This is a genomic window from Streptomyces thermodiastaticus (assembly GCF_014656135.1).
GTDB lineage: Bacteria > Actinomycetota > Actinomycetes > Streptomycetales > Streptomycetaceae > Streptomyces > Streptomyces thermodiastaticus.
Map to the genome: position 1 here is coordinate 1 of NZ_BNBV01000037.1, position 49,428 is coordinate 49,428.

The following is a 49,428-nucleotide window of genomic DNA, read 5'->3' on the forward strand; positions in this document are numbered from 1 at the left end:
CGTGACCCAGCGCACGGTCAACCGCGCGCCGGCCCGGGCCCGGGCACCCGTCGAGCGAGGCATGGCACGGCTGAAGTTCCTGGCGGATCATCCGCAGAGCCCGGTGCAGCCCCAACCGCATGACGTCAATCGCCGCAGCCATCCTCACACTGGAGAGGCAACGCTGAAAAAGCTCACTGGACGGAAATGCGGGGCCGCCGGCTCAGCGTTGCCGGAGAGGGGCCGTGTGTTCCGCTGCGAGCGGTCGTCGTCGGGTCGCTGGATGCGGTCGGGACCTGGGGCTCCCGCCGTGACTGGATTGACGTGCGTGCGCGGCCACTGGACGGCCGTGCCACCGACCTGGGAGGACACCGTGCCGCCGAGCTCGAGACCACTGCGGAAGCTGGGCTTTTTGACCATCGGTCTCTTCGACGGCGCCGATCCCCGTCCCGGCCACGAGAACACACTGAAGCTCATCGAACTCGGCGAACAGCTCGGTTTCGACAGCGCCTGGGTGCGCCACCGCCACCTGCAGTACGGCATCTCCTCGCCGGTGGCGGTACTGGCCGCCGCCTCGCAGCGCACGAGCCGCATCGAACTCGGCACCGCCGTGATCCCGTTGGGCTGGGAGAATCCGCTCCGGCTCGCCGAGGACCTGGCCACCGTCGACCTGCTCTCCGGCGGCCGGCTCAACCCCGGCGTCAGCGTCGGGCCGCCGATGCACGCCGACCGGGTCCTCCCCGCGCTCTACCCGGACACCGCGAAGGCAGAGGACTTCAGCTTCGAGCGGGTGCGGCGCCTGCTGTCCTTCGTGCGCGGCGAACCCGCCACCGACTTCTCCGGCGCGGAAGGCTTCGAGGTGTACTCCGCCCGCGTCCAGCCGCACTCTCCCGGGCTCAGCGGCCGCATGTGGTACGGGAGCGGCAGCCTGCGGTCCGCCCGGTGGGCGGGGGAGAACGGCATGAACCTCCTGCTCAGCAGCGTCGTCAAGGTCGAGGAGCCCGCCGGGGGCTCCGGCGAGGCCGGCAGCTTCGAGGATTCCGGTGACAGCGCAGACACCAGGGGCTCCGGAACCGGGGGCTCCTTCGACTTCGCCGCCATCCAGCTCTCCCACATCCGGGCCTTCCGCGCCCACCACCCCGACGGGGAGCACGCACGCATCTCGCAGGGGCTCGTCGTCATCCCGACCGACACCGCGACGACCGCGCAGCGCGAGAAGTACGAGGCGTTCGCGCGGCAGCGGTCACCGCGCACCAGCACACCGCAGGGGCCCGCGCGCCTGCTTTTCGCACGCGACATCGTCGGCACCTCGGAGCAGATCGCCGAGCGACTGCACGCGGACCCCGCCTTCCGCGAGGTCGACGAGGTCGCCTTCGCGCTGCCCTTCACCTTCGAGCACGAGGACTACGTGCAGATCCTCACCGACATGGCCACCCGTCTGGGGCCGGCGCTCGGGTGGCGGCCTGGAGGGTGAGCACCCGGCGCCCTCGGCCGCCCACCTGGCCTTCTGCGCCGGCCTCGCCCCGACAGCACCCACGGGGGCGAAACCGTCGCCGTCCGTACCAGCAGCGGCTTCTCCTTCCTCGTCCCCGACCAGCAGGGCACGGTGACCGCGGCCATCGCCATGACGGCCCTGGCCGTCACCCGCCGCAAGCAACTCCCCTTCGGCGAGATGCGCTCCACCCAGACCGAACCCGGGACCCGCGGCTTCGTCGGCGGCACCAGCGACCCCACCGGCCTGGTCCGCCTCGGCGCCCGCGCATACGACCCCGCCCTGGGACGCTTCCTCTCCGTCGACCCCGTCATCGACCTCGACGACCCGGCCCCGGATGAACGCCTGCTCCTACGCCCACAACAGCCCGGTCACCCAGTCCGACCCCGGCGGCCTCCGTCCCGACGGCCCCGCCGGCGGCGCCTGCTGCAACGACACCCGCTGGGGCGAGGACTGCGGCATGTCGGTCGGCTGCACCCTGAAGAACGGCCACTGGGTCTGGCAGCAGACCCCGCTCAAGGACAAGGAATCCCGCAAGAAGTACGCCGCATACCGCGCCAACCCCAGCACCTGCAAGGTCTATCACTACAACGCGAAGGCGGCAGCCCGCGCCAAAGCCCAAGCTCTCGCCAGGGCCAAGGAACGGAAGGCTAAGGCTGACAAGGAGCGCCGCAAGAAAGAAGGAATATTCGGCAGCCTCGTGAAGGGGCATCTCAGTGATGCCTGGTTGAACACCAAGGAATAAGTGACAGACAAGCACTGGCTGATTGACAAGGGTGTGAAGATTCTTGCAGCGACCGGGACGGGTCTATGTATCACCCTGGCTCCGTGCGGCGTTGGACTGTTTATCGTGGGCGCTGGCGCACTCTTCGCTGGCGGGCTCGTTGCACACTACGCTCTGTCCTCTCCTGAGGAACGCCGTCAAGGAGTATCTACGTTTCTTGTATGTACGGCGAAAGCTGAGGGAATGGGGATAGTCGCCGGAAGTCTCTGTGGTAGGGGGATAGGTGGCTGCGTCGCCCTGCGGCCTAAGGCCGGCTTGCCTCTGGAAGGAGTCCCTCGTGCTAGCCTCGGAAAGGCTGCTCTGGGTGTCTACGACGAACTGTGATGGATTGGATGTTCTAGCGCATGTCTGAACGGTCATATCCCCGTGTCATGAAGGGCTGGAGCAATCCTCCAGTTGCATGTCCTGACAATGAGTGGATGTCGCAGTCGGAAGCAGCCCGGGAGCTTGGTATCTCCATTGTGCGTGTGGGATGGCGAATAGCCTGTGGGTACTTGACTCCCGCGCACAACAGCAAGCACGAGGCGGGCGTTACGCGTACGAGTGTTGAGCTCGATCGTGATTGGCTTGCGGCCGCTTCATGGAAATCAAAGAGCTTCCGAACCTTCAAGGGGCTCGTTAGGTGGATTTAGGCCGTTTCTTTCGGATCACCGCGCGGACCAGATGAAGATGGCAGCGACGTGGAGTCCGGCCAGGTTGCCGTAAGAAGGAAGGGATATTCGGGTGGGTTAAGAAGGGAGTCAACGCCGCACACAATTTCATGCAAAAACACAGTACGCTTCTGGGGTGGGTTGGTGTTGGTCTCGGCGTCGCCTCGATGATCACTCCTCTGGGATGGTACGTCACGACAGCAGCATTGGTCGGCGGATTCGTGTTGGGGGCTGCGACGACAGCAGACGCATGTGCGTCTAAGCAGTGAGGCAGCTGCGCTATGGGGGCTGCCAGTCTGGGTATGGCTGGCGCGGGGTTCGGTGCCGAAAAGATTGCGGCCTCGATGCTTTGCGAAGCCGTTGGCGCACCTCTTCACTGGCGTGTCCTCCTGAAGGGAGGGGCGATGATGAACCGAGGGCTGGCTCATACGGCGAATGCGAGTTCCGTCGGTTACTCGATTATCGGAACCGTAAGTGGAGGGAATTTGGGGAGCAGTGATCGTGTGGAGGACGAGTAGCGTGACTGGCCACAGGCTTCCTTCTGTGCAGGCTCTTACTGAAGTGCGGCGAATTCCATGGCGTGTCAAAAGGCGCTTGCGTCGACAGCGGAGAAGGGGTGCGACAGGCATCCTCCTGTATGCGGATATCAGGGAACCTGTGCGGAGCCCAGTGTACAAATTGGGTATTGTGGTACTACGGAAAGACGGCGCCGAGCTCTGCAATGCAAGTCGTTCGGGGAGGAGGTTGCGGTGGGTCGAACTCAAGCCCGGGAAACATGAAGTAGAGTTCATGGTCATAAGATTGAGTGAGGCTAAAAGGAGCGAGTGATTAATCTAGGGGAGGGTGATATTCTCGTGGTGCTATGTGATCCGATTCAGTCCAATGTTTTCTATAGGCGCAGCAGAAAATCTGACTCCTGGTTTATTGGACTAGTTGCACGGTGATTGGCGGCTCGCCATAAGGGATGCGAACCTGGAGCGTGTCTCTCTGATGGGTTGGTCGGTCGATCGGGTGTGTCTGTAATTAGTAATCACCGATCCGATGTAGGACCGGATCGAGCCGTTGATGCCGGCCGATCCGGTTCGTGGACGGCGGTGCGCCGATCAGCGCGGCACGCTCGGAGAGTGAGCAGGACCGCCGGGCGGTCGCCCGACATGCCCGCGCGCTCGCCGAATACGCCCTGTACGAGCGGCTCGGCCGCCTCAGGGAGCTGGCCTCGGCCTCCTGAGTAGACGCCCGGCGTAGCACCCGTTACGGCGAGACATGCCGTGGCTGGGGCACGAGCCGGGCTGTCGACTCCGCTCGCACGCACCGCCCGCTGCGGCCCGTGAGCGCGCACTCTATGTCGGTGCCCTGCGCCATGCTGTCCCGGACGAAACAGCCATGGAGGGGGAAGCCGTGGCGTTCCGTGCCGTACACGAGCAGTGGGGACGGTCTTCGCGCATCTGCCGGACCTCGCGTGCGGCAGGAGCTGGGAGGACGTCCACCGGGTGCGGCCGGCCGCGCCGCTGCGGTGCGACGAGTGCCGGCACCCGGTGCACGCGAAGGTCTCGCCCACGGGGCTGCACTTCTTCGCCCACGCGCCCGGCGCCCCGCAGTGCGCGAGCGCTGGCGCACCACCTGCTCAAGCTGGAGCTGTCGACGGCGGCCCGGGAGGCCGGCGCGCGCGTCGAGCTGGAGGTTGCCGGACCCGAGGGAGCGTGGCGGGCCGACGCCATGGCCACCGATCCGGGCGGGCAGTGGCGGATCGCCCTCGAAGCGCAGCTCTCCCCGATCACCCGCGAGGAGATCCAAGCGCGGGCGGCGCGGATGCTGCAAGACAAGGTGCGCTCGGTGTGGTCCTCCGACCGGCCCCGGCCCCCGTGGCTCGGGACGGTGCCCTCGGTGCGCCTGGAGCCGGCCGACGGCGGCGGCCTGGACGTCGCCGAGGGCCGGGCGAGGTTCACCGCGGGCCGGTGGGACGCCGGGCCGCGCGCGCCGCTGGCGCACTTCCTGCACCGGGTGTTCGCCGGCCGCATCGTGCCGCACCCGCGGCAGCGGCCCACCGCGTACCCGCTGCAGGAACTGGACACGGTCTTCACGGCCCCGCACTACGTCCGCCAGGCCCGCGCCCACTCCAAGGCCGGCGAGGCCGAGGCCGCCTACCGGGCGATCGACGCCGCCTTCGCCGCCTGCGACCGCGCCGGGCCTGCTGCGCACGACCTGCCCTCGATGTACTGGATGACCCACGGCGAATGCCACGAGGTCGCCGCCTCGTGCGCGCTCACGCTCGGCGAGCCTGCCCGCGCGCTGGAGCACTTCGACGCCGCTCTGCGGCACGGAGACCCCTACGACACCACCACCGAGGCCCGCGGCGCAGGCATTTACCTCGCCCGCCAGGCCGAGGCTCACCTCGCACTCGGTGACATGGACGCTGCCGTCGACGTCGCCGAACGCGCATCGAACAACTCGGCGGAGCCGACTCCGCCCGCGGCACCAGTACCCTGGCCGACCTGCGCGGACAGCTCGCCGCTTACCGCACGGCCCGCCCCGTCGCCGACTTCCTCGACTCCACCGCATAGGTCCCGTCCAAGCGCAACCCACAGCTGCCCGACCGTCTGCCCACCCGGGGCGTCGGTGAGGTGTTCGGGGCTTTGCCACGGCGCAGCACGCTGTCGAGGTAGCGGGCCAGTGCGCGGGAGCCGGGGGGCGTAGCGGTACTTGGCTTCGATGACGTCCCGGGGGACGTCGCGGCGCTGGGAAGCGCGGACCGCGCCCCGGTGCATCGAGTGGCCGGTGTAGCGGGGTAGGGACTGGAGCAGCCGCCGCCGGCGTCGCAGGGCGGCCCGGCACGTCAGGTCCGGGGCCTGCCCGGGCCGGTGCGGGGAACGCGGATGCGGGCCATCACCGTCTCAAGGGCGGGTGCGTCACCGGTCTGGCCTGCGGTGTCGGCTCCGGCCCGCTTCCGCCCCGCGTACGGGGGCTGTCAGTCGGTGTCCTGGTGTGGTTCGAGCAGCGCGAAGTATGTCTCGCGCTGTGTGTCGGTCAGGTCACCGTCGAGGGAGAGCGCGGTGCGCAGTGCGCGCAGGGTGCTCGCTGCCGGCACCGACCAGGTGAGGTGGGCGTGCCGCTGGATGTCCCCGATGGTGGTGTACGCCTCGGCGGGGAAGCACCGGATGTACCAGTCCAGGGTCCTGGCGACCGAGGGCGTCAGGGTGAGGTGCCACCAGCGGTCCTCGCCCTCGTCGTGCGTGTCGTCGGCGTGCATCTCGACGGACTCGGCGAAGTCGTTCATGACCGCGGCCCGCACGGTGTGTCCCAGGTGCTCGGTGGGGACGATGTCGTCGAGGCTGACCGCCACCGACCAGGCCAGCGCGTCTGCGACCTCGGCCACGGATTCCTCGTTGCGATGCCGCAGCACCCACCGCTTGCGCAGGTCGGGCCGGCCGAACAGCGCGTGGCGGAAGTCGGCGGCGAACCGGCCGCGTACCTCGGCCGCCCCGGGGGAGAGGCTGTCGGGGTCGCCGGCGGACATGGCGGACTTGACGCCGGCGTACGAGCGCTGACGCGCCTCCACCCAGTCCTCCGCCACGGCCCGGGCCCACTGGTCGCGGCCGCCGACGGTGGCCTGCGGCAGCGGCACTTCGGAGTTGCCGCGCGAGATGTAGGCCCGCAGTGTCGAGGCGGTGATGCCGCCGAGTTCCGCCATCTCCGGGGCGCCGATCAGCTGGGTGCCGGTCAGTTCCGGGCTGGAGACGTCGACCACGCACTGCTTCAGCGGCAGGGTGCCGTCCCGCTCCTGGTGGTGGGATGCCCACAGCGCCAGGTGGTCGAGCCAGTTGTCCGGCCGCGGGGCGTCCGGGTCGAAGGTGGCCACCTTCCCGATGTATGCCTTCGCCGGGTCGGCGCGGCCGTCGAGCATGTCCGCGACGCTGACGGTGACGGCCATCCGGGCTTTGCGCCGCTCGAAATCCTGCGTGACCGGGTCCCATACCTGCCCGGGCCGGTACCACGTCTCGCCGTTCCACCAGTAGCCGCCGGCCCGGAACAGCAGCTGCTCGCCGTCCCACTGGCTGTGCAGTGAGGAGGTGTCGGTGTCGCGCACGAGCAGCACGGTCCGGCCGTGGACGGGGTGGTGGCGCACCGCCCAGCCGAGGGTGTGGTTGAGCGGGTCGGTGGTGAAGGCGCGCCAGCCGCCGCCGGCGCGGTTCTTGTCGAAGCGGCCCCACATGTCCGGGCCTTTGTTGCGGCCGACAGCCTCGATGGCCTCCGGGCCTTCGTCGAGGGGGATGTGGGAGTCGTCGATGAACGGCAGGCCCGGCACCGGGTGGTCGGTGCGCAGGCCATTGGCAAGCGGAAGAACGTGACCCAAGGTTGATTCCCTGTTTCGCTGGGAGTGCTGCACACTTTGTGCAGCACTTACCTACCCCCCTTGTGCATGCTCTCCAACCTTTTCGTGCAGCGAAAACCAGCCATTTCCCTGTTCGGTACCGGGACCTTGCTGACCGCAGCAGCGCGGGCTTCCCTGGCTCGCGGACTCTTCTGCACGGTGTCACCGCCCACCACTACCGTCCTGGTGAAGGACCTGACGAGGGAGGGGTGTCATGGCAACGGCCGGGTACCGGGGCGGTGCGGGCGCGAGCGCACGACGGATGGCAGACGTTGCGCGGGCCGCCGAGCGGGCGGCACAGCATCGGCGGGCCAAGGTGGTGCTGCCGCCTCTCACGGCGGCCGCCACGGTGGTCGGCTGGGCTGTAGCGACTGTGGGGACCTGGCAGCTCGGCTTGGTCGCCGGGCTCGGCGTTGCCGGGCCGGGCGTGTGGCGGTTATACCGGCGGTCTCGCAACAGCTGGGCGGTGGGCGCCGCCGGCGAGGTCCGGACGGCGCGGCTTCTGGCCCCGCTCGTCCGCGGGGGCCACGCCGTAATACTTCACGACCGGGCCGTCCCGGGGAGCCGTGCGAACCTGGACCATCTGGTCTTCACGGCCACTGGCGCGTTCTACATCGACACGAAGAACTGGACGTCGAACAAGTCCCGGCTGACGGTGCGGGGCGGCATCTTGTGGTACGGCCGGTATGACCAGTCCCGGGCTTTGCAGACGGTGGGGTGGGAGGCCGATCAGGCGGCGCGTGCGCTGGGCGTCCCGGTCCGGCCGGTCGTCGCCGTGCACGGGGCGAAGGTCCCGGCACCGCACGGCCGGCTCGAACTGCAGGGCGTGACCGTGGTGGAGGCGAAGCGGCTGCGCGGACTGCTCCGGAGCCTTCCACCCCAACCTGGGTGGGACACGGCGCGGATGGCGTCGTTGGGGCAGCTGGCGGAACGGACACTGCCCCCGGCTTCCTGACGACGGACAGCAGGTAGGACTCGGCCACCTCTGGTCCGCCCGGTGATCCGAACGAAACTGCCTAGGTCAGCCGCACGCGCGGGGCGGGGGCTGCCGGCACTAGCGGGCACTCGGGCCCTGGTCCTCCTGCATGACTGCGCCGCGGCGGCGTGCGTACCAGCGCAAAGGCCGCATCGGGGACCGCTCGGTACGACACCGGCGGCGCCACCCGCTCCGCGGCACGAGCACACTTGTCCAAGCCTCGCTCAACAGCTCCGGGCCTCTAGCCTCTACCGTGTCGACCGGCCGTGCACGGGCCCGCCCCGCTCACGGCGACGACGCAGGATGGCGAGCAGGACGACGCGCCGGCATCTGGCGAGGTGAAGTCACCCCAATCCCATCAAGAAGCCGCCCCGGGTTCTGGCAGTGTTGCGGCCACTCTTTCTCCGGTGCTGCCTCAACTCCCGCACGCTCCGTACGCTTTTCGGATGGCGACGACAACAGACTCCAGGTACACGGGGCTGATCTTCGACTTCTTCGGAGTCCTTACCTTCAACATGGTCGAGGTGATCTCCTACTTCGAAGACCGGGAGGGGATCGCGCGAGGGACGTTTCTCCGTGCCTGGGCGGACCCCCGGGGGCAGGAGCTGTTCCGGAAGCTGGAACTCGGCAAGATCACGCAGTCCGAGTGGAACAGTGGGTTCGCTGCCCTGATGGGCGTCGCGCCCGACAACCTGATGGCCCGGTATCTCCATGACGCCTTTCCGGCGCACCAGGTGCTCAGCGTGGCCCGGCAGGCACGGGCGGCCGGGATCAGGACCGCGGTGTTGTCCAACAGCCTCGGCCGGGAGCCGTACGACCCCTACGCCGGGTTCGACTTGCACGGCACGTTCGATGAAGTCGTGCTCTCCGCAGAGCACGGAGTGCGCAAGCCCGATCCTGCCATCTTCCGTCTGGTGCTCGACAAGCTCGGCGTGCCGGCCGAGCGGTGCCTGTTCGTCGATGACAGCGAAGAGAACCTCAAAGCCGCCCACAGGCTCGGTATCACGCCGCTGCTGGCGCTGGACGAGAAAGTAGTGGCGAGGCGTCTGCGTGAGATGCTGGGCCTAGCCGACGTGTAGGAACTCCCGCACCGCGGCGTGCGCGGTGTGCGGCGCCAGTTTCTCGCGGAGCACCTTCAGCTCCATGGCCGAGCGCGCAGAGTCCACCGAGCCGAGACACCTGGCCGCGTGGCGTGCGGTGGCGACCGCAGCGTCCAGATCGTGCATGGCGAGATGTGCCTCGGCCGCGCGAGCGAGGTAGATCGCGTGGCTGCGCGGGTACTCCTCGGCGCCCGGGTATGCCGCTTGCATGCCCGCTTCGAAGCGGCGCAGCGCTTCGGCGGGATCGCCGAGCTGTAAGGCGGACGAGCCTGCGATCATCTCGATCTCGCCGTAGTCCACCCAGTACAGGGTCTTCGGGTCGTCGTCGTGGGGGCCTTTGTCCAGCGCCTTGCGGGCGAGGTCGAGGTGCCGGGCGCACTCCTTCTTCGCGCCGGTTTTCGACAGGGCGCGGGCGGTGCGGGCCGCCAGCATGGCGTGCATCCGCGCAGTGGCCTTCCGTCTCACCTGCTCTTGTGCTGTCTCCAGCAGCGACACGGCGCGCTGTGCCTGGTGGGGGGTGGAGTAGCACTGGATCGCGGCGAACGACAGTGCGTACGCGCCGCTGACCGGATCGCCGGCCTCGGCGGAGGCCCGGAAGGAGCCGTCGAAGAACCGCTGGGCGATACCGGGGCGGCCCTGGTCGAACGCGGCCCATGCGACCTGCCGGGCCGCTTCCGACGCCATCGAGTACAGGTGGTCCAGCGCCGGGCCGTGGTAGCGGCGTGACTTGATCTGCGTGACGATCAAGGACAGTTCACTGCGGGCCAGCTGGTACACCTCGCCGCTGCCCAGCTCGTCGTCCATGTGCCTCAGGTAATCGAGCCGGTCGTCGATGTGGGCCAGCAGCGCCGGGCCGCCTGGGACCGCTTCGTGTGTCCCGCCCGCGCCGGCCGCCCCAAGCGCTGTGGACCAGCTGCTGGCCGAGAGGGAGAGCGCCACCGCGGCCGAGAGGATCCCTCTGCGATCCACGCTGCTTCCCTTCAGCAGGTCGGTCAGAACGCTCAGACTTCCCGGCTGGTCCCACGCCCCCGCTGTGGCGGCCACGGAGCCGGGCTCGTGCAACGCCGCCGCGAAGGCGCCGCCGGTCTTCAGCACTCGATCGTAGGCGGCAGCGACCGCCGGGGTCACCGACCTGTTCCCGTTCTCGACATTGCGCAGGTACGCCTCGCCGAACCCCGCCTCACGGGCGAACCTCGCCCAGACCATGCCGGATGCCCTGCGCGCCTGTCGCATGCGGTCGCGGAGCTGATCAGACATCGGGGACCACCTCGCTGCGTGGGATCGGTGCTGGATCGGTGCACGCCATTGTCCAGCACAGCCGTCACGGTGTGTCATCAACTCGGCACGCGCGCAGAGAGCTTCATGCATCCCGCGCACCACCGCGGCCGGCGGTGCCACGCCACGCGGTAGCACCAGCCCTCTGGCTGCACGCCCACCTTTGCAGTGCCTCTCTCTCACGGAACAGGAGCAGTGATGAGCACGCAGACGATCGAGTCGGTCAGCAACCCCGAGTCCGAGCCGGACGACCCGTTCCAGCTCGACATCACCTTCATCGAGAACACGCCGGCCACCGAGACGGTGCTGACCTGCAGCACCGGCGACAACTGCGGTTCCTCCTGCCCGAGCGCCTGCTCCGGCTCCACGGTGTAACCGGCCCAGCCCAGCCCCCCGCAGTGTGGGCTGGACGAAGCCCTCGTCCAGCCCACACCTCCGCTCAGGAAGGAGGGTCATGACACGCTCCCGACACAGCATGTACCGGAGTGCCGGCGAAGGGGTCCTGCGCGCGGCCGCGCACGCCACCGGGCCGGACATGCCGCCCTGGCCGGGACCCGACGCACAGGCCGAGCACTGGCGCTCGTGGCTGGCCGCGGTGTGGGCCGATGACACCTTCCGCAAGACCGTCTCCGAGGCCAGCCCGGATCTGAGCTGTCAGGTGCAATCCATCATCGGCGGACGGGCGCACAAGGCACGCCGCATCCGGCGCGCGGCCCTGGCCACCGCCCGGTACGCGATCAGGTACACCAGCCGCTCGGCCCCGTTCGGCCGGTTCGCGGGTGTCGCGCCGCTCGAGTTCGGCGACAGGACGCATGTGCGGGTCGGGGACCGGCACCAGGCGGTGTGCCGGCCGGACCCGGTGGCGCTGGACACGGCGATCAGCCACTGGGAGATGGACAGCGCGCGGATGTCTAACGTCGAGGTCTGCGTCAACACCCTCGCCCAGCAGCGGGGCGGGCGCGTCTACATCCCCTCCGAGGGCGCCTCGGAGTTCTCGCTCGCGCTGACGCCCGCTCTCGCGCTGGTCCTCGACGCCGCCCGTACACCGATCCGGTACGGGGTTCTGGCGGAACGGCTCGCCGCCGAGTTCCCGGACACAGCCGAACGTCACCGGGCCGGGATGCTGGCGCAGCTTCTGCGGGTGCGGCTGCTGCGGTCCTCGCTGCGCGCTCCGGCCACCGTCACCGATCCGACCGAAACCCTGCCGCCTGCTCTGCGGGAAGCGACCCGGACCCGTGTGACTGCGCCGGATCTGCGGCTGGACGCCACGGTGCGGCTGCCGAAGGAAGTGCTGGCGGAGGCGGAGACCGCCGCCACGGTTCTGACCCGGCTCGCCATGCATCCGGCGGGGACCCCTGCATGGCGCCGCTACATCGAGCAGTTCGCCGACCGCTACGGCGAAAACGTCGAGGTGGCATTGCTCCTGGTGACAGACCCCGAGCGAGGCCTGGGATTGCCTGAGGGGTTCGGCGGCGTGTCCGAGCCGCCCCGCCCGATGACCCGGCGGGACCGGCTGTTGCTGGACCTCGCCGGCACCGCCGCGCTCGAAGGCCGCACAGCGGTGACCTTGTCCGGCGCGATGATCGAGGAGCTGGAGGCGGCGGCCGGGCAGCGCGTGATCAACCCGCCTCATCTCGAACTGTGCGCGCAGCTCCAGTCCCGCTCGACGCGTGCTCTGGAGCGCGGTGACTTCCGCCTTCGGGTGTCCACCGCCTCCCGCGCGGCGGGCTCGTTCGCGGGCCGGTTCTGGCACCTGTTCCCGTCGGCCGGCGCCGGACATGCCGCTCTGCCCACGGTCGAGCCGGGCGCGGAGCTGGCACAGTTGTCCTTCCACGCCGGCCGCGTCCGGGCGGATCTGCTCACCCGCGCCCCGCAGGTGCTGCCCCGGCTGGTCAGCGTCGGGGAGTTCCGGCACCGAACGGAGGGGGTGCTGTTCCCGTCCGATCTGGCCGTGGGGTACAGCGACGGCCGCCTCTACCTCGCCGAAGCCGCCACCGGCAGACGGCTGGAGCTGCTTGCGCCGACCGCCATCAACTTCGTGTGGAACAACTACACCCCGCCCCTGGCCCGGTTCCTCGCCGAGATCAACCGGGCTGTCGCACCGCAGGTGTCGTGGTTCGACTGGGGCGCTGCCTGGACGCTGCCCTTCACCCCGGCACTGCACTACCGGCGGACGATCCTGGCGGCAGCACGCTGGAAGCTGCGGGCCCGCGATCTGCCCGGCCGCACCGCCTCGCGCGATGAGTGGGCCGGGCAACTGCACGCCCTACGGGGACGCGTCGCCATGCCGGAGCGCGTGCTGCTGGCCGAGGACGACCAGCACCTTGCCGCTCGACCTGCGCCAGGACATGTCCGTGGACCTGCTGCGCGCCCACCTTGAGGCCAGCCCGACCGGGGTCGCGGTGCTGTACGACGCGCCGCCGCCGGATGCCGACGGATGGATCGGCGGGCGGGCCCACAGCATCGTCATCCCGCTGAAGGCGCGCTCATGACGGCCGCGGCAAGCCCGCCCAGGACGCAGGAACTCTCCGAAGGCGCACTCGGGATGGCGCTGCTGCACATCGAGCGCGATGACCTCCCCGCCGCGCGACGCAGCCTAGCCCAGGCCGTTGCGGGCGGCGTCAGCACCGGCCGCAACGCGTCGTTGTTCCACGGCGCCCCGGCGCTGGAGTTCGTGCTCGGCCGCGCCGGGCGTACCGACCTGGCTGTACGGGACGCCGTCGACCGTGTGGTGGCCGCCCGGCTGGCCGCAGCCCGCAGGCGGCAGGCGGCCGGGGCCCTGACGCATCCCGCGGAGTTCGACCTCATCCGCGGCCTGACCGGACTGGGCGCGCTCCTGCTGACCCGCGGCGAGCCCTCGCCGCTGCTCCGTGCGGTGCTGGCCTACCTGGTCTCTCTGGCCCGGCCGGTCCGTGTCGACGGCCGGCAGCTGCCGGGATGGTGGTCGGCGGCCGGGCCCGCCCACCAGGACACGCCCGGCGGACACAGCGACAACGGCGTCGCACACGGCATCGCCGGTCCTTTGGCGGTGCTCTGCCTCGCCGACCGGCACGGCGTCCAGGTGCCCGGGCAGCACGATGCCGTCGACGTGTTCGCGCGCTGGCTGGACACCTACGGTGGCTGCTACTGGACCACCTGCGACCAGCTGGCGTGCCCACCTGAGCCGGCACCGGCGCGACCGTCCTGGTGCTACGGCCGGATCGGCATCGCCCGCACTCAGCAACTGGCCGGGATCACGCTGACAGACCCCGCCCGCCGACGCGCGGCGGAAGACACCGCCGTACGCACGCTGACCGATCCGGTCCTCCTCGGGCTGATCACCGACGCCTCGCTGTGCCATGGCTGGGCCGGCCTGCTGACCGTCACCCGCGCCATGGCCGACGACAGCAGCACTCCCAACCGGTTCGCACCACTGATCGAACAGCTCACCCTGCGCCTCGCCGCCAGCTTGGACCAGCTGCCCAAGCCCGGATTCATGGAAGGTGGTACCGGCGCACAGCTGGCACTGGACGGCACCGACACGACGAAGTGGACCCGTGCCCTGCTGATCACCTGACACCTTCTCCCACCGGCCGATCCGAACCCGACCGACCAGGAGCGCCCACGACCATGGCCGAAGACCTTCCTGCACTGCCCCCCGAAAGGGACTGGTGGCACGCCAGTGTGTCCTTCCCCGACGGAAGAGGAGTGCCCCGACAGGCCGCCCAGGCGCTGTCGTCCGCCCTGTCCGACCAGCGATTCCACTTCCTCCGCAAAGACGGGGGGCTACGTCTGCGCACCGAACACCCCGCGGCCGACGTGCTGGACCGACTCGTCGCCGACGGCCAGGCCAGCGGCTGGACCGGCGGTGTCTACGAGCCGGAGACCGAAACCTTCGGCGGCCCCGAAGGCATGGCCGTCGCCCATGACCTGTTCTGCGCGGACAGCCGCGCCGCCCTGGAGCAGACCGGCCTCCCCGGCGCCAGAGAGCGCTGCGTCCTGCTGCTTTCCAGCATGATCCGGTCGGCCGGCCTGGACCCGTTCGAGACCGGCGACGTATGGGCGAAGATCGCCTCCCTGCGGCCACCCGTCACCCCGCCTGCAGGCCCGGCCCTCGACCGGGCGATCACGGCCATGCGTCGCCTGATGATCGCGGACGCAGCCCGGCGCCCGGACGCCGAACCGGGCTGGAGGGAGCGCGTCGCCGCATTCGAGGACGCCGGCCGCCGACTGAGGCGGATCGCCTCCAAGGGGCGCCTGAGGCGAGGACTGCGCGCCGTCCTCGCGCATCACGCAATCTTCGCTTTCAACCGCGCCGCAGTACCCGCCGACGAGCAGGCAGCCACCGCATGGCTCGGCCGTCACCTCGCCTTTTCCGAAAGGGGGACAGCCGACGTGTTCACCGGCCGGCCCACCTCTCCGGACCGTAGCCTCACCCGTGTGGAGAGCAAACTGACTACCGACCCCGCTGAACTGCGCGACGCACTCGTGAACCGCTTGATCGACAGCGGCCACCTGCGCACCCCCGGCGTTATTGCCGCCTTCCGGGCGACCGAGCGCCACCGGTTCCTGCCCGGCGTCGACCTCCAGGCCGCGTACGCCAACGACGCCGTGCCCATCAAGCACGACGCGACAGGCGAGATGATCTCCTGCATCTCAGCGCCCTCGATCGTCGCCACCCAGCTGGAGCAGGTCGGCGCCGAAGCCGGGCACAAGATCCTCGAAGCCGGCGCGGCCACGGGCTACAACGCCGCCCTCCTCGGCCGCCTCGTCGGCCCCGGCGGCCACGTGTGGACCATCGACGTCGACCAGGACCTCGTCGACGGCGCGAACAAGAATCTCGCCGAAGCCGGGGCCACGAACGTCACCGCCGTCCTGGGCGACGGCGCGGCGGGCCTTCCCGAGCACGCCCCCTACAACCGCATCCAGTTCACCGTCGGCGCCGGCGACGTCCCCGTCCGGATCCTCGACCAGCTCGCCCCCGGCGGACGCCTGGTCCTCCCGATGCGGATCCGCGGCAGCATCTCCCGCTCCTTCGCCTTCGAACGCGACGGCGACACGTGGAGGACCGTCTCCTGCGAGATGGCCACCTTCGTGCCCCTGCGCAAGGGCGTCTGCGACGACATCTACACCCTCGTGCCCCACGACGGCGAGGGCAACGTGCGCCTGGAGACCTTCAGCGAGCAGCAGGTGGACCGCGAAGCGATGCGCACCGTCCTGGACCAGCCGCACACCACGCTCTGCACCGGCGTGAAGTTCCGCAAGGGCGAGCCCTGGGAGTGGATGTACCTGTACCTGGCATGCGTGCTGCCCAACGGCCTGTCCCGCATGCCCGGCCTGCGGCCCGGCTACGCCCCGAGCTTCGGCTGGGGGGCCATGGCCGCCCTCGACGGCGACACACTCGCCTACCTGACCCAACGCCAAGGCGTGGACGAGCAGGGCACGTTCTGGGAGGTCGGCGTCACGGGCCACGGCCCTCACGCCGCCGAGCTCGCCGACCACGTCGCGACCGAGATCGGCGAGTGGCACCGCGGCTGGGGCAACGACGCTCCTGAGCCCGTCTTCCGCATGGCCGTCGGTGACGCCCGCGACCGGCTGACCGCGACCGAGCCGCGCTTCGTCATCGACAAGGCCTACAGCCGGCTTGTCGTCGACTGGCCACGCAAGGACTGAGCCGATGATCCCGCCGATAGCCGGCCGCATCCCGCTGGTCCGCCGTGCCAAGAAGCCCGCGCTGCCGCTGGACGAACGCCTCGCCCTCCTCAGCAGGATGACTGTCGCGCCCGCAGGTGCGGCCCACTGCGACCTGGTGGCCCGCGCCTGCTCGGTCCTCAACTACGCCGCCCTCATCGCCTCCGACGTCGGCATGCCCGCCCTCGCAGCCGACCTGTGCTGGAGGCAGCACCAGGTCTTCGCCGACGCCGGACAGCTCACCGGCGACATCGCGGTGATGTCGCTCATGCCGATCATCAACATCTCCCGGCTGCTGACCCGCGAGGGCGACGGCGAAGCCGCCTACGACGTACTCATACGGCTCTACCGCGCCGCCCAGAAACGCGGCACCACCGCAATCCGCGGCCACACCGTCGACCTGGCCAGGCTGATCAACACCGACGCGGACCACCAGACCCTCTGCAAAGAGCTGTGGGTCACCGTCCTCGTCGACGGCGCCAGGGCCCTGGCCCGCGCAGGCCGCTGGACCGAGGCCGCCGACGCCATGACCGCACACCGGGGCATCGGCAACCGCCTCCTCGACGGACGCCAGATCAAAATCATGTCGCTGATGAAACGCGGCCTCACCCAGCAGGCCCGCGACGTGATCGACTCCACCATCCCCACAGAACCGTGGGAGAACGCCGTCGCCGGCCTGCTGCGCATCTGCTGCCGGCCCGCGACCTCACCCCCACCGCAGTTAGAGCTCGATCTCGTCCTGGAGGAAGCCCTTGCGGTGCTCACCCCGCCCGACCGTGAGACCGCCGTATTCCAGACCCGCGTCGGACTGACCGCGCTCGAACTCGCCCACGACCACACCAGCCGCCACGGCGCCCGCCTGGCGCAGGCCATCGCCGATGTGGCGAGGCTCGACGCCTACGCCGCCCGCGACGTCCTGGACCACCCCGCCGCCCGCTCCTGCCTGAGCAGTGAACACAGACGGCAACTCGACGCCATACTCACCGCATCAGGGCTCGGTGCGGGAAACCTCCCGCACACCCACATGCGCGCCCTGACCGAAGCCGTGGACAAAGCCGAAGTCTCACTCCGCGCCCTCCTGTAGCTCCGCTGGACATCGGGCATGGCGGGCAGCCAGGTGGTGTCCACCCCGCTCATGAGCACGGCGGTTCCGGACCATCATCGCCGTCGTGCTCACCGCATCGCCCTGGTGGCGTGGATGATCACCGGCTCGGGCTGTTCCCCAGCCCGACTCGTCTGACGGTCCGTCATGGGTCTACTCGGAGACTGGACGCGCCTCATCTGCAAGGAACGCCGCCTCGCCGAGCGCATGCATATCCGGTGTTTACCGGGATGCGCGAGAGATCTGCTCAGCTCGCGAACCCGTGACTCCGAAGATTTCGCCGACCTGTTCCCAGGTGCGTCCCTGCTTCAGCTCCAGGGCGATGCGGGCGCGGACGCCCTTGAAGTCCCACGGCGAGATCGCCCGCCGCCAGAGGCGTGGCGGCGAAGTTGCCCGAGGCTCCTTGTGCGGACCGGGACGCCCAGCGCACGGGCCGCCTGGTCGGCCTCCCACACCACCGTCTGCAGGGCCCGGGAGCCGGCACGCTGAACGACCGCCGGCACCCAAACAGACCCTCAAGGAGTACCGCTACTTCCGCGGCATCGACGGAGCCGAAGTCAAGGACCACGAAGGCACCGCGGTCACCGACCACCCCGCCTTCGCCGGCATGACCCGCGAAGAGGCCACCTTCAACGGTGACGGCGGCAAGCTGGAGACCACCACCAGCTACACCCCCTGGCACAGCGACGCCACCGCCACCCAGGCCCGCACAGGCGAGCAACCAGAGAAAGGAGGAGACGGCTATGGGCCTGTTCGCGGACGGTCTGGACGCCGCGGTGCGCAAGGCGTTCACCCGCCCCGTGCCGAGGAGCGCTCCGGCGCGGATGCGCTTCCTGGTCCGGCAGCTGAAGGGCACCCGAGCGGTCGCCGAGCTGCTGGGCGTCTCCCAGCGCACCGTCGAACGCTACGTCAAAGGCCAGATCCGGCAGCCGCGCCCGGATCTCGCCGCCCGCCTGGAGCGCGAGGTGACGAGGCGCTGGCAACCGCGGGTGCGGGCACGCGCCCGGCAGCAGGCGGCCACGACCGGCGGGATCGTCATCGACACCCGCGCCCGCATCGGCTACACCGCCCCCATCGGCACCACGGACGACGCCCGGCTTCGTCATCTGACCGTTGCCCTGCCGCCCCGCTACGCGGCCCGTCTGTTCGACGCCCAGGAGGCGGGGGCGGGGGAGCGGCGGTTGCAGCAGATCGCCGCCGAGGGCCTGAAGGAGATCTACTTCCAGGACGACGGCCGCCGCGCCGGCGACCTGGAACAGGTCCGCTTCACTGACATCGAGCACGTCGAGTTCGAGCTGTAGCAGCCGTTAGGCCGCGAGCCCTGGACCGATGTGGTCCAAGGCTCGCTCGTGTTCCCGCCTCTGGCTCTCCTGGCTGGTCAGGCCCATTCCATGCCGAGCTTGTGTAGTGCGTCGCGTTGTTCCGGGGTGAGTTTGCCGCGCCGGGACTTTGTGTTGGAGACCCACACGCCCAGCTTCACGGCAACCGGCTCCGCCTTGCCGTCGATGGTGATCTGTTCGACGTGTCCTCGTGGCACGGGCCGGGTGCCTTCCCGTTCCACCCATTGGGTGAGGGCTGCAAGTCCGCGCTGGAAGGCTTGCTGTGCCTTGCTCGGACCCTTGGCCGCGCGTGTGGCCGCGGGGGCGCGAGACGGCGCCTGAGCGGGCTGGATGCCCAGGGCGCGCAGCCGTTCCTGCTGCTCGGGCATGAGCCGGGCCCAGGTGTCCGGCTGGCGTTGCTGCGTAAGCCATCGGCTGATGTCGTCGCCGTCGATGTGGGTGCCGGGCGGGATGCCGCCCGGCACGCCCGGCCCGTCGGGCCCGCCTGGCCGGCCGGGCCTGTGCGGCCCGCCGGGTCGGCTGGGCCTGTGCGGCCTGTCTGGCTGGCTGGGCCCGTCCGGCCTGCCGGGCTGTCGGGTGACGAGCTGGGCGAGGTGGCGGTAGTGGCGTTGCCAGTCCAGTGGCCAGGGACAGTCCCAGTCGGGGGCGATCGCGGCCAGCTGCGCGGCCCGCCGCGCCGCCCGCCCAGGATCTTTGCCGAGCCCGTTCTTCGCTCCCTTGCGCCGCAGGTTGGCGATGTGCTGCCCGACCGGCACGAGTGTCCCGTCGGCGGGGTCGGCCCAGACGGCGTCCTGCCGGGGGGGCGAGGTGGCCGGTGGCCCGCCGGTAGGAGCGCAGGACGGCGAGTTTGCGTTCCCAGGCTTCCTCGCCCGGCTCCCACACCATCCCCGCCTCGTCCAGCAGTTCCCGCCGGTGGGGGTCGAGTTCGCCGGCCCGCAGCGCCTTGCGCTGCTGGTGCACCCACCGCCCCAGCGGAAACACCGATACCCCCGCCTTGACCTCGGTGTCGTAGGGCACGGCACACAGCCCGGTGACGCCGTGCTCCTCACGCCAGTGCAGGAGGGCTTGGTAGCCGGTCAGCCAGGCCAGGGATTCCGGCCGGTACACCCGCGTGCGCAGGAACGCCGCGATCGTCGCCGGATCCCGCGGACTGGAGAAACGCAACAGCACAGACCCCGCCCCGCCGCCGCGTTCCCTGCCCGCGCCGCCGTCGTCTTCGCCCGCGCCGCCGTCGTGCTCCTGACCCTCACCGCCGGCGGCGATGATCCGGCCCTCGGCATCGCGCCGCACGTGCACCTTCCGCGTGCCGCGGGTCAGTCCCCGGGAGGCGAGCTGTTCGACCAGGCGTTCATCGTGCGCGCGCAATCCCTGGAGCACGGCCACGAGCGGCCGGTAGGAGGCGGAGGCGATCATGCCGGCCGGGTCCTCACCCGGCTCGAGGAAGACGGGCACGATGATCCGCGCGACCTTCGCACTCCCATCCGGACTGGGCCGCAGCGCGCGGCCGATGTTCTGCACAATCTCCACCTGCGACCCGCGGGTGTCGGCGAAACACACCGCCTCCACACCCCGCTCGCCGGTGATGTCCACCCCCTCCCCGAGCACCCGCACCGAGGCCAGGAACGCCCGGTGCACGCGCCGGCCCGCCGCGTCGACGCCGTTGGCGAACTGCCGCAGCACCGCGCGCCGCTCGGACACGAGGTGGTCGCCGCACAGCCACGCGGCCCAGACCCGATCCGCAGGGACATGACGGCCGGGCTCCAGCTCGTAGAAGGACGCCCCGATCGACGACACCGGCAACCCCGCCTCCGCCGCCGCCAGAGCCTCGTCGGAGACGTCCTCGGCATACAACCGGGCAGCCGTCTTCGGAAGCTGCTCCGCGAAAACCGCAGCCTCCTCCACCCGCTGATGAAACGTCATCACCGTCCGCAGATTCCACCGCGCGGCATGCTCCAGCAGCGCCGTCTGCAACAGCGCCAGCCGCCGGCCACGCCGCGCCTCCTCGGATTCCCCGGCAACGGGCGAGGGGTCGTGGATCTCCAGGACGTCGATCTCGAACCCGGCAAGAGTCCCGCGTTCGATCGCCTCCGAGAGCCCGAGTTCGGCGATCCACGGCCCGAAAGTGCCGTCCGGGTCGTCGGCCATCGACGCGATCTCCACCTCCCGCCCGCCTGGCCCGGCCCCTGGCCGGGGCGCCGCCAGGATGCGCGGGGTCGCCGTGAGGTAGAGCCGGTAGCCGGCCGGGATCCGGGCGTTGTCGTGGATCGCCGCCCACGGCCGCCCCAGATCCCCCGCCGTACCGTGCGCCTCGTCCACCACCGCCAGATCGAAGCCCGCCATCCGCTGCCCGTACAACCGCCCACCACCGGCCAGAGCCGCCTCCAAAGGCCCGGGGACCGTGCCCTGGCCGGTCGGGTCCTCCGGGTCCTCCCGGTCCACCAGAGAGGCATAGGTGGCCAGGACGACCACCGGCCCCAACCCGGCCCACAACGCGAGCCGAACCGGGTTCGTCGTGGTGCGCACGCCCAGCGACGCGAGCACCGGATCGTTCTCCAGCGAGCACACCCCCACCATCCGCCCCCGATGCCCCACCCGGCGCCAGGCCTGGGCGGTCTGCACCAGCAGGTCCAGCGTGGGCACCGTCACCAGAATCCGCCCGCGGGGGAAGCACTCCAGCGCACACGCGGCCGCCGTGATCGTCTTGCCCGACCCAGTCGCCGACACGATCGTGCCCCGCACCCCACCCGCGGACACCGGAGACCGTGCAGGAAATCCCACCCACTCGGTCCGGTCAGTGGCCCCCTTTTGCGGCTCTGAGGCTGACGGAGTCGATGGCGCACCGCGACCAGTCCAACTCCCCTCGGGCGCCGAGCTCGTCCACGAGAGTTCGGCGCAGCCGGGCCCAGACCCGGTCCTGGCTCCACCGGGCGAAGCGCCGGTAGACCGTCGGCCAGGCCGGGCCGAACACCGGAGGCAACTGCCGCCAGGTGCACCCCAGGTGGCTACGAAGATGATCGCCGCCAGGCATTCGCGGTCACCCGCCCGCCGTCGGCCGCCGCCTTGCGGACGTATGACCTCCGTCGGCGGAACCACCCGCCGGAACAGCGTCCATAACTCATCCGGCCGCCGCCCATGGACCTTTGGCGTTGTTTGGGTATCCCCGAGCGCGTGGTGGCCGCCGCCGAGTGGGAGCCGGCGACTTGGGCTGACCCTGGCGGTGCAGGAGTCTGTCAGGGAGGAGCGCGGCGGTGGTGGCGTTGCGCGGGGTCGGGGTCGGGGCGGATGTGCGGTTCGCTCATCGGCGGCAGCGTGGATCGCGCTGAGCAGGGCATGGCTTTGGGGAGCTGGTTGCTGGGTGGGGGTGCTCCGGATCCGTTGGCGTGTGGCGTGCTACGGATCCGGAGCGGGCGGGGGATGGCGTCAGCTCAGTGTCTGGAAGTCGAGCCAGCCCCCGGTGCCTACCGCGGTGGGGGTTCCGTGGCCTGTGCTGGTCACGGCTGGGTAGAAGTACAGGCCTTTGCCGGTGTCGGGGCTGGTGGCCCACAGGTCGGGTTTGCCGTCGTTGTCGGCGTCGCCGTCTGATGTGATCAGTGGTCGGCTGGTGGTTGTCCAGCCGGTGCCGATCTGGGCGCGGGTTGTGCCGCTGCCGAGGCCTTCGCCGGCGGGTCCGGTGCCCGGGTAGTAGTACAGGTTACCGGTGGATGTCTGGCGGGCCAGGAGGTCGGCGTGCCCGTTGTTGTCGACGTCGCCGGGGGCGATGAGGTCGTAGCCGGACCATCCGCCGTTGCCGATGAGGACGGGCTCGTAGGTTTCGTCGAGGTAGTAGCTTGCGGCGCCGTAGTAGAGCCAGAGCAGGTTGCCTTCCTTGACGAGGAGGTCGGGGAAGCCCGGAACGTCCGCGGTGCCGTCGCCGTCGACGTCGAGGGGGCCGTCGACGTCACCGATGGCGATGATCTGGTCGGCGTCGGTCCAGTGGTTGTCGGCAGGATCGTAGACGCTGAGTTCCTGCCGGCCTGTGGTGCAGGTTCCGGTGTCGGCCTGTTCTCCTGGGGTGGTGCAGGCGTAGCCGTAGCCGTTGTTGGGGTAGAGCTGCAGCGTTTTGCTGCCGGTGGTGCCGGCCAGGGCGATGAGGTCTTCGTAGCCGTCGTTGGTCCAGTCGCCGGGCGGCGCACCGTCGGCGAGGGTGCCGGCAGGGCAGGGGCTGCGTCTGACGGGTCGTGGGATGGGGCGGGCTGCCGGCTGACAGCCGGGCGGGCCGGGAACGGGTCCGGCGGAAGCCGGGTCCGGCGGGGGTCATCCCTCCGGGAGGCTGAACACCGGCAGGAGGGCCGGCAGTGGCGGCAGCGGACTGAGCACGGCCTCCAGGCCCGCAGCGCCGGCCGGCGGCGCTTCCACGGCGGCGCCCAGGACGTCATCACGGCGGCAAGGGTGACGAAGCCGCCGAAGGACAGCGTGCCGTAGATCGCCGTCAGCGAGGTCTCCGGTTCCGGCGGGCAGTTGCCGGGGTCGCAACTGTCGGTCGCCATCCGGGACGGTCCGCCGCACAGCACGGCGGGCGGGGCGAGGACGAGCAGCAGCACCGTCGCGATCGTGGGTGCGGTCGACGCGAAGCGGTCCCGGCCGGACTCGGGCCGACGGGCGGGCCGGTCCGCGGGGTCCTGGACCACGGGGGCCCGGACCACGGGGTGCCGAGTTGTTCCGGAGGCAACCCTCCTCTAATGTGGAGGTGTAACTCCGCTTCATGGGTGTCATCGCCCGGCTGTCTCCTCGGGGCCGTCGTCGCTCGGCGCTCCTCGACCACGTGCTCCGCCTCTGCCTGCTCCCAACCTGCTCGCGCACACGTGCCGGCCACGGGTGTGACCGCCGAGACGCGCCCCGCATGAAGCCGTTCTGTGCTGGGTGTGCGCATCGCGACCCATGCCCGAGGAGAGAGGGACACAGCCGTGGACATGAAACTGACAGGCAAGCGGGCCCTGGTGACCGGTTCGAGCGCGGGGCTCGGTCAGGCGATCGCCGAGGCGCTCGCGCGTGAGGGCGTCACCGTCGTCGTGCACGGCCGGAACGAGGCGCGCGCCGGAGCCGTCGCCGACCGCATCGTCGCCGAGGGCGGCCGCGCGGAGGTGGCCGTCGGAGACCTGAGCACGGACCAGGGTGCCGGGGCCGTCGCCGACGAGGCGCTGTCCGGGGGCACGATCGACATCCTGGTCAACAACGCCGGGGCGTACGACCAGCTCGGCTGGACGGAGGCGACACCCGAGGTCTGGGCAGATACGTATCAGACCAACGTGCTCTCGGGCGTGCGGATGATCCGCAGCCTCGTTCCGCGGATGCGGGCGAGCGGGTGGGGGCGGGTCATCCAGATCGGCGGGGGCCTGGCCGTCCAGCCCAAGTCCGCGCAGCCCCATTACAACGCCTCGCTCGCCGCACGCCACAACCTCGCCGTGTCCCTGGCGCGCGAACTCAAGGGCAGCGGCATCACCTCCAACACCGTGGCACCCGGTGCGATCCTCACCGAAGCGGTCCGGGACCTGCTGTGGCAGATCGCTCCGGCGCATGGCTGGGGCGACACATGGGAGGAGATCGAGCGTGCGGCCGCAGAGAGCTGGGTGCCCAACGACGCGGGGCGGTTCGGGCGTCCGGAGGAGATCGCGCCCGCGGTGGTGTACCTGGCCAGCCCCCTGGCCGACTACATCAGCGGTGCCATGCTGCGGGTGGACGGCGGAACCGTCCGCTGCGTCGGCTGACACCCGGAACGGCTGGAGCGTCACACCGGTCACCGGCACCGGCCGGGCCGGGAGCCCCGGCCGGTGCCGGTGACCGGTGTGCACGCACACGTGAGCGGCGTCGGTGCCGCGCGCTGCCCACCGGGCGCCGGCAGGCGCACGGCGGCGTCGGGGGAGGGCCTGTCGGCCGGGCGTGTCCCGGCCGGCTCGTCATGCCGCCGAGGCCGGTGCGGCCGTGCCGGCTCTTCAGGCCGCCCGGGGGTGCTCAGGCCGCGCTTGCCGGCCGGTCGTCAGGCGGTGCCGAGGCCGCCGAGAAGTGTGGCGGTGACGAGATCGGCGGCCTGCGGGGCCTCCATGCCGGGGAATTGGTGGGCGGCTGCGTCGACGAGTCCGTCCAGGACTGCCCGTGCCCACTGCGGGTCGGTTCCGGCACGCAGGTGGCCCTCGTCGACGGCGCGCCGGACGAAGGCGTCGAGCCGGGCGCTCTGCTCCTCACGGCGGGCACTGGCCACCGGGTCCTTCTGCATCATGCGCCGCGTGTCGACGGGCCATTGGCGGCTCACGGGGACGATGCCCTCCACGTAGCGGTGGAGAGCGACGGGAACGGGAGCCTCCGTGAGGCGTGCCTCGTCCAGGACCTGTTCGGCGGAGTCGAGCTTGGCCTGGAAGACGGCACTGAGCAGTGCCTCGCGGCTGGCGAAGCGGCGGTGGACGGTGGTGCGGTCCACCCCGGCGGCAGCCGCGATGGCCGCCATCGATGTGCCCGGGTCCTCGGCCAGCAGCCGGGCCCCTGCCCGGAGCACAGCGGTCAGGTTGCGTGCGGCGTCTGCTCTCATGACCGGCACAGTCTACGTCTAGTTGTCACTTTCATCCCCATGTCCGACGTGTGAGATGCAACACGCCATAAAAATACAACATCGATGTTGTAGTTGCCGGAGATTCATCTACAGTCGAGTGGCACGCCCGCCCTGCAGTGGTGGGAGAACAGCTCGACGACGCAGGAAAGCGGGTGCGCCATGTCACGGACGTGGGTGATCACGGGAGGCTCACAGGGCCTGGGCAGGGCTGTGGTGCTCGCGGCGCTGAGAGCCGGCGACCGGGTGGTGGCGACCTCGCGCACGCCGCAAGCGCTGGCCGCCCTGCGGGCGGAGCACACCGAGCGGCTGATGACGGTGGCGCTGGACGTCACCTCTCCGTCCGGCGCGCGGGACGCGGTGGCTGCGGCGGTGGAGCGGTTCGGTGCGGTCGACGTGCTCGTCAACAACGCCGGGTACGCCACCAGCGCCTCGATCGAGGACTTTCCCGAGGACGAGTTCCGGGCACAGATCGAGACGAACCCGTGCGGAGTGGTCAACCTGACCCGGGCGGTGCTGCCCGTGATGCGGAGCCGGCGGGCCGGGCACATCGTCCAGATCTCGTCCATCGGCGGTCGCGTCGGCGGCACACCCGGCCTCAGCGCTCACCAGACTGCGAAGTTCGCCGTCGAGGGCTTCTCCGAGGTCCTGGCGAACGAAGTCGCCCCGTTCGGCGTCAAGGTCACCGTCGTCGAGCCCGGCGGCATCCGCACCGGCTGGGCGGCGGGCGCGGCCAGACCGTCCGCTCCCGTGACCCCCGAGTACGCCGGGACGGCCGGCGCATGGCTGGCGAGGTTCGCCAAGTACGCCGGCAACGAGCCCGGTGACCCCGACCGCATGGCCGGCGCCATCATCGGCGCGGTGGAGGCCGCCGAACCCCCGCGCCGGCTGCTCCTCGGCAGCGACGCCCTGGAGATCGCCCTCAGCGCCGAGGAGGCGCGTCTCGCCGAAGCCCGCGCATGGGCCGAGGTCAGCCGCTCCACGGATCACCCCGCCGCCTGACCACGGCGTTCCGGGCGATGCGGCCCCGCACGCCCGGGCGGCATCGCGGGCAGCCGCGTGTGCCGGCACACCGCCGAAGCGCGGCGCAACCCGGCGAGGCCGTCTCCACCCCCCGAGGCCGCTCGCCCAGCACCACCCGAGACCGCCCGCCCCCCAGGGCCGGCGCGTCACCCTCGTTCCCCCGTTTCCCCGCGGCCGCAGGCGGGCCGCAGCCCCGGCAGGCCCCGTCGTACGCACCGATCCGCCGACGCGCGCCCGCCCCCATCGCACGAACATGCACGAAGGAACCGTGAAAACATGATTGTCCGCGACAAGCTCTACATCGGCGGTACATGGGTCGCCCCCAGCGACCCGGATCAGCGGATCGACATCCTCTCTCCCCACGACCAGTCCCTGCTGGGCACCGCGGCGCAGGCCGCGCCCGCCGATGTCGACGCCGCCGTCGCCGCGGCGCGCGCGGCCTTCGATGACGGGCCCTGGCCGCACACCAGCCCCGAGACGCGCCAGGAGATCGTCCGCCGCTACGACGCCCTGCGCGCGGCACGCGCCGACGAGGTCGCCCGGGCCATCTCCGCCGAGAACGGCTCGGCCGGCTGGTTCACCAAGGCGGGCCAGCCCTTCCTGACCCGTCAGGTCCAGGCCTACCTGAAGGCGGCCGAGGAGTTCGGCTGGGAGGAGATCCTCGAGCCGTCCGACCCGTCGGTGCCGTTCGACACCATCGTCCGGCGCGAGGCGATAGGCGTGGTCGCCGCCGTCATCCCGTGGAACTCGCCGTTCTCCGCGGCCACGGCCAAGCTGGTGCCGGCCCTGCTGGCGGGCAACACCGTCGTGCTGAAGGTCTCCCCGGAGAACTCCCTCAGCATGATGCTGCTGGCGGACCTGTGGCACGAGGCCGGGCTTCCTCCGGGTGTGCTCAGCATCCTGCCCGCCGACCGCGACACCAGCGAACACCTCGTCTCCCACCCCGACGTCGACAAGATCGCCTTCACCGGCTCCACCCGCGCCGGCCGGCGCATCGCCTCCATCGCGGGCGAGCACCTCAAGCGGGTCGGCCTGGAACTGGGCGGCAAGTCCGCCGCCCTCGTCCTCGACGACGCCGACCTGGACGCCGCCATCGAGGGCCTGCGCTTCGGATCCCTGGGGAACAACGGCGAGGCCTGCATCCTCCAGACCCGCATCCTGGCCCCGCGCAGCCGCTACGAGGAGGTCGTCACCGCCCTCAAGGACATGGTGGAGTCCCTGAAAGTCGGCGACCCCTCGGCCCCGGACACCTTCATCGGGCCGATGATCCGCCCCGACCAGCAGCAGCGCGTGATCGACTACATCCGCCTCGGCATCGAGGAGGGCGCCCGGCTCGTCACCGGCGGACCGCGGATACCCGCAGGTCTCGAGAAGGGCAACTACGTCACCCCGACCGTCTTCGCCGACGTCGACAACTCCATGCGCATCGCCCAGGAGGAGATCTTCGGCCCGGTCCTGGTGGTCATCGCCTACGACGACGAGGACGACGCCGTCCGTATCGCCAACGACTCCGAGTACGGCCTGTCCGGCGGCATCTGGACCACCGACCCGGAGCGGGCCATGTCCGTCGCCCGCCGGCTGCGCACCGGCACGGTCACCCTGAACGGCTCCCCGATCAGCTTCGACGGCCCGTTCGGCGGCTACAAGGCGAGCGGCATCGGCCGCGAATACGGCACGGTCGGCCTGACCGGTTACGTCGAACACAAGACGATCACCCGCAACCGATAGCCGCGGCCCGCAGACTCGCGGCCCACGACGAGCACACCGGGCCCGCGACGAGCACACCGGACGGGCCGGACCTGTCACGCTCCGGCCCGTCCGCCCCGGTGCGGCCTGCCGCCCTGCTCAACGGCACCGGACGGCCCGGCCGCACGTGTCACGGCGTGCGAGGTGCCGCCGGTGCCCTGTGCCGCCCCCGCGTTCCCCGGAGAGTCATTCCATGTCCCGTACGTCACCTCGCCTCACCTTCGCGGTCCTCGCCAGTGGGGCGGGCGTGTTCTCGATGCTGCAGTCGCTCATCGCGCCGGCGCTGCCGACGATCCAGCACGCACTGCACACCTCGGCGTCCACCACCACATGGGTGATGACGGCCTATCTGCTGTCCGCCTCGGTGTTCACCCCGATCCTCGGCCGCGTCGGAGACCTGGCCGGCAAGACACGCACACTCGTCGCCGTCCTGACGGCAGTGCTCGCAGGGTGCCTGCTCGCGGCGCTGGCACCCACCATCGGCGTCCTGATCGTCGCCCGGGTCGTCCAGGGCATCGGCGGGGCGGTGTTTCCCCTCTCCTACGGCATCATCCGTGACCAGTTCGAGCCCGGGAAGGTCAGCGGCAGCATCAGCAACCTGTCCGCGGTCATCGCCGCGGGCGGCGGCGTCGGCATCGTCGCCGCCGGGCCCGTCGTGGCCGCGCTCGACTACCACTGGCTGTTCTGGATTCCCGTCGCCGTCGTCGCCGTCACCGCCCTCGTCGCCGCGCGTTGCGTCCCGGAGTCTCCTCGCCGTGCGCGGGGACACGTCAGCTGGCTGAGCGCGCTGCTGCTGTCCGGCTGGCTGGTGGCACTGCTCCTGCCGGTCAGCCGGAAAAGCCGGTGGGGCTGGGGCTCCACCGACGTGGTGTCGCTGTTCGCCGCGGCCGTCTTCCTCTTCGGGCTGTGGCTGCTCGCCGAAGCACGCAGTCCGAGCCCCTTGACCGATCTGCGGGTCCTGCGGGCGAGGCCGGTGTGGACCACCAACGCGTCCGCTCTGCTGTTCGGCGCCGGCCTGTCATCGGTCTGGGCGTTCCTGCCGGGCTTCGTGCAGACGCCGCGTTCGGCAGGATACGGCTTCGGCGCGAGCGTCACCGCATCCGGACTGCTCATGCTGCCCATGCTGATCGCCATGTTCGTCGCCGGTGTCGCCGGAGGCCGGCTGGAACCGCGGCTGGGCGCCAAGACACTGCTGATCACAGGGTCGGGCCTGGCCGCACTCGCGTGCGCCGTCCTCGCCCTGTTCCACGACGAGCGGTGGCAGGTCGCCGTCGCGGCGGGAATCTTCGGCCTGGGCGTCGGCCTGGCCTTCGCCTCCATGGCCAACCTCATCGTCAGCAACGTGCCGGCCGAGCAGGCAGGCGCCGCGACCGGCATGAACGCCAACCTCCGCTCCATCGGCGGCGCCATCGGAACCGCGGTCATGAGCCTCCTCGTCACCGCCCACCTCACCCGTGCGGGCCTTCCCCGGGCCTCCGGCTACACCCACGGCTTCTCGGTGCTGGCCCTGCTCCTCGTCGGCGCCGCGCTCACCGCTGCCCTCGCGCCCGCCCGGCACGCCACCCGGACACCGGGAGCGCCGGCCGGCACCACCCGCCCGCGGCCGGACGCGGCCACCCGGCCCTGAGCAACGGAAGGACCGCACTTTCCCGGCGGGCATCACACCGGCGGCGCGGCCGGACATCCGAACCGCGCCGCCGGCGCTGGGAGGCGTCGATGCCGCAGGGGCAGGCCGGTCACACAGGAGCGGGCAGGGTGCCGAGAACGGACTCCACCCGGCGTGCCACCTCCAGAAGTTCCCTGTCGCGACCGCGTGCGCCGTCCATCTCGAGCCCGACCGGCAGACCATGGCCGGTCAGACCCACCGGGATGCTGATGCCGGGCAGGCCCGCACCGCTGGCGGAAACCGTGTTCTTCGCGAGGAACAGGTCACTGACCTCTTCCCCCGCGACGGTGAAGCGCGACTGCTGCTCGATCAGCGGTGCGGGGCAGGGGGTCGTCGGAAAGACCAGCGCATCGAAGCCGCGTGCGAAAACACTGCCGAGCCGGCGCTGGAGTTCCGGGCGCTCGACGGACAGTGCCCTCTCGTAGGCTTCCTGCGGCAGATAACCCTTCCCGCTCGGCAGAACGAATTCCTCCCACACCTGATGCAGCTCGGGCTTGAGCTCGTCGTAGATCTCGTCGAAGGAAGCCGGAACATTGTTCTCCCGCAGGAACCCGGTCAGGGACGCCTTCGTCTCACGGAAGAAAAGACCCCACGCCAACCGGTCCGCCAGCGAGGAGAAATCCTCGCCCAGGTCGATCTCGACGACCTCGGCTCCCGCCTCCTTCAGACGCAGAAGAGCATCGCTGAAAACCGCCTCGGTCTCGGGATCGAGCAACTCCATGTGCTGCCGGGGAGCACAGGCGAACCTCACCTCGCGCAGATCGGAACGCGCAGAGCGGGAAACGGTCGCCGCGCCCGGTGCCACGGCACGGTCGATCAGCATGCAGTCCTCGACGCTGCGGGCCAGGACGCCAGTGGTGTCGAGCGTGTGCGAGATCGGTGCCACGCCCCGCCGCGGCCACCGTCCCGTGGTCGGCTTGAAGCCGACGACGCCGCACAGCGACGCGGGAACCCTGATGGAGCCGACCGTGTCACCGCCCAGGGCCGCCGGAACGACGCGAGCCGCAACAGATGCCGCCGAACCGCTCGACGACCCGCCGGATACGCGGTCGTAAGCGTAGGGGTTCCTCACCTGGCCGTAGCGGCTGTTGTGCCCCGTCAGCCCGAACGACATCTCCACGAGGTTGATCTTGCCGAAGACGATACCGCCGGCGTTCTTGACCGAGCCGACGACATCGGAGTCCTCGGCCGGCACAAAACCTTTCAGGGTGCCGACTCCGAGCGTCGTGCGAAGACCGCGCGTCGCGTAACTGTCCTTCACCCCGACCGGGACACCGAGGAGAGAAGCGTCCGCCCCCGCCGCGCGTGCCCTGTCGGCTTCTTCGGCTGCGGTCAGCACAGCGGATTCGTCGATCGTGATGAAGGAATGCAGGTCCGGTACCTCGTGTGCGCGTTGCAGCAGCGCGGCCGTGTAGGACTGGGACGTGATGTCGCCGTCACGTATGGCGGCGGCAGCGTCGGCCACACCCAGGCCGGTCAGTCCGTCGCCCTCTCGTACCGGCGTGGCGCCGCCGGCCGTCTTTTCTTTCTTCATGTTGTCCTCTTGAGTTCGAGCAGGGTGACGGAAAACGGCCCCCGCACCATCGTTCCGGAATCCGGCCGAGTCCGCCGCTTCACGGCCGGGCCGTGGTGCGGGTCATGATGTGGCATGCCTGTCCGGGCACGGGCCGCGCAGCATTCCCGGTCCTGTCTGCGCGGGATGCCGTGACACGTGTCAGGCCTTGCCGGCTTCTGCCTCCGCCAAGAAGGCGGGCGGTACAGGAACTCCGAGCACCTTCAGGAGCGTGGCCACCTTGCGGTCCAGCTCACGGCCTACGGCGGCGATGTCCGGATCACCGAAGCCGGCGAACCGGGTGCTCGGCTGGTCGAGGGAGAAACGTGTGACGCCCTGCCGGTCCAGATGGATCGTCGTCCGCAGTGGCGCGTAGAGCATCACCGCCGGGTCGTGCCTGTACATGCGCTCGGCGATCGTGTGATTTCCCATCAGGTAGGTCATGCAGGGCCCCTCGTCGCCCGCGAGCCGCATGGTCTCGCCCACATCGGTGCTCCAGAACCGCATGAATCCGTTCGGTGCGTTCTCCGCGGCGGCAGCGAGCACGACGTCCCAGCTCGCACGCTGTGCGCGGAGCTGCGTCAGCCGGTCGAGGTCGAGTGCCGGCACGGCGGTCTCGTACCGGTCACGGAAGTCGTCGAAGGACATGCCGGTGTCGATCGACCACCGGACGACCTCGTGGGGGACAGCGTCATAGGTCTGAGCGGACATGTTGCGCCCTTTCACCCTGGTCAGGTCTGTGGATGCGGGCCGGCCGGCCGCACTGGGCGGGCCGGATCCTCTGAAGTTCCCGGCCGGCGGGCCGGCCTGGCCGTCGGGGCGGCAGCCGAGCCGCGCCCACCGGCGCTGTCCGCGGGCTGCCGGGGAGCCGCCACACACCGGTGTGCCGGCACGGCGAGCCCGTCGACCGCTCGCTGCCGCAGATTCGCGACGTTCCAGATCGCGACGTTCGAAGCAGTGGCCGCGTCACCACCACTGGTCCACCGGGTGGCCGGCTGCCACCAGCACCCAGGTAAAGCGATCGCTTTACATAAGGAAACGTAGCACGCCCCCGCGATGAAAGTAAAGCGATCGATATACTTGCGGCATGACAGCGACTGGAACGGCGACCGGTACGCCCCGGCGGGGTGGACGCGGGGCACGGGAACGCATCCTGCGCGCCGCGGTCGAGCTGTTCTCCCGCGACGGCATCCACGTCACCGGCATCGCCAAGCTGACAGAGGCGGCGCAGGTGTCGACGCGCACCTTCTACCAGCACTTCCCAAGCAAGGAGGCGCTGGTCAGCGCCTACCTGCAGCGTGTCGAGACGGACACGGTGGGGCCGGTGCACGGTGAGACCGTCCTGGAGCGTACCGACCTCGGCCCGCGTGAGCGTCTGCTGGCGCTGTTCGCCGACGCCGCACCGGCGACCGTGGTGCGCGGATGCCCGTTGCACAACGCCGCCGTCGAGGCGGCCGGGACCATGCCCGAGGCAACAGCGTTGGTCGAGCGGCACAAGAGGGAGTTCACGCGGCGCCTGATCAAGACAGCCGCCGAGGCGGGTGCGCGCGAGCCGGAAACACTCGGACGCCGGCTGGCCGTGCTCTTCGAGGGCGCCAACGCCCTGTCCACCTCGCTCAACGACACGCAGCCGTACCAGGACGCCCGGGAGCTGGCCAGAATGCTGATCGACCAGGCCACAGGGCCCAGCTGATGCGTTCCTTGCAACCGGGGCGGAGAAGCTCCAGGATGCGCGGTGCACTCGCGGCCGGGTGATGCCGCCGCCGGGCAGTGCAGCGGTGATGTGGCAGGGGCCGGCTGTGGTGCGGGCCGCCGCTCGGCGATGCGTCGCGGGATGGCTGATGGCTGCGACCGCACCAGCGACGCGCGCTCGGTGCGCCTGGGCTGAGACAAGCTCACGACCGTGCAGCAGTGATGTGTGAGCACCGCAGGCGTGGCAGGGGCCACCCGTCTCCTTCCACTCGGCACGCACTGCTCGGACACGGCTGGCAGCTCATGCTCTCGAAACGAATCGCGAGGGCGGGCGGCCGAGGCGGGCCACCACCTCCTGGCGCCGCTGGACGTCACCGGGGCCGACCACGAGCCCGAGATGAGGCCGACCACACCTGTTGCGGCCCGACCGCGGCACCGGACGGGTGTGTCCTACGCAGCGCATTCGAACAAGCAGTCCCATAGTGGTGTGGACGTGACCGACTACCCCGCCGACCGCGTGCAGACGCAAGCCGCCTGGAACACCACCTACGCAGCGCTCGCCGCGCCCCCTACACGCGACACCACCGCCCTGCGCCGCCGCCTGCTGCTCCTGTCTTCACGGCTGTGGTGGTACCCCTCTGCGACGCCGTCGGCAACCGCATCTCCCGGACCGACCGCGGCACCGGAGCCCTGGCCGGCTTTGACGCCACCACCACCTACACCCACAAGGCACCCAAGACGGGCCTGCCCCACGCCGTCCAGACCGCCACTGTCAAGGGCGGCGCCAACGACGGCCGTACCAGCAGCTTCGCCTACGACGCGGCCGGCAACACCACCAAACGCACCATCGGGACCACCGCCCAGACCCTCACCTGGGACCACGAAGGAAACCTGGCCACACTCACCGAGAACGGCACCACCACCAGCTACAGCTACGACGCCGACGGCAACCGCCTCATCACCAAGGACGCCGACGGCACCACCACGCTCACCCTGCCCGGCGACAACGAACTCAAGATCAAACCGGACGGCAGCAAGCAAGGAATCCGCTACTACACCCACGGAGACGAAACCGTCGCCGTCCGCACCAGCAGCGGATTCTCCTACCTCATCCCCGACCAGCAGGGCACGACGACCGCGGCCATCGCCATGACCACCCTGGCCGTCACCCGCCGCAAGCAACTCCCCTTCGGCGAGATGCGCTCCACCCAGACCGAAACCATCCCCGGCACCGGCGGCTTCGTCGGCGGCACCAACGACCCCACCGGCCTGGTCCACCTCGGCGCCCGCGAATACGACCCCACCGTCGGACGCTTCCTCTCGGTCGACCCCGTCATCGACCTCGATGACCCGGCCCAGATGAACGCCTGCTCCTACGCCCACAACAACTCGGTCACCAAGTCCGACCCCGACGGCCTCCGCCCCGACGGCCCCGCCGGCGGCGCCTGCTGCAACGACGACTATTGGGCCGCCCAACGGGGCATGAGCGCCGGCTACACCCTGAAGAACGGCCACTGGGTCTGGCGCCAGACTCCGCTGAAGGACAAGGAATCCCGCAAGAAGTACGCCGCATACCGCGCCAACCCCAGCACCTACAAGGTCTACCACTACAACGCGAAGGCAGCAGCACACGCCAAAGCCCAAGCTCTCGCCCGTGCCAAGGCTAAGGCCGATGGAGAGCGCCGGAAGAAGGACGGTATATTTGCAAACCTAATGAAGGGAAATTGGGGAGCTGCCTGGGAAAACGTCAAGCAATCGGGTGCTGGGCGATGGGTTGGCAATCATTGGGAGGACATCAAAACCTACTCGGCTCTGGTCGGCTTTGGGGTGTGTGTTGTCGCCTCCGCCGGGACCTGCATGGCGGTCGGTGTAGGCATCGCTACGGCCAAGTTCCTAGGAGACGGCATCGGTTACGGAAACTGGGACGTTGCTGCCTATTCCAAGGATTTGGCCTGGACTGCCGTCGGTGGAGGTAGCGCGGCCGTCTACGGGAGGGCGGTCGGTGGCGCAAGAACCTGGAGGGCGGCTTATTCGAGCAACGCAATCGCACGTGTCCCCCGTGCTTATCGGACCAAGGTCCCGGGCGTGCGCGGAGTCGGCGGCGGAGTCAAGAGCTGGGTGACGGCTGACAACCCGAAGGGAGCGATTGACTGGGGAACCACATACGGCAACATGGGTGTCAACGCGGCCTTCAACACGGGGTTCTGCGGATCCGGTAACGCCAGCCTTGGCGCCTACGGCGGAGCCTGCTGACCGAAGCACCAGCAAGGGTGGGTAAGCAGGGCATGCTTACCCACCCTTGCAGCCCGCAGACGCACGCACCTCCAGAAAGGCACGCATTGTGTTCAACGGCCATGAGGCAGAGATCCTGCGAAGGGCGTCGTTCAGGGTCCTGTCGTGGATTGCCACCGCCGGCTTTGGTGTGGCAGCAGTAGGCCTGATCATCAGTCTTACTTACAGTTTCGAAGGTGGGCCAATTTCCGGTGTGGCCGCCTGTTTTTTCGCCATTGCAGTCACTCGGAGGATCATGGGCTCACGCATTGTGCTGGGCTCTTCAGCCCTGACTGTTGTAAATCCATTGATTACTTACACGGTGCCGTACGGTGCTGTTGCTGAAGTGAGGGGTGGTGGTGGAGAAACGCTGAACTTGGTCACGCAGCGGGGAGATGAAATTTACTGTACGGGTTTCGGCGGGTCGTTCATTGATAGCTTCGTGAAATCCGCGGATCGTGCCGCTAAACGCATCGAGCAGCAAGTGCGGCGTAGGCGGGGAGCCACGCAACGGACCCACGTGACCAAGAAGCTCACCGTGTCGTGGGTGGCTGACGTCTGCGCTATCGGCGCTATAGTTTGCGCGGTCACGGCTGCCATCGTAGGAGTATGAGCACATAGAAAGATCACGCGTTCCGTTTGATCCTCAGTAACGCGGTGGATCGGAAGTTATGAATGCCGCAGTGATCGGACGTGGCGGTAGGGGCGTGTGAATCCGCTGATTTTATGTAGGTACTGACGGTGGCGCGAAGACCTATCGCTCGACCGCTTCGCCGAGGTTGCGCCAGAGTCGGCACAAAACCATGCCGAACTGGAAATGGCACCCTAAAGGCTGTCCCGCAATGATCAACCGACTCGACACGGTCAGCATCGGGGACGCCCGCCTTGGGCCGGTTTATCCGGCGAGCGCGAGGTTGTACAGGCGGCTATGCCAAGCATGGCGTGATGAACGCCGTCTCCCTTCAAGCGGCAGTCGCGGAGGATCTTCCAGCTCTTCATGCGGGCAAAGGTGTGCTCGACTCGGGCACGGACCTTGCGGTGTGAGCGGTTGTGCTCCTCTTTCCAGGCCGGGAGTTCGGCCTGGCCGGGTTCACGGCGGTGCGGGATCACCAGCCCTGTGCCGCTACAACGACGACCACTGGGGCCAGGACCGCGGCATGTCAGTCGGTTACACCCTGAAGAACGGCCACTGGGTCTGGCACCAGACCCCGCTCAAGGACAAGGAATCCCGCCAGAAGTACGCCGCATACCGCGCCAATCCCAGTACCTACAAGGTCTACCACTACAACGCAAAAGCAGCGGCACGAGCCAAAGCGCAAGCCATCGCCCGAGCAGCAGCCAAGGCCGAAGCTGAGCGGCGCAAGAAGGACGGCATCCTCGGCAACATCATGAAGGGTCACTTCAATGACGCTTGGAAGAACGCCAAGGATACAGTGACTGACAAGCACCGGTTGATCGACAAGGGTGTGGGGTTCCTTGCGGCAACCGGAACAGCCTTCTGTATTGCAAGCGTTGCCTGTGGGGCTGCTTTCTTTGTCATTGGGGCGGGCGTACTCTTCACTGGCGGTCTGATGGCGCATTATGCTGTTTCTTCGGATGAAGAACGACGCCAAGGCATGGGTAAGTACGCTTTGGGTACGGCCAAGGCTGAGGGCATAGGAATCCTGTCCGGAAGCTTGTGCGGAAGAGGACCAGCTGGCTGCGCCACGCTCGGGCCGAAGGCGGGGTCTGCACTCGAGGGACAAAGTGGCCCAGGGCTCGTGCGCGAGTCCACGGCTATCATAGGAAGAACGATCAAGGATTGGATGTTCTGACATAATCGGGGTGTCCATCACTTGCTTAAGTGGTGGGCACCCCGAGGCGGTCTCTTCAGCTACACCAAGAAGTGAGGCGCGTAATGCCTGAACGCTCTTATCTAAGAATCATGAAGGGGTGGAGTAACCCTCCCGTTGAGAGCCCTGACGAGGAATGGCTATCTCAGTATGACGCAGCCCGTGAGCTCGGAATTTCAGTGTGGCGGGTAGGTTGGAGGATAGCCTGTGGGCATCTGACGCCAGCTCATAACAGGGCCAGAGAGGCAGGAGTCACACGCGAGAGTGTCGCCAAGGATCGTGAATGGCTCGCGCAAGCCTCGTTGGGAGCAAAAAGCTTGCGGGTATTCAAGAATATTATTCGATGGGTCTAATTGGAAGCTGGAAGAATGCATCCGGCGGGCGTATAGGCATTCGTAGTGTTCGCCGCCAGTGCGCGCCTTCACCGAGATCACGAACGGAGCTCAACACCCACAAAGCAGCCGGGGTATCGCGGCCCTCGATCCATCGCCTCCGAGGAAGTCTGAGGCGAATTCGTCCAGGACCTGGCGGCGGCGGAGAGGCGGGTGCTCGCCGTACAGCCAGTCCGCCCACACCCGTTCCGCGGGCGGGAAGGTGTCGGGGTCGTCCTCGGCGAGGCGGGTCGCGATGGCTGGCCCCCCGGCCGCCATCGCCTCCGCCTCCCCGATCCGGCTGTGGAAGAACAGCACCCGCCGGAAGCGCTCCTCAACGGCCGCGCGCATCAGCCCGGTCTGCACGGCCGCCAGCCGCGCGCCGCGCACGGCGACAGAGCCGGCGCCCTCGCTCGTGCTTGTCAGTGCGGCGTGCAGCTCGGGGTCGCGTGTCGCGGTTCGTTCGTCGTGATCGGCATCCGGGGCGTTGAGCTGGGCTGATCAGTTTGCTGGTTGGGTCTGACGGTGTGGTGTGTGGTGGTGAGGTGCTTGGCGTTGCTTGCGGGCTGGGCCTGGGTGGGCTTGTGAGCTGCGGGTTTCCTGTTCTGGGTTGGTTTCGTAGGTGTTGATCGGTTCTGCTGGTTGGTCGGTCGGGTTCGCTGGGTGGCTGTTGTAGCGGTGCAGGGGTGTGGGGCCGTGGATGCCGATGGTGCTCAGGAGGTGTTGTTGGTGGGGGTGGAGCTGGGTCCAGGTGCGTTGCTGGGTGCGGGTCCATTTGGTGGTCTGGTGGGGGAAGGCAATGCCGGCGCTGTCGTGGGTGTGGGCTTGGTGCCAGCTGTGGTTCCAGGGGCACCCATACCACAACACCACTGTCACCGAGTCTCGTTGAAGGCGTCCACACCTGAACGCGTGAACTCAAGTGCCGGGACTCGCTCCTGAACAAACAGCGGCCGACCTGGACGACGGCCGTGTAGCTGCCCGGCCAGGCGGTCAGATGGGCGATCCGGCCGGGTCGGCCTTGGGCCCGCCCGGAAACCGCGGACCGCCTCTCTGCCGATCGGCAGAGAGGCGGTGGCGGCCGGGGTGCCGCCTTTGCCGGGGCGTCCGTGCCCCGTGGCCGCGCCAAGGGACCGGACTGCTGCTCGCGATGGGCATGCACGCCCTGTGGAACGGCCGGCCAGCGCGCGGTCCGGGAGACGGAGGACGCCTCCCGGACCGTTCCGCCGCCCGGGCTCGTACTCGGTGATCTGGGCGGGGCCCAGTTCGCGCGCCTGCAGGGACATCGACGCCAGCACATAGCCGCCCAGGGGCACGTCGGCCGCCGCTCGGGCCAGCCGGGCGATCACGGTGGCGCCGAGGGTGTCGGCGCCCGACGGGTCGGCGGTGGCATCGGCCGGTGGCTGGCGAAGCGGGGCAGATTCCGTGGTGCACGTCGGTGGTTCATCACCGGCGTCCGCCTCATGCCGCCGACGGCGGAGTAGGAGCGAGCCGCGAGAAGCTCGGGTGCCCCATGGGGCACCGTTCGGGTTGATCGTCTTCGGGCGTTGGCAGTTGGACCGTACGGGGCGGGGTTCCGCCGAAACTCATCAAGGGTGTCGGCCTGCATCTCGTCGGCGCGAGGCTTCGGCTCTCGGGCGCGTGTCACGCTCCCGAGATACGGGGCGTCTGCATTCGCCCGGCACGCCCGGGTGGAAGGACGCCTAATCGGGCGAGTCACTCGGTGGATGTTCCCGAGAGGCTGACGATATGAAGCGGCGTGTGCTCAGTCTGGCTTGTGTCACACTGAGCACACGCTTCTCGATGTTTTATGGAAGTGAATTCAGGCAAGCCGAGGCGAAATGGAGATTGAGCGCGTGGAAAGATTGCGGAGAAAAAGCAAGCAGATGTGGGCCATAGGGGGGCAAGTGCTCATCGTGTGCGCCGAAGCGCTCATTCAGACTTCTCTGAACGGAGCCTCGTGGCCCCTTCGTGCTGGCGTACTTGCTCCCGCGGTCTTGATCTTGTACTTCATTGGGCGGCTTCATGTACACCCGTATCTGGCTTTCGCTGAAAATCATGTCGTAGTCGAAAACGTTCTGGCCGCGTATCGCATCCCGTACCGCATGATTGAATCATGTGAGGGCAAGCGTAGCTTGCTTATTCGGGTGACGGGGCGAGGGGTGATTCCAGTGCTTGCATTTGACGCCTCTTTCACTGGGGGGCGGTGCAAAAGTGCTGCTCAAGAAGAACTGCTGCGCCGCGTGAACGCGGCAGACCTGAACGGCCGTGAAACCTTCAGCAAGGCGACCGGTATGGGAACGCTGGATATCCTGGCGATTTCTTCCGTTTTCCTGCTCATTGCATTCTGTTGGGTTGGCTGATTATTCTCTTTGTGGCACCTATTAGGATCTTTCAATTGGCGCCTATTGGGTGGACAAGGCTCCCGGGTGGTTGGTCGATGGGTCTGACCTCTCAACCGGCCGGTCTGGGCGCGTTGGAACCACTTCGCGGCCCCGGATGGTTCCCAGGCTGGCCGGGGCCGCGCGGAGGCTCTGCTGTGAGTAGTCGCGGCGTTCCGGGTCGACGCCGGGCTCGAAGCCGCCCTGCCACGCGTCGAGAGGCGCCTTGTGCCTGATCTCGCCGACATCGACGCCGCGCTCCGCCAGCTCAGCCCGCGCACCCTCAAGATCAGGGACAACCAGGTACAGGCCCCGCACGGAGCCAGGCTCGGCGTCGGTGAGACCCACTCCGATCTGCACCGAGCACGCGGAGCCAGGAGGCGTCAGCTGTACGACACGGAAATCGGGACTGGGCCCGTAATCCACGTCCAGGTGGAAACCCGGACACACTCGGTGTAGTAGGCCAAAGAGCGGTCGACATGGGTCACAGGGAGGATGACGACTTCGAGCGTGTACTCCATCTGATCATTCTGGTCAGTACCGCGCGGCCCCGCCACCTTGCGAGCATGCACGATACGAATGATCTACCCAGGAGAAACGAATGGACACAGTCTTTCCGCGCCGGTTCCGCGATTTCGAGGAATCTCAGTGAATGCACCACCAGATCCATGATCACGGAATCGCGGCGGCACCGGCCCGGAACTAGGATCGGCCCCAAGGCACAGATCACAGCGCCAGAGGGGCTACCCGGCCAGCCACCCCGCAGGAGGTCCGCAATGGCGACGCTGCTGTCCGTCAACGTAGGCATGCCCAAGGACGTCTCCTGGCAGGGAAGGACCGTCCGCACCGGAGCCTGGAAGGCCCCCGTCCAGGGCCCCCGCATGGTCCGGCGGCTGAACGTCGAAGGAGACGGCCAAGGAGACCTCGCCGGACACGGTGGCGAAATCCGCGCCGTCCTCGTCTACCAGCTGCAGTCCTACCAGTACTGGCAGAAGCAGCTCGGTCGCGACGACCTGACCTTCGGGATGTTCGGTGAGAACTTCACCGTCGACGGACTGCCCGACGACGACGTGTGCATCGGCGACCGGTACCGCATCGGCGAAGCCGAATTCGAGGTCACCCAGCCCCGCGTCACCTGCTACCGCGTCGGCATGCGCCTAGGCGAACCCGCCATGGCCTCCCTACTGGTCGCCCACCACCGCCCCGGCTTCTACCTGCGCGTCATCACCGAGGGACACGTCCAGGCCGGCGACGCGATCACCCTCACCCGCAAGGGCCCGGAAGAACTCAGCGTCGCCGACACCGACGCACTGCTCTACCTCCCCGACCGCGACCCCGCGAAGCTACGCAAAGCCCTGAACATCCCCGCCCTCAGCCCCGGGTGGCAGCAGTCCTTCCGAGAACTCGCCGCCGCCCAGCAACCCACACAGGAGCCGGGATGGCCCGGCGAACGCGCCACCACCCAACAGCCCAGAGAAGCGCCAAGATGGCCCGGGTTCAAAACGATGCGCGTCGCCCGCATCGTCCCCGAGACCCCCACCGTCTCGTCGATCTACCTCAAGACCACTGACGGCACACCCCTACCCGAGGCCCGCCCGGGCCAGTACCTCTCCCTCCGCCTACCCGTCGCCGATGCCGCCCCCGCGGTGCGCACCTACTCACTCTCGTCCACTTCCGAAGAAGGCACCTACCGCATCAGCGTCAAGCACGAGCCCCACGGGAAAGTCAGCAGCTATATCCATACCAGGCTTCGTCCAGGGGACCTATTGGGCGTCGCCAGCCCCCGCGGAACGTTCGTACTCCAAGAAGGCACCCGCCCGATCGCTCTCATCTCCGCGGGGATCGGTGCCACTCCGGTGCTCGCCATGCTTCACCACCTAGCCGCCAGAGAAGATCCACGTCCTGTCTGGTGGATCCACACCGCACACGACCGCGCCCACCACGCCTTCGCGGACGAGACCCACACGCTTCTCAGGCGACTCCCCAACGCCCACGAGCACATCTGCTACACGAGCGAAACCGCAGGCCCCGAAAGGTCCTACATCACCCAGGGCCGCCCTACCGCCTCATCCCTCGCGGTCCTGGGCATCCCCGCCGGCGCCGACGCCTACCTCTGCGGACCGCCCGCCTTCATGGACGACATTGCTGGCTTCTTGCGCGATCACGGCCTGAGCCCCGAGAGGATCCACACGGAACAATTCAGCGCCCTCCCAGCCATAAACCCCGGCATCACGCCCACAGTCGCCGTCCGGCCGCACCAACCAGCCGGTCCCAGGGGCACCGGCCCCCTCATCACATTCGCTCGCAGCGGCGTCACCACCCCATGGTCACCCGCACATGCATCCCTCCTCGATCTCGCCGAAGCCTGCGACATCCCCACACGCTGGTCCTGCCGCACTGGCGTCTGTCACACCTGCATTACTCAGCTCGTGGCAGGTGACATCACCTACACCACCCCACCCCTCGAACTGCCCGAAGCCGGCACCATACTCGTCTGCTGCAGTACACCGACCACCGAGGTCGTCCTCGATCTCTGATGAACTGGCAGCTGTCGAACTGCGATCGTGCCGAGCCCGTCGAGCCCTGTTCAACGCCCCGTCCCGCGACGCCGAACGCCACGGCGGCTGCCGGTTGCCCGGACATGCCACTTACGGGGCAAGCCGCTGCGGTCGACGATCAGGTGCGCTCCCGTTTGGCGGCGTGGCAGCGGATGCGGTCGATCATCGCATTCAGGACGGTCTCAAGAGCGTTCCCGTGCCTCCGTGCTGGCCGCGCTGCGCTCCGCGGTCCTGCGCGAGGACCCTTTTGGCCCGTTCGGCGGTCTGCCGGAGAAGGTGCGGGTGGACCGTGGCAAGGACTTCCTGTCCAGGACGGTGACCGCCGCGTTCGATCTGCTGGACGTGACGGTGGAGGACCTGCCCGCCTACACCCCGCACCTCAAGGGCACCGTGGAGGGCTTGAACCGGGCGGTGGAGAGCATGTTCCTGGTCTCGCTGCCCGGCTACGCCCGCCAGCCGCGCCCCGGCAAACGCTCCTTCCGTCCGAAGGACGAAGCGCTGCTGGGCTTCGAGGACTTCACCGCCCGGCTGCTGGCCTGGACGCTCTGGTGGAACACCGAGCACCGCCCGGCGCCGTTGCGGGGCAAGACTCCGCTTCAGGCATGGCAGGACGATCCCACCCCGCTGCGTGACGTGCCGGCCGCGGATCTGTGGACGTTCACTCTGGAGGACGCCGGCCCCGCACGCTGACCACCCGCGGCATCCGCTTCAAAAGGCGCGACTACGTGGGGCCGTGGATGACCGGCCAGGCCGGGATCCAGGTCCGTATCCGGTTCATGCCCCACCACGACCACCAAATCGAGGTCTACCACGCGGCCACCGGCCGCTACCTGGGGCCGGCGGACCTGGCCGACCAGGCCACGGACGAACAGATCAGCGCCGTACGGCGGGCGCGGTCCGCCCGCAGCCGCCGTCTGAAGAAGGACCTTGAAGCTTCCCAGCGCGAGCGCTACGCCGCCGTGAACCATCGAGCCGCCTCAGCGGCTCGGCGCGCTGACCGGTGCGCAGGCCGAGGCTGAACTCGCCCAGACTGCCGACGCCGACCTCGCGCAACTCGCGATGCCAGACCTCGTCCCGCCTGCCGCGCCCCCCGGCCGACTGGCGCACCCCGGCTTTTCTGGCCGCGCTGACCGGGCCAGGCCCGCCCATCCGGTACCCGCACGGCCGTGACGGCGCCTCCGCCCCCGACGGCCTGGGCGGGCAGGCCGCACCTCCCACCACTGCTGAAGACGGAGACGCCTGGTGACCGCGGCCACCTACCAGTACGTCGGCCTGCCGGATGCTTCCGTGGTCACCACCCGTGCCCTGCTCACTGCCCGGGAGAACATCGGCGACACGGTCGCTGCCCGCGCGATGATGTGCATCCATGGCGGCGCCGGCTTCGGCAAGACCCTCGCCGTCAACACCTGCCTGCGCGCACTCGAACCCGGCGAGGACGTCCGCAAGATCACCTTCCGTGCCCGGCCCACGGCCCGCGCGGTGCGCTACGAGTTGTTCACCGCGCTTGACCTGGCCGGCGAGCCACCGCGCCACCCCAGCGAGTTCGACCGGCTGCTGAAGACGGCCCTGGCCGAACGCCCCCGCTCCTTCCTTGTCGACGAGGCCCAGTGGCTCAGCGGTGAGGCGTTCGCATACTTCCGCTAGCTGTGGGACGAGCCCTCAACCCAGCTCGCGATCATTTTCGTCGGTGGCGCGGGCTGCCACACTGTGCTGCGCCGCGAACCGATGCTGTCCTCCCGGATCTTCATCTGGCAGCAGTTCACCCGCCTCACCCCCAGCGAGGTTCTCGACGTCATCCCGCTGTTCCACCCGATCTGGGCTGACGCCGACCCCGAAGACATCGCCTTCGCCGACAGCCACGCCGCGCACGGCAACGTCCGCGCCTGGGCCCAGCTGACCGCCCACACCCGTACCGCACTGGCCCGTACGGGACGTGCCCGCGTCGACCAGGAGCTGCTGCGCTGGGCCTTCAGCCGCCTCGCCTGACCACCACACCGCCATGCCTCCTGCCTCGCCGCTGCCGTCCGTCGCCGTGGTTCTCGACCGTCACGACGACGTGCTGCACACGCACACCGCTCTGGCCGCCCACCATCCGCCGTCCGGCCGGATCACCCTGCATCCCGGCCCGGGCACGACCAGTGAAACCGGCCTCGCCCACGATCTTCTCGTCGCCCTGGGCAAACCGCCCCTGCTCCCGGGCCGCTTTCCCGGCGGCCGTCAGCCCGCCTGGGAAGCCGCCACGGTCTGGATGTCCGCCCTGGGAGTCACCCGGCTGACCGTCCTGCGCGCCCACCGCCCGCCGCACGATGCGCCTTCTGCAGCTAAAGGCCCTCACCGGTATGCACCTGACCCTGGTCCGCCACCCCCCACCTGCCCGCCCCCCTGCACCAGGCCCTGCAAACGGCCGACTACTCCGTCACCGCCGACCTCGAGGCTGCCCGCCGCCACTACTACGGCACGCCTATCGCCGAACCCCCGCCCCCAGACCAGCTCGCCGCGCCGGCCAGCCGGTGACTCACCCTGCTGGCACTGGACCGCCTCGTCTCCTACGACAGCCCCCGCCCCTGCGCCGCCCCGTGCACGCCACCGCCGATCGCCTGGCGGCACCGCCCACCGCCCGTGCCTCTCACCGCGCCCACCGCCCAGCGAGTCGCCCACCGGCAGCACGCGGCGACCGCACATCCTCGCCTGGCCGCGGCCGTCACCACCGCGCTGTTCACCAGCGCCTCCCTCCAGCAGCTCGCCACCGCACGCCCCCGCGACTACGACACTGCTGCGGCCACGCTCACCCTGCACGACCGCGCCCGCTACACCGACGGCTGCGCCGCCTACCCCGTACCACCCTGGGCGGGCATCTTCCTGCGGGCCGCGGCCTGCTTCACCCGGCTCGTCTCCGGCGAGGACCAGGAGCTACTCGCCGCGCCAGGTGACCGCGGACACCTGCTGCGCGTGGCGGAGACGGCCAGACTGCGCCCGCCACAGCCACCCGCGGCCCGCCGCAAAGGACCGGCCGGCCGCGTGGAGTGGGACTGGCGTGAGCGACAGGAAGCCGAGAAGTACGAAGCGGTGCCGGCCAGACGTGTCAGGCCCTCACGACGCTGAACACCTCGACTCTCGCTCGAAGGGGCAGGGTCATCCGATCGAGAAGTCGGCGAACTCGACATCGCTGAAAACGGTGTGCAGGCCGTGGGCCCGGCGGCCCCACTCGCGACAGTAGGCGTGACCCAGCGCACGGGCGGGTATCACCGTCTGCTGCTGCTCGCCCGCGCCGGCGTCCCGGGCGGCGAACAGCTCCCGAGCGACCTCTCCTGGCAGGTACTGGGTGATCCACCGCACCCGCGGATCGTCCGAGGAGCCTGCCGGAGCCGCAAATCGGAACCGTGCCCTGGTGTGGAAGACGAAGCCTTCCGCTTCGGACTGGGCACGCCGACGGGCTCGTATCCGGGGCTGCCACCGAGCCAGGACAGCTTCCTCGATCGCCCGGACCTGCAGAGGGCCTGGCGGACGACGTGCCCCGGGCTTCTTTGTCACCCACCGCTGCACGGTGCGCTGTGACACCCCCAGCACGGTGGCCACCGTCCGGGTGGAACCCCGGTGCGTCGCCAGCAGAAACCGCAGGCGGGCCTCAGTGCTTGAGGGAACGGACCGGGTGCGCAACGCGCGCTCCAGCCCCTGCTCGATCTGTCCCACGTCCGCCTCTCCAAGCGACCAGCCGGCAGGGGCCGGCACTACCCAGTCCGTAGCGTCGGTTCTCCCGCATCGCTCGCCCCCTGCCTGCCAGTTTCTGCATTCTCGGGACAGCGCCGGATGACGCAGGTTAGGAGCCCCTTGGGGTCCGGCCCGGGCGCTCAAAGCGTGGGCTCGTACGTGATTCGTACGCTTCACCGGGCGCCACGTGTACGCAGTACGTCTAGTTATGTCCATCGCATGCCGATTGCGGTGAGCTGCTCGATGCGCTCCGGGGTGAGGGTGGCGGCTCGGCTGCGTTGGTTGCTGATCCATGCTCCGAGCCGGATCTGCCGCTCGTCCTGGTCCTGGCTGCTGCCGTCGCCGCCGACAGCGATCCGTTCGATGTGCTTTCTGGGCACCCGCAAGTGCCCTTCACGCTCGTAGAACAGTTTGGCGGCCGCGTAGTTGAGGGCCCATTTGTCGGCCTGTGTCCGGCGTGGCCGGGGCTTCTCGTCCTCGGCTGCGGGCTGGATGCCGAGGATGTGCTCGCACATCCACTGCTGCACGGTGGTGAGCTTGTCCCAGCCCAGGCGCACCGAGCGCACCCACCGCCCCAGGTCCTCGCCCTGGTGCACCACCTCGCCCGGCGACGTGGGCAGCTCGCCGCCGGCCTCCAGGTGCATGCGGGTGAGGTGGAAGCAGCGTTGCCATTCCACCGGCCAGGCCGGGCACCACGACGGGTCGATCTCCTCCAGCTGCTCGCGCCGCTCCTGGGACAGCGCGCCGGCTACCGACTGCACTGGCAGTCCCTCGGCGCGCCGCTGCTCGATCTCGGCAGCCTTCCGGGCCGCGGCTCGCGCGTTCTTCAGCCAGATGCCCACCCGATAGCCCTGGTAGGTGGCGTCGGTCGGCGCGAGGAGGTGCCCGTTCTCCTTGGCCCACCCGCGCGCGGCGGCCAGGCCCTCTTCCCACGCGACGTCGTAGTGCGACCAGACCATGCCCAGCTTCTCCAGCTGCTCGACGCGGTCCTCGTCCATGGCACCGCGGGCATAGAACCTTCTGGCGTCGGCGATCCATTGCCCCAGCGGGAAGTCCGCGAGCGAGGCCGGCCACCCCTCGGCCTCCTGGTCGTCGCGGCCGGGCACCCGGTATGTGAACGGGACCTTCAGGTCGCCGTGGAGCCGGTTGTAGATGACGCAGGCTTCGATGCCGCGCCGCCAGTGCTCGTGCTCGGGGTTGAGGACCCGCAGGTTGATGAACGCCGCCAGCTGCGCCGGGTCACGTGGCGTGGAGAACTTCAGCAGCTGCCGGGCGGGAGCCGACGGCCCGGCCACTTCCCCCTCGCCCCGGCCCTCCTGGCCCCCGCTACGGCTTTGAACGCCCCTGACACGGCTCTGGACCTGCTGCTGCGCCAGTGCCTCCACCACCCGGGCGTCGTGCGCCCTGAGCGCCTCCAGAAGCTTCGCCAACCCCCCGAACGCCCGCGAGGTCAGCATGTTGTCCGCCGTCTCACCGGGCCCGAGCAGGACCGGCACCACGAGGGAGGCGACCTTGCCCTCACCGGGCTGCATCCGCAGCGCGCGGCCCACGGCCTGGACGAGGTCGGGCATGGAGCCGCGCACGTCGGCCCAGTAGACGGAGTCGCAGTTCTTGGTGTCGACGCCCTCCCCGAGGACCTTCACTGAGCCCAGGTAGCTCTTCTCCACGACCGTGCCGTCCGTCGCGGTCCCGGACGCGAACTCGGCGAGGACTCGCCGCCGGTGGTCCGGCTTGTGGTCGCCGCACAGCCAGTCGGCCCAGACCGTGCGCGGGTACAGCTCGGGATCGGCGGCGTGCAGCTGCGCGGCCACATCGGGAAGGCCGGCCGCGAACGCCTCGGCCTCCTTGACGACGTGGTGGAAGACCAGCGTCCTGCGGAACCCTTCCTCGGCCGACGCCTTCACCAGCGCCGTCTGCAGCGCGGCCAGCCGGGCCCCGCGGACCTTGTCCGAGCGGCCATCAGCGCCCAGGAGCTGCGCGGCCTGGAGCTGGGTGTCGGTGATGTCCACGCACACCACCTGGTAAGGGGCACAGATCCCCCGGTCGACGGCCTCCGAGAGCGTCAGCGTGAAGCAGCGCGCACCGAACGGCCCGTCCGGGTCGTCTTCCATGCTCGCCACCAACTCGCCCGGCGCGCCCTGCTCAGCGTCCTCGTCCAGCTGCCACAGACGAGGGGTGGCGGTCATGTACAGGCGACGCAGCGCGGGGATGCGGGTGTTGTCGTGAACGACCGCCCACGGCTTCCCGATCCGACCTGACGTCCGGTGCGCCTCATCAACCACGATCAGGTCCCAGCCCGGCAGGCCGGCGGCGTGCGCGCGCTCCAGCGTGCCCAGCCCCAATGAGGCATATGTGGCGAACACCGTGACCTTGTCGAACGGGCGCACCCAGTCGACCAGCTCCGCCACGCCTGTGGTGTTGGGGAAGGACACCTCCTCGCCCCGCAGCGAGGACACCCCGACCATCGGGCCTGTGCGGCCTCCCTCGCGCCACGCGGCCTCGGTCTGAGCAAGCAGGTCCAGGGAGGGAACGAGCACCAGTACACGCCCCGCACGGAGCTCCTCAGCGCTGCGGGTGGCCACGAGCGTCTTGCCTGTGCCGGTCGCCATGATCACCTGAGTGCGGAGCCCCCGCTCGGGCACAGTAGATCTTGCGGGCAATTCGAGGGCACGCAGCACCGCGTCGACGGCTTCTCGCTGGTGGGGGCGGAGTTCCTTCGCTGCCATTCCGACCTGCCTTCTCCTGTGGGCCGCGTATGGGTCATCACGCGGCAGGAAACGGGAACCTCCATGTAGGAGGCAGGCAATCAGCTACGGTGAACATCACCGGTACCCGGTCGCTGCCTCGGACCAGTGGCGGGGAGGGTGATCAAAATCGGTCCCACTCCCCTTAGGGGTGCTACCGGCCGAGTCCAAAGTCTATCTCGTTCTTTAAACTGAAGCACTATGGGCCCTAAAAATCCCTCGAACGTGACTTGATTCTGCTACTGTCTCCCTATTCGCGCTTCCGAGGAGCAGCCTGACGGCCAGTCAACCATCAATTTGTCTTCAACCCGTGTTTCGGGCCCCCGGCTCTCCCGACGGTCCGTCACCCCCTCCCCTTGCCGCTGCTCGGGCCGTAGGCCCGTGGGTGGGCCGCGCGGAGCGTGGCCCACCCTGTGTTGCGGCGGGTGACGTGGGATCAGGGAGTGGATGGTGGTGGCTGGAGCGCAGCGGAGGCCACCGGGACCGGCCGCAGGCCGGCCCCGGCCCGCAACGCGGGCCGGATGCCCTGCCCTTGGTGGGGCGCGCGCAGCGCGTTCCGCCAAGCGGTGAGCG

General features: G+C 69.4%; 37 protein-coding genes and 6 pseudogenes. 30 read left to right on the forward strand and 13 right to left on the reverse strand.

Features of this window, described 5'->3' with window-relative positions; genetic code table 11:
* From IE286_RS24365 to IE286_RS24385, 5 genes and pseudogenes are all read left to right on the forward strand, one after another.
* Window positions 1-167, forward strand: a pseudogene (locus tag IE286_RS24365) (transposase family protein); the annotation flags it as partial.
* 185 nt (window positions 168-352) lie between these two features.
* Window positions 353-1,453 (forward strand): LLM class flavin-dependent oxidoreductase, encoded by a 1,101-nt coding sequence (locus IE286_RS24370; RefSeq protein ID WP_189798957.1) that lies wholly within the window; start codon window positions 353-355, stop codon window positions 1,451-1,453.
* Window positions 1,454-1,651: 198 nt separating this feature from the next.
* Window positions 1,652-1,723: pseudogene (locus IE286_RS27415) on the forward strand (hypothetical protein); the annotation flags it as partial.
* 85 nt (window positions 1,724-1,808) lie between these two features.
* Window positions 1,809-2,216, forward strand: a complete 408-nt coding sequence (locus tag IE286_RS27420; RefSeq protein ID WP_229863635.1) for a hypothetical protein — start codon at window positions 1,809-1,811, stop codon at window positions 2,214-2,216.
* A gap of 2,072 nt (window positions 2,217-4,288) precedes the next feature.
* Window positions 4,289-5,599, forward strand: coding sequence for a tetratricopeptide repeat protein (locus IE286_RS24385; protein WP_443743033.1), 1,311 nt, complete (start codon window positions 4,289-4,291; stop codon window positions 5,597-5,599).
* Window positions 5,600-5,741: 142 nt separating this feature from the next.
* Here IE286_RS24385 and IE286_RS24390 read toward each other — a convergent pair.
* Both IE286_RS24390 and IE286_RS24395 read right to left on the reverse strand, forming a co-directional pair.
* Window positions 5,742-5,837, reverse strand: a pseudogene (locus IE286_RS24390) (IS5/IS1182 family transposase); the annotation flags it as partial.
* Window positions 5,838-5,870: 33 nt separating this feature from the next.
* A complete protein-coding gene (locus IE286_RS24395) occupies window positions 5,871-7,256 on the reverse strand; it encodes a hypothetical protein (RefSeq protein ID WP_189798932.1) in 1,386 nt (461 codons plus the stop codon).
* A 280-nt stretch (window positions 7,257-7,536) separates the two neighbouring features.
* Between IE286_RS24395 and IE286_RS24400 the strand changes: the two genes are divergently transcribed.
* Both IE286_RS24400 and IE286_RS24405 read left to right on the forward strand, forming a co-directional pair.
* On the forward strand, window positions 7,537-8,229 hold the full coding sequence (locus IE286_RS24400; RefSeq protein WP_229863559.1) for a nuclease-related domain-containing protein: 693 nt from the start codon (window positions 7,537-7,539) through the stop codon (window positions 8,227-8,229).
* A 467-nt stretch (window positions 8,230-8,696) separates the two neighbouring features.
* Window positions 8,697-9,329 carry an HAD family hydrolase gene (locus IE286_RS24405; protein WP_189798934.1) on the forward strand — a complete coding sequence of 211 codons (633 nt, stop codon included), beginning with the start codon at window positions 8,697-8,699 and terminating at the stop codon, window positions 9,327-9,329.
* Here the strand turns inward: IE286_RS24405 and IE286_RS24410 are convergent.
* Complete coding sequence (locus tag IE286_RS24410; RefSeq protein WP_189798935.1) at window positions 9,315-10,607, reverse strand: helix-turn-helix domain-containing protein; 1,293 nt, start codon at window positions 10,605-10,607, stop codon at window positions 9,315-9,317. The two genes, IE286_RS24405 and IE286_RS24410, sit on opposite strands and share 15 nt — an antisense overlap.
* A gap of 216 nt (window positions 10,608-10,823) precedes the next feature.
* Between IE286_RS24410 and IE286_RS24415 the strand changes: the two genes are divergently transcribed.
* From IE286_RS24415 to tpg (IE286_RS24440), 7 genes are all read left to right on the forward strand, one after another.
* Entirely contained in the window at window positions 10,824-11,000 is a 177-nt protein-coding gene (locus tag IE286_RS24415) for an FxLD family lanthipeptide (protein WP_189798936.1), read from the forward strand.
* Window positions 11,001-11,079: 79 nt separating this feature from the next.
* Window positions 11,080-13,005, forward strand: coding sequence for a lantibiotic dehydratase family protein (locus IE286_RS24420; RefSeq protein ID WP_229863562.1), 1,926 nt, complete (start codon window positions 11,080-11,082; stop codon window positions 13,003-13,005).
* Window positions 12,980-13,117: a hypothetical protein gene (locus IE286_RS27425; RefSeq protein WP_229863565.1), complete on the forward strand. Its 138-nt coding sequence runs from the start codon at window positions 12,980-12,982 to the stop codon at window positions 13,115-13,117. The genes IE286_RS24420 and IE286_RS27425 overlap by 26 nt, the downstream gene beginning before the upstream one ends.
* Window positions 13,114-14,181, forward strand: coding sequence for a lanthionine synthetase C family protein (locus tag IE286_RS24425; protein WP_189798937.1), 1,068 nt, complete (start codon window positions 13,114-13,116; stop codon window positions 14,179-14,181). Before IE286_RS27425 ends, IE286_RS24425 begins: the two co-directional genes overlap by 4 nt.
* A 131-nt stretch (window positions 14,182-14,312) precedes the next feature.
* Window positions 14,313-16,277, forward strand: a complete 1,965-nt coding sequence (gene fxlM / locus IE286_RS24430; RefSeq protein WP_229863584.1) for a methyltransferase, FxLD system — start codon at window positions 14,313-14,315, stop codon at window positions 16,275-16,277.
* 4 nt (window positions 16,278-16,281) lie between these two features.
* Window positions 16,282-17,379, forward strand: a complete 1,098-nt coding sequence (locus IE286_RS24435) for a hypothetical protein (protein WP_189798939.1) — start codon at window positions 16,282-16,284, stop codon at window positions 17,377-17,379.
* A 761-nt stretch (window positions 17,380-18,140) separates the two neighbouring features.
* On the forward strand, window positions 18,141-18,698 hold the full coding sequence (tpg, locus tag IE286_RS24440) for a telomere-protecting terminal protein Tpg (RefSeq protein WP_189798940.1): 558 nt from the start codon (window positions 18,141-18,143) through the stop codon (window positions 18,696-18,698).
* A 77-nt stretch (window positions 18,699-18,775) separates the two neighbouring features.
* On the opposite strand, the pseudogene IE286_RS24445 reads toward tpg (IE286_RS24440), so the two are convergent.
* Together IE286_RS24445 and IE286_RS27975 are read right to left on the reverse strand one after the other, a co-directional pair.
* Window positions 18,776-21,515 (reverse strand): annotated as a pseudogene (locus IE286_RS24445) (helicase associated domain-containing protein).
* Window positions 21,509-21,842, reverse strand: a pseudogene (locus IE286_RS27975) (transposase); the annotation flags it as partial. The pseudogenes IE286_RS24445 and IE286_RS27975, both read right to left, overlap by 7 nt.
* A 621-nt stretch (window positions 21,843-22,463) precedes the next feature.
* Between IE286_RS27975 and IE286_RS24455 the strand changes: the two are divergent.
* Window positions 22,464-23,198: a hypothetical protein gene (locus IE286_RS24455; protein ID WP_189798941.1), complete on the forward strand. Its 735-nt coding sequence runs from the start codon at window positions 22,464-22,466 to the stop codon at window positions 23,196-23,198.
* A gap of 488 nt (window positions 23,199-23,686) precedes the next feature.
* A complete protein-coding gene (locus tag IE286_RS24460; protein ID WP_229863596.1) occupies window positions 23,687-24,481 on the forward strand; it encodes an SDR family NAD(P)-dependent oxidoreductase in 795 nt (264 codons plus the stop codon).
* Window positions 24,482-24,750: 269 nt separating this feature from the next.
* Here the strand turns inward: IE286_RS24460 and IE286_RS24465 are convergent, their stop codons facing one another.
* Window positions 24,751-25,296 (reverse strand): TetR/AcrR family transcriptional regulator, encoded by a 546-nt coding sequence (locus tag IE286_RS24465; protein ID WP_189798943.1) that lies wholly within the window; start codon window positions 25,294-25,296, stop codon window positions 24,751-24,753.
* Window positions 25,297-25,476: 180 nt separating this feature from the next.
* Between IE286_RS24465 and IE286_RS24470 the strand changes: the two genes are divergently transcribed.
* The 3 genes from IE286_RS24470 (at window position 25,477) to IE286_RS24480 (ending at window position 29,710) form a co-directional block, all read left to right on the forward strand.
* Window positions 25,477-26,316: an SDR family NAD(P)-dependent oxidoreductase gene (locus IE286_RS24470; protein ID WP_189798944.1), complete on the forward strand. Its 840-nt coding sequence runs from the start codon at window positions 25,477-25,479 to the stop codon at window positions 26,314-26,316.
* Between the two features lie 297 nt (window positions 26,317-26,613).
* A complete protein-coding gene (locus IE286_RS24475) occupies window positions 26,614-28,065 on the forward strand; it encodes an aldehyde dehydrogenase (RefSeq protein ID WP_189798945.1) in 1,452 nt (483 codons plus the stop codon).
* A 211-nt stretch (window positions 28,066-28,276) separates the two neighbouring features.
* Window positions 28,277-29,710: an MFS transporter gene (locus IE286_RS24480; RefSeq protein WP_189798946.1), complete on the forward strand. Its 1,434-nt coding sequence runs from the start codon at window positions 28,277-28,279 to the stop codon at window positions 29,708-29,710.
* 109 nt (window positions 29,711-29,819) lie between these two features.
* Here the strand turns inward: IE286_RS24480 and IE286_RS24485 are convergent, their stop codons facing one another.
* Window positions 29,820-31,283: an amidase family protein gene (locus IE286_RS24485; RefSeq protein WP_189798947.1), complete on the reverse strand. Its 1,464-nt coding sequence runs from the start codon at window positions 31,281-31,283 to the stop codon at window positions 29,820-29,822.
* Between the two features lie 180 nt (window positions 31,284-31,463).
* Entirely contained in the window at window positions 31,464-32,012 is a 549-nt protein-coding gene (locus tag IE286_RS24490) for a DUF302 domain-containing protein (RefSeq protein WP_189798948.1), read from the reverse strand.
* A gap of 376 nt (window positions 32,013-32,388) precedes the next feature.
* Here IE286_RS24490 and IE286_RS24495 point away from each other — a divergent pair, with 376 nt between their 5' ends.
* From IE286_RS24495 to IE286_RS24505, 3 genes are all read left to right on the forward strand, one after another.
* Window positions 32,389-32,994, forward strand: coding sequence for a TetR/AcrR family transcriptional regulator (locus tag IE286_RS24495; RefSeq protein WP_189798949.1), 606 nt, complete (start codon window positions 32,389-32,391; stop codon window positions 32,992-32,994).
* A gap of 623 nt (window positions 32,995-33,617) precedes the next feature.
* On the forward strand, window positions 33,618-35,246 hold the full coding sequence (locus IE286_RS24500; protein ID WP_229863599.1) for an RHS repeat-associated core domain-containing protein: 1,629 nt from the start codon (window positions 33,618-33,620) through the stop codon (window positions 35,244-35,246).
* Between the two features lie 46 nt (window positions 35,247-35,292).
* A complete protein-coding gene (locus tag IE286_RS24505) occupies window positions 35,293-35,877 on the forward strand; it encodes a hypothetical protein (protein WP_189798950.1) in 585 nt (194 codons plus the stop codon).
* A gap of 282 nt (window positions 35,878-36,159) precedes the next feature.
* Here IE286_RS24505 and IE286_RS24510 read toward each other — a convergent pair.
* Window positions 36,160-36,392 (reverse strand): annotated as a pseudogene (locus IE286_RS24510) (transposase); the annotation flags it as partial.
* Between the two features lie 29 nt (window positions 36,393-36,421).
* On the opposite strand from IE286_RS24510, the gene IE286_RS24515 reads away from it, so the two are divergent.
* Window positions 36,422-37,078 (forward strand): hypothetical protein, encoded by a 657-nt coding sequence (locus tag IE286_RS24515; RefSeq protein WP_189798951.1) that lies wholly within the window; start codon window positions 36,422-36,424, stop codon window positions 37,076-37,078.
* A 461-nt stretch (window positions 37,079-37,539) separates the two neighbouring features.
* Here IE286_RS24515 and IE286_RS24520 read toward each other — a convergent pair whose 3' ends face one another.
* Complete coding sequence (locus IE286_RS24520; protein ID WP_189798952.1) at window positions 37,540-37,818, reverse strand: hypothetical protein; 279 nt, start codon at window positions 37,816-37,818, stop codon at window positions 37,540-37,542.
* 1,487 nt (window positions 37,819-39,305) lie between these two features.
* Between IE286_RS24520 and IE286_RS24525 the strand changes: the two genes are divergently transcribed.
* From IE286_RS24525 to IE286_RS27445, 6 genes are all read left to right on the forward strand, one after another.
* Window positions 39,306-39,827 carry a hypothetical protein gene (locus IE286_RS24525; protein WP_189798953.1) on the forward strand — a complete coding sequence of 174 codons (522 nt, stop codon included), beginning with the start codon at window positions 39,306-39,308 and terminating at the stop codon, window positions 39,825-39,827.
* 794 nt (window positions 39,828-40,621) lie between these two features.
* Entirely contained in the window at window positions 40,622-42,382 is a 1,761-nt protein-coding gene (locus IE286_RS24530; RefSeq protein ID WP_189798954.1) for an MOSC and FAD-binding oxidoreductase domain-containing protein, read from the forward strand.
* 225 nt (window positions 42,383-42,607) lie between these two features.
* Entirely contained in the window at window positions 42,608-43,093 is a 486-nt protein-coding gene (locus IE286_RS27430) for a TnsB C-terminal domain-containing protein (RefSeq protein WP_229863602.1), read from the forward strand.
* 35 nt (window positions 43,094-43,128) lie between these two features.
* A complete protein-coding gene (locus IE286_RS27435) occupies window positions 43,129-43,422 on the forward strand; it encodes a Mu transposase C-terminal domain-containing protein (RefSeq protein WP_229863606.1) in 294 nt (97 codons plus the stop codon).
* A gap of 223 nt (window positions 43,423-43,645) precedes the next feature.
* The gene (locus IE286_RS27440) at window positions 43,646-44,047 is read left to right on the forward strand and encodes an ATP-binding protein (protein ID WP_229863623.1); all 402 of its coding nucleotides are present in this window, start codon (window positions 43,646-43,648) and stop codon (window positions 44,045-44,047) included.
* 63 nt (window positions 44,048-44,110) lie between these two features.
* Entirely contained in the window at window positions 44,111-44,389 is a 279-nt protein-coding gene (locus IE286_RS27445) for a hypothetical protein (protein ID WP_229863626.1), read from the forward strand.
* Here IE286_RS27445 and IE286_RS27450 read toward each other — a convergent pair.
* A complete protein-coding gene (locus IE286_RS27450; protein WP_229863627.1) occupies window positions 44,373-44,696 on the reverse strand; it encodes a hypothetical protein in 324 nt (107 codons plus the stop codon). The genes IE286_RS27445 and IE286_RS27450 overlap by 17 nt on opposite strands.
* A 326-nt stretch (window positions 44,697-45,022) precedes the next feature.
* Between IE286_RS27450 and IE286_RS27455 the strand changes: the two genes are divergently transcribed.
* Entirely contained in the window at window positions 45,023-45,505 is a 483-nt protein-coding gene (locus tag IE286_RS27455; protein ID WP_229863630.1) for a hypothetical protein, read from the forward strand.
* 30 nt (window positions 45,506-45,535) lie between these two features.
* Here the strand turns inward: IE286_RS27455 and tpg (IE286_RS28015) are convergent, their stop codons facing one another.
* Together tpg (IE286_RS28015) and IE286_RS24555 are read right to left on the reverse strand one after the other, a co-directional pair.
* Window positions 45,536-46,405 (reverse strand): telomere-protecting terminal protein Tpg, encoded by an 870-nt coding sequence (gene tpg / locus IE286_RS28015; RefSeq protein WP_443743034.1) that lies wholly within the window; start codon window positions 46,403-46,405, stop codon window positions 45,536-45,538.
* Window positions 46,318-48,837, reverse strand: coding sequence for a DEAD/DEAH box helicase (locus IE286_RS24555; RefSeq protein WP_189798956.1), 2,520 nt, complete (start codon window positions 48,835-48,837; stop codon window positions 46,318-46,320). Before IE286_RS24555 ends, tpg (IE286_RS28015) begins: the two co-directional genes overlap by 88 nt.
* Window positions 48,838-49,428: the final 591 nt, after the last annotated feature.

Bases quoted from the DNA above. Each gene is read 5' to 3' on its own strand.
- IE286_RS24460 (WP_229863596.1), top strand. From the start codon at position 23,687: ATGAAACTGACAGGCAAGCGGGCCCTGGTGACCGGTTCGAGCGCGGGG.
- IE286_RS24520 (WP_189798952.1), bottom strand. From the start codon at position 37,818: ATGCGCGCGGCCGTTGAGGAGCGCTTCCGGCGGGTGCTGTTCTTCCAC.
- IE286_RS24420 (WP_229863562.1), top strand. From the start codon at position 11,080: ATGACACGCTCCCGACACAGCATGTACCGGAGTGCCGGCGAAGGGGTC.
- IE286_RS24480 (WP_189798946.1), top strand. From the start codon at position 28,277: ATGTCCCGTACGTCACCTCGCCTCACCTTCGCGGTCCTCGCCAGTGGG.
- IE286_RS24425 (WP_189798937.1), top strand. From the start codon at position 13,114: ATGACGGCCGCGGCAAGCCCGCCCAGGACGCAGGAACTCTCCGAAGGC.
- IE286_RS24475 (WP_189798945.1), top strand. From the start codon at position 26,614: ATGATTGTCCGCGACAAGCTCTACATCGGCGGTACATGGGTCGCCCCC.
- IE286_RS24465 (WP_189798943.1), bottom strand. From the start codon at position 25,296: ATGAGAGCAGACGCCGCACGCAACCTGACCGCTGTGCTCCGGGCAGGG.
- IE286_RS24470 (WP_189798944.1), top strand. From the start codon at position 25,477: ATGTCACGGACGTGGGTGATCACGGGAGGCTCACAGGGCCTGGGCAGG.
- IE286_RS24555 (WP_189798956.1), bottom strand. From the start codon at position 48,837: ATGGCAGCGAAGGAACTCCGCCCCCACCAGCGAGAAGCCGTCGACGCG.
- IE286_RS24435 (WP_189798939.1), top strand. From the start codon at position 16,282: ATGATCCCGCCGATAGCCGGCCGCATCCCGCTGGTCCGCCGTGCCAAG.
- IE286_RS24385 (WP_443743033.1), top strand. From the start codon at position 4,289: ATGGAGGGGGAAGCCGTGGCGTTCCGTGCCGTACACGAGCAGTGGGGA.
- IE286_RS24495 (WP_189798949.1), top strand. From the start codon at position 32,389: ATGACAGCGACTGGAACGGCGACCGGTACGCCCCGGCGGGGTGGACGC.
- IE286_RS24490 (WP_189798948.1), bottom strand. From the start codon at position 32,012: ATGTCCGCTCAGACCTATGACGCTGTCCCCCACGAGGTCGTCCGGTGG.
- IE286_RS24515 (WP_189798951.1), top strand. From the start codon at position 36,422: ATGTCAGTCGGTTACACCCTGAAGAACGGCCACTGGGTCTGGCACCAG.
- IE286_RS24530 (WP_189798954.1), top strand. From the start codon at position 40,622: ATGGCGACGCTGCTGTCCGTCAACGTAGGCATGCCCAAGGACGTCTCC.
- IE286_RS24410 (WP_189798935.1), bottom strand. From the start codon at position 10,607: ATGTCTGATCAGCTCCGCGACCGCATGCGACAGGCGCGCAGGGCATCC.
- IE286_RS24405 (WP_189798934.1), top strand. From the start codon at position 8,697: ATGGCGACGACAACAGACTCCAGGTACACGGGGCTGATCTTCGACTTC.
- IE286_RS24400 (WP_229863559.1), top strand. From the start codon at position 7,537: ATGGCAGACGTTGCGCGGGCCGCCGAGCGGGCGGCACAGCATCGGCGG.
- IE286_RS24415 (WP_189798936.1), top strand. From the start codon at position 10,824: ATGAGCACGCAGACGATCGAGTCGGTCAGCAACCCCGAGTCCGAGCCG.
- tpg (WP_443743034.1), bottom strand. From the start codon at position 46,405: ATGGATCAGCAACCAACGCAGCCGAGCCGCCACCCTCACCCCGGAGCG.
- IE286_RS24485 (WP_189798947.1), bottom strand. From the start codon at position 31,283: ATGAAGAAAGAAAAGACGGCCGGCGGCGCCACGCCGGTACGAGAGGGC.
- IE286_RS27420 (WP_229863635.1), top strand. From the start codon at position 1,809: ATGAACGCCTGCTCCTACGCCCACAACAGCCCGGTCACCCAGTCCGAC.
- IE286_RS24525 (WP_189798953.1), top strand. From the start codon at position 39,306: ATGGAGATTGAGCGCGTGGAAAGATTGCGGAGAAAAAGCAAGCAGATG.
- tpg (WP_189798940.1), top strand. From the start codon at position 18,141: ATGGGCCTGTTCGCGGACGGTCTGGACGCCGCGGTGCGCAAGGCGTTC.